53 protein-coding genes (1 of these 53 running past the window's edge) are annotated in these 57,671 nt (G+C 44.0%); 40 read left to right on the top strand and 13 right to left on the bottom strand.

From position 1 onward, the window contains the following. The 9 genes from IV64_RS01135 to IV64_RS01095 all read left to right on the top strand — a co-directional run. Positions 1–165, top strand: partial view of a glycosyltransferase family 2 protein gene (locus IV64_RS01135; RefSeq protein WP_057705325.1) — the 3' end only. 747 nt of this gene lie to the left of the window's left edge; only the last 165 of its 912 coding nucleotides appear in the window; its start codon lies beyond the left edge, outside the window; it ends in the stop codon at positions 163–165. Between the two features lie 13 nt (positions 166–178). Beyond that, the gene (locus IV64_RS01130; RefSeq protein ID WP_057705324.1) at positions 179–1,111 is read left to right on the top strand and encodes a glycosyltransferase family 2 protein; all 933 of its coding nucleotides are present in this window, start codon (positions 179–181) and stop codon (positions 1,109–1,111) included. Between the two features lie 343 nt (positions 1,112–1,454). Continuing rightward, entirely contained in the window at positions 1,455–2,585 is a 1,131-nt protein-coding gene (gene glf, locus IV64_RS01125) for a UDP-galactopyranose mutase (RefSeq protein WP_057705323.1), read from the top strand. A gap of 19 nt (positions 2,586–2,604) precedes the next feature. After that, positions 2,605–3,732, top strand: coding sequence for a polysaccharide biosynthesis protein (locus IV64_RS01120; RefSeq protein ID WP_157060968.1), 1,128 nt, complete (start codon positions 2,605–2,607; stop codon positions 3,730–3,732). A 15-nt stretch (positions 3,733–3,747) separates the two neighbouring features. After that, positions 3,748–4,368 carry a hypothetical protein gene (locus tag IV64_RS01115; RefSeq protein ID WP_057705321.1) on the top strand — a complete coding sequence of 207 codons (621 nt, stop codon included), beginning with the start codon at positions 3,748–3,750 and terminating at the stop codon, positions 4,366–4,368. Beyond that, positions 4,361–5,584 (top strand): hypothetical protein, encoded by a 1,224-nt coding sequence (locus tag IV64_RS01110; protein ID WP_057705320.1) that lies wholly within the window; start codon positions 4,361–4,363, stop codon positions 5,582–5,584. Before IV64_RS01115 ends, IV64_RS01110 begins: the two co-directional genes overlap by 8 nt. Before the next feature lie 24 nt (positions 5,585–5,608). After that, positions 5,609–6,700: a polysaccharide biosynthesis protein gene (locus IV64_RS01105; protein WP_237757288.1), complete on the top strand. Its 1,092-nt coding sequence runs from the start codon at positions 5,609–5,611 to the stop codon at positions 6,698–6,700. Between the two features lie 9 nt (positions 6,701–6,709). Further along, a complete protein-coding gene (locus IV64_RS01100) occupies positions 6,710–7,768 on the top strand; it encodes an acyltransferase family protein (protein ID WP_057705319.1) in 1,059 nt (352 codons plus the stop codon). 160 nt (positions 7,769–7,928) lie between these two features. After that, positions 7,929–8,705, top strand: coding sequence for a DUF4422 domain-containing protein (locus tag IV64_RS01095; protein WP_057705318.1), 777 nt, complete (start codon positions 7,929–7,931; stop codon positions 8,703–8,705). A gap of 79 nt (positions 8,706–8,784) precedes the next feature. Here the strand turns inward: IV64_RS01095 and IV64_RS01090 are convergent, their stop codons facing one another. Both IV64_RS01090 and IV64_RS01085 read right to left on the bottom strand, forming a co-directional pair. After that, positions 8,785–10,209, bottom strand: coding sequence for an oligosaccharide flippase family protein (locus tag IV64_RS01090; protein ID WP_057705317.1), 1,425 nt, complete (start codon positions 10,207–10,209; stop codon positions 8,785–8,787). Positions 10,210–10,445: 236 nt separating this feature from the next. Further along, positions 10,446–11,114 (bottom strand): sugar transferase, encoded by a 669-nt coding sequence (locus IV64_RS01085; protein ID WP_057705326.1) that lies wholly within the window; start codon positions 11,112–11,114, stop codon positions 10,446–10,448. Positions 11,115–11,516: 402 nt separating this feature from the next. Here IV64_RS01085 and IV64_RS01080 point away from each other — a divergent pair, with 402 nt between their 5' ends. Then, positions 11,517–11,822, top strand: coding sequence for a hypothetical protein (locus IV64_RS01080; RefSeq protein WP_057705316.1), 306 nt, complete (start codon positions 11,517–11,519; stop codon positions 11,820–11,822). Positions 11,823–11,897: 75 nt separating this feature from the next. Here IV64_RS01080 and IV64_RS01075 read toward each other — a convergent pair whose 3' ends face one another. From IV64_RS01075 to IV64_RS01060, 4 genes are all read right to left on the bottom strand, one after another. Further along, positions 11,898–12,125 carry a DUF2922 domain-containing protein gene (locus IV64_RS01075; RefSeq protein WP_057705315.1) on the bottom strand — a complete coding sequence of 76 codons (228 nt, stop codon included), beginning with the start codon at positions 12,123–12,125 and terminating at the stop codon, positions 11,898–11,900. A 20-nt stretch (positions 12,126–12,145) separates the two neighbouring features. Next, complete coding sequence (locus IV64_RS01070; RefSeq protein WP_057705314.1) at positions 12,146–12,358, bottom strand: DUF1659 domain-containing protein; 213 nt, start codon at positions 12,356–12,358, stop codon at positions 12,146–12,148. Between the two features lie 84 nt (positions 12,359–12,442). After that, positions 12,443–12,637 carry a hypothetical protein gene (locus tag IV64_RS01065; protein ID WP_057705313.1) on the bottom strand — a complete coding sequence of 65 codons (195 nt, stop codon included), beginning with the start codon at positions 12,635–12,637 and terminating at the stop codon, positions 12,443–12,445. A gap of 79 nt (positions 12,638–12,716) precedes the next feature. Then, a complete protein-coding gene (locus IV64_RS01060) occupies positions 12,717–13,259 on the bottom strand; it encodes a sigma-70 family RNA polymerase sigma factor (RefSeq protein ID WP_057705312.1) in 543 nt (180 codons plus the stop codon). 275 nt (positions 13,260–13,534) lie between these two features. On the opposite strand from IV64_RS01060, the gene IV64_RS01055 reads away from it, so the two are divergent. The 3 genes from IV64_RS01055 to ntdP all read left to right on the top strand — a co-directional run bounded on the left by IV64_RS01055 (position 13,535) and on the right by ntdP (position 15,760). Next, a complete protein-coding gene (locus IV64_RS01055) occupies positions 13,535–14,275 on the top strand; it encodes a hypothetical protein (RefSeq protein ID WP_057705311.1) in 741 nt (246 codons plus the stop codon). Between the two features lie 32 nt (positions 14,276–14,307). Then, entirely contained in the window at positions 14,308–15,111 is an 804-nt protein-coding gene (gene recX, locus IV64_RS01050) for a recombination regulator RecX (RefSeq protein ID WP_057705310.1), read from the top strand. Between the two features lie 100 nt (positions 15,112–15,211). Beyond that, the gene (gene ntdP, locus IV64_RS01045; protein ID WP_057705309.1) at positions 15,212–15,760 is read left to right on the top strand and encodes a nucleoside tri-diphosphate phosphatase; all 549 of its coding nucleotides are present in this window, start codon (positions 15,212–15,214) and stop codon (positions 15,758–15,760) included. 159 nt (positions 15,761–15,919) lie between these two features. Here ntdP and IV64_RS01040 read toward each other — a convergent pair whose 3' ends face one another. Further along, entirely contained in the window at positions 15,920–16,648 is a 729-nt protein-coding gene (locus IV64_RS01040) for a C40 family peptidase (RefSeq protein ID WP_057705308.1), read from the bottom strand. A 188-nt stretch (positions 16,649–16,836) separates the two neighbouring features. On the opposite strand from IV64_RS01040, the gene IV64_RS01035 reads away from it, so the two are divergent. The 4 genes from IV64_RS01035 (at position 16,837) to IV64_RS01020 (ending at position 21,292) form a co-directional block, all read left to right on the top strand. Continuing rightward, positions 16,837–17,214, top strand: coding sequence for a helix-turn-helix domain-containing protein (locus tag IV64_RS01035; RefSeq protein ID WP_057705307.1), 378 nt, complete (start codon positions 16,837–16,839; stop codon positions 17,212–17,214). 172 nt (positions 17,215–17,386) lie between these two features. Then, complete coding sequence (locus IV64_RS01030; protein WP_057705306.1) at positions 17,387–17,581, top strand: type II toxin-antitoxin system Phd/YefM family antitoxin; 195 nt, start codon at positions 17,387–17,389, stop codon at positions 17,579–17,581. 219 nt (positions 17,582–17,800) lie between these two features. After that, positions 17,801–19,549, top strand: coding sequence for a 6-pyruvoyl-tetrahydropterin synthase-related protein (locus tag IV64_RS01025; RefSeq protein ID WP_157060966.1), 1,749 nt, complete (start codon positions 17,801–17,803; stop codon positions 19,547–19,549). 72 nt (positions 19,550–19,621) lie between these two features. Beyond that, positions 19,622–21,292 (top strand): hypothetical protein, encoded by a 1,671-nt coding sequence (locus IV64_RS01020; protein ID WP_057705304.1) that lies wholly within the window; start codon positions 19,622–19,624, stop codon positions 21,290–21,292. Positions 21,293–21,479: 187 nt separating this feature from the next. Here the strand turns inward: IV64_RS01020 and IV64_RS14490 are convergent, their stop codons facing one another. After that, a complete protein-coding gene (locus IV64_RS14490) occupies positions 21,480–22,676 on the bottom strand; it encodes a serine hydrolase domain-containing protein (protein WP_162261249.1) in 1,197 nt (398 codons plus the stop codon). Positions 22,677–23,626: 950 nt separating this feature from the next. Next, complete coding sequence (locus IV64_RS01010) at positions 23,627–24,553, bottom strand: L-lactate dehydrogenase (protein ID WP_057705302.1); 927 nt, start codon at positions 24,551–24,553, stop codon at positions 23,627–23,629. A gap of 163 nt (positions 24,554–24,716) precedes the next feature. Between IV64_RS01010 and IV64_RS01005 the strand changes: the two genes are divergently transcribed. Further along, positions 24,717–25,907 carry an AI-2E family transporter gene (locus tag IV64_RS01005; RefSeq protein WP_057705301.1) on the top strand — a complete coding sequence of 397 codons (1,191 nt, stop codon included), beginning with the start codon at positions 24,717–24,719 and terminating at the stop codon, positions 25,905–25,907. A gap of 126 nt (positions 25,908–26,033) precedes the next feature. Here IV64_RS01005 and gnd read toward each other — a convergent pair whose 3' ends face one another. Continuing rightward, positions 26,034–26,930 (bottom strand): phosphogluconate dehydrogenase (NAD(+)-dependent, decarboxylating), encoded by an 897-nt coding sequence (gene gnd / locus IV64_RS01000; protein ID WP_057705300.1) that lies wholly within the window; start codon positions 26,928–26,930, stop codon positions 26,034–26,036. 237 nt (positions 26,931–27,167) lie between these two features. Between gnd and IV64_RS00995 the strand changes: the two genes are divergently transcribed. The 3 genes from IV64_RS00995 to IV64_RS00985 all read left to right on the top strand — a co-directional run bounded on the left by IV64_RS00995 (position 27,168) and on the right by IV64_RS00985 (position 31,343). Beyond that, positions 27,168–28,745: a peptide chain release factor 3 gene (locus IV64_RS00995; RefSeq protein ID WP_057705299.1), complete on the top strand. Its 1,578-nt coding sequence runs from the start codon at positions 27,168–27,170 to the stop codon at positions 28,743–28,745. 178 nt (positions 28,746–28,923) lie between these two features. Continuing rightward, a complete protein-coding gene (locus IV64_RS00990; protein WP_057705298.1) occupies positions 28,924–29,781 on the top strand; it encodes a GRP family sugar transporter in 858 nt (285 codons plus the stop codon). Positions 29,782–29,960: 179 nt separating this feature from the next. Beyond that, on the top strand, positions 29,961–31,343 hold the full coding sequence (locus tag IV64_RS00985; RefSeq protein ID WP_157060965.1) for a hypothetical protein: 1,383 nt from the start codon (positions 29,961–29,963) through the stop codon (positions 31,341–31,343). A gap of 75 nt (positions 31,344–31,418) precedes the next feature. Here IV64_RS00985 and IV64_RS00980 read toward each other — a convergent pair whose 3' ends face one another. Further along, complete coding sequence (locus IV64_RS00980; protein ID WP_057705296.1) at positions 31,419–32,441, bottom strand: MucBP domain-containing protein; 1,023 nt, start codon at positions 32,439–32,441, stop codon at positions 31,419–31,421. Between the two features lie 136 nt (positions 32,442–32,577). Between IV64_RS00980 and IV64_RS00975 the strand changes: the two genes are divergently transcribed. The 10 genes from IV64_RS00975 to IV64_RS00930 all read left to right on the top strand — a co-directional run bounded on the left by IV64_RS00975 (position 32,578) and on the right by IV64_RS00930 (position 42,787). Continuing rightward, the gene (locus tag IV64_RS00975) at positions 32,578–33,459 is read left to right on the top strand and encodes a LysR family transcriptional regulator (RefSeq protein ID WP_057705295.1); all 882 of its coding nucleotides are present in this window, start codon (positions 32,578–32,580) and stop codon (positions 33,457–33,459) included. A 228-nt stretch (positions 33,460–33,687) separates the two neighbouring features. Then, the gene (locus IV64_RS00970; RefSeq protein WP_157060964.1) at positions 33,688–34,533 is read left to right on the top strand and encodes a sulfite exporter TauE/SafE family protein; all 846 of its coding nucleotides are present in this window, start codon (positions 33,688–33,690) and stop codon (positions 34,531–34,533) included. Beyond that, complete coding sequence (locus IV64_RS00965; RefSeq protein ID WP_057705293.1) at positions 34,533–34,910, top strand: DUF1634 domain-containing protein; 378 nt, start codon at positions 34,533–34,535, stop codon at positions 34,908–34,910. Before IV64_RS00970 ends, IV64_RS00965 begins: the two co-directional genes overlap by 1 nt. A gap of 400 nt (positions 34,911–35,310) precedes the next feature. After that, positions 35,311–36,954: a peptide ABC transporter substrate-binding protein gene (locus IV64_RS00960; RefSeq protein ID WP_057705292.1), complete on the top strand. Its 1,644-nt coding sequence runs from the start codon at positions 35,311–35,313 to the stop codon at positions 36,952–36,954. A gap of 143 nt (positions 36,955–37,097) precedes the next feature. Continuing rightward, positions 37,098–38,027 (top strand): oligopeptide ABC transporter permease, encoded by a 930-nt coding sequence (gene opp3b, locus IV64_RS00955; protein ID WP_057705291.1) that lies wholly within the window; start codon positions 37,098–37,100, stop codon positions 38,025–38,027. A gap of 3 nt (positions 38,028–38,030) precedes the next feature. Continuing rightward, entirely contained in the window at positions 38,031–39,065 is a 1,035-nt protein-coding gene (locus IV64_RS00950) for an ABC transporter permease (protein ID WP_057705290.1), read from the top strand. Positions 39,066–39,079: 14 nt separating this feature from the next. Continuing rightward, positions 39,080–40,159 carry an ABC transporter ATP-binding protein gene (locus tag IV64_RS00945; protein ID WP_057705289.1) on the top strand — a complete coding sequence of 360 codons (1,080 nt, stop codon included), beginning with the start codon at positions 39,080–39,082 and terminating at the stop codon, positions 40,157–40,159. Positions 40,160–40,165: 6 nt separating this feature from the next. Then, a complete protein-coding gene (locus tag IV64_RS00940; RefSeq protein WP_057705288.1) occupies positions 40,166–41,131 on the top strand; it encodes an ABC transporter ATP-binding protein in 966 nt (321 codons plus the stop codon). A gap of 488 nt (positions 41,132–41,619) precedes the next feature. Beyond that, entirely contained in the window at positions 41,620–42,009 is a 390-nt protein-coding gene (locus IV64_RS00935; RefSeq protein ID WP_057705287.1) for a MarR family winged helix-turn-helix transcriptional regulator, read from the top strand. Positions 42,010–42,337: 328 nt separating this feature from the next. Next, positions 42,338–42,787, top strand: a complete 450-nt coding sequence (locus IV64_RS00930; protein ID WP_057705286.1) for a hypothetical protein — start codon at positions 42,338–42,340, stop codon at positions 42,785–42,787. A gap of 443 nt (positions 42,788–43,230) precedes the next feature. Here IV64_RS00930 and IV64_RS00925 read toward each other — a convergent pair whose 3' ends face one another. Then, complete coding sequence (locus IV64_RS00925; protein ID WP_057705285.1) at positions 43,231–45,459, bottom strand: ATP-dependent Clp protease ATP-binding subunit; 2,229 nt, start codon at positions 45,457–45,459, stop codon at positions 43,231–43,233. 459 nt (positions 45,460–45,918) lie between these two features. Here IV64_RS00925 and IV64_RS00920 point away from each other — a divergent pair, with 459 nt between their 5' ends. The 7 genes from IV64_RS00920 to IV64_RS00890 all read left to right on the top strand — a co-directional run bounded on the left by IV64_RS00920 (position 45,919) and on the right by IV64_RS00890 (position 53,116). Beyond that, positions 45,919–46,116 carry a hypothetical protein gene (locus IV64_RS00920; RefSeq protein WP_057705284.1) on the top strand — a complete coding sequence of 66 codons (198 nt, stop codon included), beginning with the start codon at positions 45,919–45,921 and terminating at the stop codon, positions 46,114–46,116. A gap of 148 nt (positions 46,117–46,264) precedes the next feature. Further along, entirely contained in the window at positions 46,265–46,531 is a 267-nt protein-coding gene (locus tag IV64_RS00915; RefSeq protein WP_057705283.1) for a phosphocarrier protein HPr, read from the top strand. Next, on the top strand, positions 46,531–48,261 hold the full coding sequence (gene ptsP, locus IV64_RS00910; RefSeq protein ID WP_057705282.1) for a phosphoenolpyruvate--protein phosphotransferase: 1,731 nt from the start codon (positions 46,531–46,533) through the stop codon (positions 48,259–48,261). The genes IV64_RS00915 and ptsP overlap by 1 nt, the downstream gene beginning before the upstream one ends. Before the next feature lie 256 nt (positions 48,262–48,517). Further along, positions 48,518–49,696 carry a glycosyltransferase family 4 protein gene (locus IV64_RS00905; RefSeq protein WP_057705281.1) on the top strand — a complete coding sequence of 393 codons (1,179 nt, stop codon included), beginning with the start codon at positions 48,518–48,520 and terminating at the stop codon, positions 49,694–49,696. Positions 49,697–49,707: 11 nt separating this feature from the next. Beyond that, a complete protein-coding gene (locus IV64_RS00900) occupies positions 49,708–50,730 on the top strand; it encodes a glycosyltransferase family 4 protein (protein ID WP_057705280.1) in 1,023 nt (340 codons plus the stop codon). A 2-nt stretch (positions 50,731–50,732) separates the two neighbouring features. Next, entirely contained in the window at positions 50,733–51,779 is a 1,047-nt protein-coding gene (locus tag IV64_RS00895) for a lysylphosphatidylglycerol synthase transmembrane domain-containing protein (RefSeq protein ID WP_057705279.1), read from the top strand. A gap of 158 nt (positions 51,780–51,937) precedes the next feature. Further along, complete coding sequence (locus IV64_RS00890) at positions 51,938–53,116, top strand: D-alanyl-D-alanine carboxypeptidase family protein (protein WP_237757287.1); 1,179 nt, start codon at positions 51,938–51,940, stop codon at positions 53,114–53,116. 172 nt (positions 53,117–53,288) lie between these two features. On the opposite strand, the gene IV64_RS00885 is transcribed toward IV64_RS00890, so the two are convergent. Continuing rightward, positions 53,289–54,476 carry a pyridoxal phosphate-dependent aminotransferase gene (locus IV64_RS00885; protein WP_057705277.1) on the bottom strand — a complete coding sequence of 396 codons (1,188 nt, stop codon included), beginning with the start codon at positions 54,474–54,476 and terminating at the stop codon, positions 53,289–53,291. A gap of 191 nt (positions 54,477–54,667) precedes the next feature. On the opposite strand from IV64_RS00885, the gene IV64_RS00880 reads away from it, so the two are divergent. Both IV64_RS00880 and IV64_RS00875 read left to right on the top strand, forming a co-directional pair. Next, positions 54,668–54,904 carry a YkuJ family protein gene (locus IV64_RS00880; RefSeq protein ID WP_057705276.1) on the top strand — a complete coding sequence of 79 codons (237 nt, stop codon included), beginning with the start codon at positions 54,668–54,670 and terminating at the stop codon, positions 54,902–54,904. A 153-nt stretch (positions 54,905–55,057) separates the two neighbouring features. Beyond that, positions 55,058–57,166: an LTA synthase family protein gene (locus IV64_RS00875; RefSeq protein ID WP_057705275.1), complete on the top strand. Its 2,109-nt coding sequence runs from the start codon at positions 55,058–55,060 to the stop codon at positions 57,164–57,166. The last annotated feature ends 505 nt before the right edge of the window (positions 57,167–57,671 follow it).

The following is a 57,671-nucleotide window of genomic DNA, read 5'->3' as shown; positions in this document are numbered from 1 at the left end:
ACTAGGTGGTTTTGCTGTAGATTCTTGTGTCGAAAGTTAGTTGCTATTGGATTATTCAGGAATCGCTGGGGTCAAGCTTTTCCTTTGATTAGAGCCTATTTATCTGGATACCATGATGGCTTTCAAGGACACCTAGGACGTAATTTAAACTATTTACCTAGATAATGGGGGACCAAAAATGAACTACGGATCAATTATTGTTACGTTTAACCGCAAGAAATTACTCTTAGAAGCATTAGAAAGTCTGTTGAATCAGACGGTTATACCAACCAGAATAATTTTGATTGATAATCATTCAACTGACGGTACAAAGACGATGCTTGCAGAGCATCATTTGTTAGATAATCCGCTGATTGACTATCGCTATCTCGAAAAAAATATTGGTGGTGCGGGTGGCTTTGCTCGGGGAATGGAAATTGCACGCACTAAGCCTGATCTAGACTGGGTTTCATTATCTGATGATGATGCAATTTTTGCCCCAGACTACTTTGAAAAACTGATAAATTATCAAGTTGAGCATCCTGAACGGCTAGTTCTAACTGGTAGTGTTTATGTTTCAGATGGACGATTGCAAGTAGATCAACGAAGTAGATTTAGTGATTGGGGCACGTTTAGAGCGATTGAAGTGTCTGCCAGCGAATATGATCATAATTTTGAGTTTGATCAGTATACCTTCTGTGGGGTTTTCATGAGTTTAGATGTTATCAAAGCGGTAGGGGTTGCGGATGCCGGATTCTTTATTTGGTGGGATGATTGTGAATATGCAATTCGGACAGCTAAACTATCCAAACCGGTTAACGTTAGTGCAGCCAAGCTAACCCATAAAACGTCTATCCCATCGATTGATAATAAAAAGAAATTTGTGGCGGATTGGCGAATTTATTATGGTCATCGGAATCGAATGATTGCAATCCGTCGCTGGACAAAGAAGCCATTGGTTAGTCTTGCTTGGCTAATTTTCTTTTATGGTCGCTTTGCACTACAGCTTTGTGGTTCATTTTACTGTGGTTACAGAAAGATGGCTATCCGTGCCTATCTGGAAGCATTGCGTGATGCTGCCTGTAATAAGGAAGGCCTAAATCCGCATTTTATGCCAGGCCAAAAATTTTAACTGATGGGTTAAAGAAAGCAAACGTGCTTCTATTTGTGACGCGTTTGTTTTTTTGTTAATGGGAAAATGAAAAAAATGTATTTATAATTAGAAACTTTTTAATTGTAAATTTAGGAAACCGTTGCAGTATAAGTATTTTTATAAAAGGCTTGTGATAATCACCTGATTGACTGAAATAGCAGCATGACTCTTTAGAAGAGAATGTTATGAATTTAATAGTAAAGTTAATTTAAATTCGCAATCAAAAGAGCGTGCAAACCAAATGTCCGTATGTTTTAACGAATTTAATTAAGTATTGTTTGGTATAATTCTTCTAAACAAGATTGACTCGGAGGGTATTGAAATGAATGAGAAATTTGATTATTTAATTGTGGGTGCTGGTTTATTTGGTGCCGTATTCGCGCACGAAGCAGCGTTGAAAGGCAAAAAAGTTAAAGTGATTGAAAAACGTGATCACATTGCGGGTAATATCTATACGAAAGAAGTTGCCGGTATTCAGGTCCATCAGTATGGTGCGCATATTTTTCACACTTCGGACCGGGCTATCTGGAATTACGTCAATCAATTTGCTGAATTTAATCGGTATACTAATACGCCAGTTGCCAATTATCACGGTGAAATGTACAACTTACCGTTCAATATGAACACATTCAATAAACTGTGGGGCGTACGGACACCACAGGAAGCCGCTCAAAAGATTCAAGAACAACGGGACGCTGCTAAAATCAGTGGGCAACCGCGCAACTTGGAAGAACAAGCGATTACGTTAATTGGGACTGACATCTATGAAAAGTTGATCAAAGGCTATACCGAAAAGCAGTGGGGGCAAAAGGCAACGGAATTACCTGCATTCATCATTCGCCGGTTACCAGTTCGTTATACGTATGACAACAATTACTTTAACGACACATATCAAGGTATTCCAATTGGTGGGTATACCCAAATTGTTGCCAAGATGCTGGATCACCCTAATATTGATGTTGAAACTAACATGGACTTCTTTGCACGTAAAGCAGAATATTTAGCTGATTATCCTAAAGTTGTGTTCACGGGTATGATTGATCAATTCTTTGATTACCAGTTAGGTGAATTGGCATACCGGTCGTTACGCTTTGAAACGGAGACTTTGCCGGTAGATAATTATCAAGGCAACGCGGTGATTAATTATACGGATGCGGAAACACCGTTCACCCGAATTATTGAGCATAAGCATTTTGAATTTGGCAAGGGTGATGATAATCAGACGGTTATCACAAAGGAATACCCAGTTGACTGGAAGCGTGGGGATGAACCGTACTATCCAGTTAATAACCAGACCAATAATAACTTGTATAAACAATATGCTAAGTTGGGCGCGAAACAAGATCAAATTATTTTTGGCGGTCGCTTAGGCCAATACCGTTACTACGATATGCATCAGGTCATTCACGCGGCATTGGTGACGGTCAAAGCAGAGTTTGAATCTGGCAAGTAAAGGTCGAATGAGATAAAACATGAAAAAAAGGTTAGCGTTGATGGTTGGCGCTACTGGTGTCTTGATTATACTAGTGGGCTACATGTTCTATGTCCAGAGCATTCAAAGTGGTCAGGACACGGTCGTCAGCATTTATCAAAATGATGAGAACGGGACACCAATCAATTCGCCATCTCCCATTCAATTGGTTCGCAAAGCGGGGCACCGCAATCCTTTTAGGCCTGAAATTTCGGAGTACACGTTGCTTTCGCGTAATCCTTTGGGAGAACTTCTGCCGCGGAATAATCAAACGGTAAGACTACGGTATCGGTCATCATTGACGACTACCGAATTGCGGGATCGTTTGCATGATGCGAGCTATTGGCAAGTTGGCACCCAAAACGTGACAACGCCAGTCTTTAATGCAACGCAAGAACAAACTGGCGGTCGGCAGGTAGGACGTATCAGCACCAGTCGAGACGGGACGTATTGGACTAAGCTACCGATTAGCTATCCGAATGTAACGTTAAAAAAGCCGACGTTTATTTATCAAAATAACCGGTTAACACTGTTTGACCGTAATCGGATTTATGACACAACCGATTTTCACCATTGGCATACTCGCCGGTTAGAATTTAAAAGTAATCAGTTTACTGGTGGTCAATTACAAACCGTTATTAATACGCCCGATGCCCGAGCCTTTGTTGTAATCCGGGCAACTGATCGAAAGACTCAAAAGCATCAGTTATACTACGGAAAGTGGTATGAGACGCAACATAAAATTGGAACGTTACATCACCTAAAGACGGGTACGTTGAATCTGAAGTCGAATTTAACACTTAACCGGGTTGGCGCGCATTTTTATTTATTACAACGGCAGGGCAATGATGTACAAATTTTAAAATCCAATCAATTAGAGTCGTCCTTTAAAAAAGTGGCAAAAATTAGATTGACGGTTAATAAAAAACATACGGTTAATTCAATCAATTTGATTGCAACCAAACATGGTCAAATGCGGCTGTTTTTTAACGTGGTTGATCAAAAGAAAGTTCAATTGGGAACTTATTATCAGGAATTCAGCTCTGACTTGAAGCCAATCAGTCAGCCCAGAAAGCTATCGGCGGACTTTTTATGGACTAGTTTTGAGTTAGCTGAAAATAAAAGGTAGTGAAGGGACCCTGTAATGAAGTATCAAGCATCGGAACGTTTGCGAATAGCGTGGCACTGGTTGCCGTTAGAAGCTTTAGTGGTCGTAGTTTGCGTTGTATTTGGCTGGGGACTAACGACCATCATGAGTAAACCTGTTTACCAGGCACGGGTGGATATTAGGATTCAACGGCACCTATTACGCCATGCGAGTGCTAAGCAACGTCAGCAGCAACGAAAAAAGGACATTGCTAATGTTGGCCAATTTAGTGTGATGCCTCATCAAAGTGCGGTGCTGTATCAGGCGAGCGAGTATGCCTATACTCATTTTGGAATATGGCAACCCGTCCAGGACCTGAGTGAGTCGGTGACCGCGGCACCAATTAAGGGAAAACCAGTCCTGCGAGTCACCGTGGCAAGCAGTTCACGGTTGATTGCGGAAGAAAATAGTCGCGCTTTTAGGAATGCAGTCGCGCAACCGTTAAAAGCACTGGCTCATTATAAGGTCACCGTCACACAGCAACCGACAATTCGGGTAACCAATACTATGCTTAAACCGATGCTTAAATTTATGGTTGTCGTTGGTATTGGGTTGGCTGCAGTGATGCCATACAGTGTTGACTATGTTCGCGGAAGGGGGCGTGGGAAAAATGCTTAAGCAAATAAAGGCATATTTGCATCCACGCCTGGAAGTCATTTATTTAACAGTGTTTGCAGTGTACTTGGCCTCCGTCACGATTAATACCACAACTTTTTTTAGTTATTATCCACATCGAGTCGCAACGATTATTCAATTATTAACAGCGGGGCTGATGTTAGCTAAAATTGTCTTCTTTGATGAACTGACGACCAAACAAATTATGGCTGAAATGGGACTGTTAAGTTTAGTCTTAATCGTGACGCTAATTTCTAGTGCACACTACCTTGTGACAACGGTGTTACTAGTCATGGCGGCCCGTGGGGTTAAATTTCGCCGTATTTTGAAAGTCTATTTATGGGTTGTTGGTGGAATTTTACTGGTGGCATTTGTTGCTGCCATGCTTGGAATTATCAAGAATATCACTTTTGTTACTGAGGATGGGGTACGCCAGTCGTTTGGGGTCGTTTACACGACTGATTTTGCCGCCCATATTTTCTATTTGAGTTGTGTCTATCTCTACTTAAAGGCGCGCCGATTTGAGTTGCTTGACCTAGTGCCAGTCCTATTTGGATTATGGGTCATCTATCACTATACGCATACCATGACGGACACCATTGCGATGATTGTCTTAATAGTAACGTTCATTGGATATATCTATCGACGGCAACTCTCAAAAATTAAAGTAACCATTACCGGCCTTCGGTATCATTTTCTGGCTTTGCCGGTGATTACAATTTTAATTGTGTGGCTAACGGCTGTTTTTGACTTTAATGATAAGATTTTGAGAACGTTAAACGATTTGCTATCAACACGTTTAGCATTGGGAAACAACGGCCTGTTAGCGTATGGTGTTAAGTTATTTGGCCAGCCGTGGATCCCGATGAATGGCTGGGGTGGGGATCGTGCCACCATGTTTACTGATGGCATTGGTGAAGTGACCTATTTCTTTATTGATTCATCGTTCCTAAATATGCTGATTTCATACGGATTATTGCTTACATTGGTCATCATCATTGGCTTGAGCTTTTTTCTTTTTTTACGGACGAAGCAAAATGATTATTTGTTGCCGACGATTTTTTTAGCGATTGCAATCGCTAGTGCATTTGATCAGCACTTTCTTGAAGTCACTTATAACGTTTTTTTCTTAGCCGTATTTGCTGAATTGCCTCGTTACCGAACCCTAATCGGTCCAAGATTTGATCGACCAGTCGTCTATCAGCGAGAAATTCAATGAGATGAAAGGGTGGGAGTGATAAGAATGATGACAGAAAAACAATTTTATCACGTGCAGCGGGCTGTTCTGATTTTGGCAGTTGGTTTAATTGTCTTTGGGTATACGGGACCCAATGGTGTTTTCAACTTCCTGGAACAAGCGCCCGACATCTTCTTTTATCCGCAGTTAATCATTGCAACAGTGACCACTGCGGGATCTAGTTTGCTGATGATGGCATTAGGTGCCCAGCAGTTACGACAACCTAGGTATACTTTTGCCCGTCTGATTCGCCTAATTTTGTTTATTGTTGGCGGGGTCACCCTTTTCTCGTTCGTTTTCTACGTGGAAGAGGTATTTTTGACCAAAGTGGTCATCAGATTTAGTTTTAGTGGCTATTTAGCTACCTTGGCAGAGGCACCAGATAGCTTTTATTACGTTATTTATGAAACATTAGGATTCTTTGTCACGTTACCGTTACTTCGAATCCTTGCGGCTCACGTCCGTACAATGGACATTAAATACTTGTTTTGGATTCAGTTGGTTTTCATTGGACTGATTCCCATCTTGTTGTATTACACGGGGGTAACGACGATTAGTATTACACCGCCAATTGCAATTACGAATGGCTGCTATTTTACGTTGATGGGATTCTGGCTAAGTCAGCGTGACTTTATTCGGCGGATTACGCGTGAACAGCTTTTAGTAGCGTGGTTATTGACATTTTGTTGTTACGCCGTGATGATTTCAACCATCATGTACCAGGCAAACTTTGATCGTGATTATGACTTGATAGGAAATTTGCCGTTTTCACAAACACTTCAGGCCATTCCGTGTTTAACCGTGTGGGTGACAATTGCGACCAAGGTATTGAATCGGACCAAGCTAAAGGCGCCTAGAAAAAATAATTTTGTAAAAATGAGTTATGCGGTTCTTTTAATGACGGGGGTAGTCTTATCACCGTTACAGTTTATATCGCAAGGCTTACGCCCTTTCATTGGAATTTGGTGGAGCGGGCTGGTTTGGGTCTTGTGTACGCTGATCTTAAGCTATGTCATTGTCATTGGATTACAGTACGTCCCGTGGTTTCAAAAGTTCTTTCCAAATTTATTTTATAATCCAACGATTAACAAGGGGTGACAAGCACCGATGGCAAAACGAATACAATGGATCGACTTTACAAGGGGAATTGCCATTTTGGCCGTGATTATTGGTCATACACTGGGACCATATACGGGCCAGTTTTTTGGAAGCTTTATTTTTGCTTTTCACATGCCCATTTTCTTCATTTTGAGTGGGTACCTATATCATCAGCGTCCCATTGGCAAAGAATTTAAACACAGTGCGGTTAATCTATTGGTTCCGTATGCAACTACGGCAACTGTTATTTTGGTGATTAATTACTTAGCACTCAAGTTACCCCATAACGCCGTTATTAATCCGTATTTTACGTCGACTAAGCAGGGCATTCTTGCTGTCATCTATGGAGCTGGATCAGAGGTCTTTAATCCCTGGGGCTGGCGGGTAGCACCAATCGGCGCAATTTGGTTCTTACTGAGTATGTTTATTGCGTTACAGTTTTTTAATGGCTTATTAGTGATGACACAGCGGTTTAAATCGGCTAAAGCAATCCAAATTGGGATTATCCTAGGACTTGCAGTCATGGGGGGTGTATTGGGACGACTAGCTTACTTGCCATGGGCATTTAACGCAGCATTATTATCCCAAGTGTTTTTATATGCTGGTTACTTGATCAGACAGACAAACTTTCTTGAGCGGGTTGAGAATGCTTGGTACTTAGTCTTTATTTTTGCATGGTTAGTCAGTGCTTTTCAGGGGTATTTTGCACTAACCGTACCAGTTTCGCCTAACTTGGTCATTAGTGTACTGGGTGGTATTGGTGCTAGTCTAGCCATTATCAAGGGCTGTATTTGGTTAGATCGTTTTCAAGGACGGCCTAGTTTGAATCTATTAGCTCGATATGGCAGATTGTCCTTAATCGTGTTGTGTTTTCATTTGATTGATTTAGATGTCATTGGAATTGCGGGATGGTTATTTAATCAGACGTCACCAATCTTGGGGAATTGGTTGGCAACGGCGATTACAATTCTTTACCGTATTGGATTTGTGACTTTTTGGATGGTCGTTATTCCTAAAATTCCGATTGTTCGAGTGGGATTCTTCCCTAGAAAGTATTTTTTAAAGTGACATTTTAATATGTATAATACAGTATAATGCTGGTTAGCCATAATAACTAAATAACCTGAGCAAGTTAGATTTAACAACAATCGATAATTAGCGCCAATGCATGATTAATGCCATATATTAATTATGAACAATCAGAACATTACCAGAGGGGGACTGGCCAATGAGTATTCAAATCTACGTTGCCGCGCATAAGCCTTACCAAATGCCAGCAAATAAAATCTATCAGCCGATTTTTGTGGGGGCTGCAATTAATGGCGGGCTACCAGTACATTATCAATCTGATAATACGGGTGATAATATTTCGATCAAGAATCCAAATTTTAATGAGTTAACTGCAATTTACTGGATCTGGAAAAATTGTCATGCGGATGTGAAGGGAATCGTTCAATATCGGCGGTATTTAGCAGCTGATCCGAAACAGCAACTAAATGGGATTCTCAGTGAGGCTGACATTGAACAACTATTAGCTCAACGAGACGTAATCGTTCCTAAGAAGCGCAATTACTATATTGAAACCAATTACTCTCACTATATTCACGCACACCATCAGGAACCGTTAGATACGGTTCGGCAGGTGATTGTATCGGATTATCCTGACTATTTAGCGGACTATGACCGGCTAATGCACAAGACGTCAGCACACATGTTTAATATGATGATCATGCCAGCTAAATACTTTGATGCCTATGCGCAGTGGCTTTTTTCAATTCTATTTAAAGTGGAAACAATGGTCGATATTTCTCAGTATGGTCAACAAGAAGCTAGGGTGTTTGGCTATTTATCAGAATTATTGCTGGATGTTTGGCTCACTCATCAGCAGTTATCCCGTGCCGAAGTCCCTGTGATGTACATGGAAAAACAGCAATTACCGGTTAAAGCGTACAATTTACTAAAGCGTAAGTTTTTCCCACAAGCGACTAAGCGAACCCATTTTTAAAGTGTTGAAATGTAATTAAATAACACCACTTTCCTAAGCTCAACAGGAAAGTGGTGTTATTTAGTATGATTAGACCAGATTAACGGACCTGACTGTTTTTAATACGTTTTAAGGTATGCCAAATGGGTGGTCTTGTAAGGAGTAGCATAATCAGGTAGATAATGCTACCGAGCCCAATTTGAAGAAGTAAATTTTTAAAGGAAGCCTGCATTGACCGATTTAAATAATAAATCACGCCAAACATGATGGCACCAGATAATAAATATTTACTCCAACCACCAATCAATGGTTTAAAGGCCAATTGATGACGGGTAACAAATAGTTGATAACCCGTCACACATGTTTCGGAAATTAGGGTTGCTAGCATTGCCCCTCTGACACCTAGTAACAGGATTAAGGGGATGTTACACAGGATATTGACAATGGCCCCAAACGTAACTGAAATCGTAAAGAACTTAGTTTGACGGGTTGGCAGCAAATATTGCTGACCAAGGACATTACTAATGCCGATTAGAATGACAACTGGTGCCTCAATCATAAGAAGCAAGTCCACGCTTGCAAATGATTTGCCAAAAAATAACGGGGCTAACGTGGTTGCAATTCCTGCAATCCCAAAAGCCATTGGAACGGCAATGCAGAGAACGATGTCAAAAGAGACGTAGAGATAATCTTTAACTTTGTCCAGTTGTCGCCTCATGTATAGGTTCGCGATGTGTGGTAGCATGACGGTCCCAGTTGCTGTGACCAGCGCCAAAACTATCTTGATCAGTTTATCTGAATAGTCGTAAAAGCCAGCGGATCGCACGGAATCCAACTGCCAGAGCATGGTCTTGTTAAGTGCCAGATAGACGGTCGTCGCAATCTGTGGAATGAAGAGTGCAAGTGATGAACGCAAGTGGCGAAAAATGTGTAATTGTGACCAATTGGGTCGGTCGACACTGTGTTTCAAGTAGGGCCACAATGTTAGGTTACCGACTAATTGTGATCCGGATAAAATTAGTATGTAAAGGCCAGTATCTTGGCGGGTCCTGACAAAAATAAAAATCAATGCAAGCGAAAAGAGCTTGACGAGGGTGTTCCGCAAGACCGTTTTTTTAAAGTCTTCAATCCCCATAAAGTACCATGAAATATCGAAAGCACCTGCAATAATATAAAAAGATTGATAGAAAAAATAAATACGAAATTGATGTTCAAGTAGAAGGAAAACTAGAAATGCTAAATATGCGATACTAATGGTGATCAGCTGTAATATTTCAATTTCCCAAAAAGTTTTTGAACGGGTCGTACGATTGTCACGAATAAACGCAATTTCCCGGTTGCCGTAGATCGTAATCCCAACGGTACCAAATAATAAGAAGTAAGTAATGACTGAGTTGGTTGAAGCATTAATCCCCACACCGGTTGGTCCAAGAACGCGAGAAATATACGGTACAGTTAGTAGGGGCGTTAACAATATGAGAATATTGTAGCCCGCAGTGTAAAAATAATTTTTGACGATATGCATAGCAGAACTCCTTGCTTCAGTTAGGCAATTAGCCTGTACAAATGCCTGTGATAAGGCCATTGTAGCATAGGTCTATGGGTGCTGGTAGTGAGTTCATTCGGCTTGCGACTGTTATTAACAAACTAGTATTTTCATTTTGTTTTTGAGTTTAGCAATAGTTGTTTTTGATCTGATTTTAAAATTGTTTTCAATATAAAAAGCGACCGATAATAATCAGTCGCTCAGGCATTCATTAATTAATATGCACCGTTTGGATGAATCATTACGCCAACGGTTTTTAATAGGACGTATAAATCAAAAGTAACACTCCGACGAGAGATGTAAACCAAATCAAGTTTGACCATCTCGTCAAAGCCCACACTGTTTCGGACCGTAGCTTGCCAGAGCCCGGTACACCCCGGTTTAACGGTTAACCGTTGTTTATCGTAATCCGTATACTCTGCAACTTCCCGTGGCAGTGGTGGACGCGGGCCAACCAAGCTCATTTGACCTAACAAAACGTTTAAAAGTTGTGGCAGTTCGTCGATGCTGTATTTACGAATGAAGCGACCAGTTTTGGTAACCCGGGGATCATCGTGCATCTTGAACATGGCACCGTCAACGTCGTTTTCCTTTAGCAACTTATTCAACAGTTCGTCGGCATTTGAAACCATTGAGCGAAATTTGTACATTTTAAACGGGATTTCCCCTTGGCCTAGGCGGGTCTGTGAATAGAAAACGCTCCCCCGAGGGTCTTCTACCTTGATTGCAATAGCAACGACCAAAAAAAGTGGTGAAAGGATAATTAAGCCGCACGCACTAGCAATAAAGTCAAAAACACGTTTAACAAGCCGATAACCGTAGCGACGGTGTTGATGGGTCACATCAATCGTAATCGGCCTGATTTCTCGTTCTTTGTATTCCATGAGTAACACCCTATGCTTCCTTTTAATATTCCCCCGTAGATTTATAACCGGAGTGGGTATATTACCAATTGAATGGTAATGCTGACTTAAAGTAGCCAGTCTAATAACATAACCATAAGATTATAATACAAAACACTATTTAAGTAAATATTGTTATAATCAGTCATGATTCTAGCAGTACTTATGTTCATTATAGCAAAAATTAGCTTTTTGAAAACTAATAATTCTAGTTCAAGAATAGTTAGTTTAAAAAAGCATCCAGAACTAGTTTATACTATATTATTACCTATTTGCGGTGCTTAGTCAATTTTTGCCAGTAATAGGTATGAATTTCAAGAAATTCACGTTACAATTAGGCGAGCAATCGAATTCGATAAACTACAGGTAAAGGATGTCACAAACATGAATGACAACGGGATGACCGTGTTTCCAGCGGATTATAATTCTTCTTACCATTTGATTTTGAAGCGGGGAACGGACCACTTTGCATATTACTATTTTAAAGTCGATAAGCTGGATCAGCGGGTCATCTTTTATGATGATGTCGAGCGAAGTGGGATTTCGATTAAGACCCAGATCACGCGGACGTTTATGCGTGATTTGGTGAAAGCCATTGATTGGCATCCGGTTGGAAATAGTATCATTGTTGAGATTTACAATGTCCGTCGTGAAGAATCCAAGGGAACGCGGTTAGCGTGTGATATCTAGGTACATATATGTAATAAGCGCGCCCCGGTCAGATTGCTGACCAGGGCGCGCTTGGCTTAATTAGGGATAATCAGGTTATGCTTTTGGTGCTTTAATGATGGGTGTTTCAACCGTTTCAACGTACTTAGCGGCCAATGGTTCTGCGACCAAGTTTTCGTTGCCCTTAGTAAACAACTTGGTGGCAGCTAAATCAGCCATGGCCTTGCTGACAACTTCAGGAGTTAGATTGTCGTTAGCGTAGTGGAGCTTAACGTGGTGGACCTTATTCAAGCTAGTTTTAAAAGTTAAATCGAGTGTTTTCATTAATTAAGTCCTCCTTGGATTTAAGCAGCAGGGGTTGACGTGTACTGGTAAGCGTTGGTGATATTAGCTGAAACAAAATCATTTCCAGTCAAGGCTTCCAAAACTTTACCAAAAGCGGCTAATTGCTCGTCAGTGGCATCCTGAGTGATGGCGTTAAACGATTGTTTCCGTTTGACGTCCGTGTCAGTTGTCATCAGTACTGCAAGGGTTGCTTTTAACCAAGTCTTTTTCATGGTAGTTCCTCCTAGTTTTGTGGTGGTAGGCTGGCCAGCTTACATTAATACTAACGTTTGGCTAGTAGTCATTGTGCAAGGTAATTAAATTAAAAATTGGATTTGCTGATCTAGTTGAATAGTGAGGCCTGAATCTTTCAGTAGTGGGGCGATAATCTGTTCTAACTGATTGATTTGGGTGTCAGTAACGGGTGTGGTGGTCGCAAGGTGTTGCCGGTGGTGACTGCCGCCAGAAGTGGTGGTTTCAATCACTAGACGGCTGCTTAGCCATTCATGCATTGTTTTCCCTCCTCTCATTAAGATTTGTAAGAGCGTGTCCTACGCCTTAATAACGGCTTGGTAGGTCAATTTGTGCAAGTCAACGCTGACGAGCGTACAACCGATGGGCCTTTTTTAACAAACTGGTCCGCCAATTATAGACGGTGCGCCGACTAACGCCGTGTAAACGCATGATGTCCGCGACCGATTGTTCTTCTAAAAATAGTTCGGTTAAGACAATCCGTTCGCCCGGCCGACAAACGGTCAGGAGGCTAGTCAGTAAATCGTGAAGCTGCCAATGGGTCTCTTGGGCCTGCATTGGGTCAATGGGAACGTTCAAGCCGTATTCTAAATCGAGTTGGTCACGTTGCCGCAACGTTTGCTTGCGTAAGTAATCAACGGTGCGCCACTTAATGCGACGAAAAGCGTATTTACGGAAGTCAGCGAGGTTTTCTGGCAATGGGCGCGCAAAGTTTTGGTAAGCGGATAGCCAGGTCAGGTGGGCGACCATGACACAGTCATCGAACTGGGGATGGTAGCGGGTGACGTGCGCGGCTTTTAAGGCCCCATACAGGAGGCGTTGGTGTTCGGGATGGGCAAGCAAGTCAAAGGCGCATTGATTGTCTAAACGGTCAGTACGCATGGTGAATTCCTCTTCTCGTTAATTTGCCTTGGCCAAGGTTGGGTTTAGTTTAACGATATGACTTCAGATTAGCGACCTGCAGTTTTAGCATAAAAAGGTGTAGAAATTCATTAGTTGTTAAAAACTTGATTAGAAGCCGTGAATGCTGGAATAAATGATTGGTTATTTTGTACGTGCCTGTTATCATATGGTTATGGTATGAATGATTTCTACCATAGTTACTTTATTTCGTAAGTCGTGTCGTTAGCTGCCAAATTTAAGGAGGGTCCATATCCATGTTTGATTACCAAGATAAGTCGTTCACGTTCAATCACGCCATTTGGAACCAAAATCCCAAAAGTTTTGACCTGGAACAACCAAGCCAAATTCTGCCGTACGCGGTGGTTAACGATCACGTGAAACTGAGCTTTAAAAATACGTTTGCAGTCATGGATGTTCGGACCTTGAATCTTGCCATCAAAGCGATTGTTTTGGATGCACAACGGGGCATTATTGCGACGAGTCAAAGTGCACACGTGCTAACGGCAGCGTTAGTGAATACCTTGATTTATGAAAATAAGCGGAGTACGTCGATGGCGGCTGAGCAGTTAGGTTATAGTCAAACTAGGTTACCTATCATTCAAAATCAATATATCTTGAGCCCGCTCGGGGCAGCAACGCGCAGTTCAACTGATTGGATCGGCTTACACGGCCTGAGTGACTATTGGGCCGATGGGAAGCGGGTCAAACTTGAATTTGCCAATCAGGTTCGGCTAACGATTCCTAAAAGTTGGCTTTCTTTTGAAACGCAAGTGCGTAAAGCACGTCAAATTCAAGCTGAATTACATAAAATGACGCAGCAATATCTGGATGAAGCGGCGGTTAACGAAATTGTTGTGCCCAATCAGGCGTTAAACGCACCTACTCAGGTGCGCATGTATCTTGAGTGGTCGACTTTCGTATTAGCACAGTACGGCATTGACGCACGCCCTGAGGATATTAATTTTTATATGCAAAAGTTTTTTGGTAAATTATAAGGGCAAGGTAATTTAAGAACGGGAGTTAAGAAATGACTAAAAAAATTACGAAGATCGTTGCCCAAAAACGGGCGGGGCGGTTTAATGTCTACTTAGATGACCAATACGCCTTTCCAATCAGTGAGTCCGTCATGATTAAGTTTCGGGTCTTTAAAGGGATGGAAGTCGATGAAGCACTGCAAGCGCAAATGATTGCGGCTGATGACGTTTCTAAGGCCTATACACGCGCCTTAGAGTACTTATCACACCAATTACGGACCGAGAAGGAGGTTCATGATAAGCTGCGTGATGAGGACTTGGACGAAGACGTGATTACGGCCACGATGCGGCAGTTACGTGAGATGCGCCTGTTAAATGATCAGCAGTATGCGGACGCGTATGTCCGGACAGCTAAGCGGACCTCCGATAAGGGGCCCCGGGTGATTCGGCAAAAGCTTCGCCAAAAGGGCGTTGGCGAACAGCTGATTGATGATGCGTTGGCTAGTCAGTTCAGTGCGGATGATCGGTTAGATAACGCGCAGGAGTTAGCTAAGAAGCTGGTCCGGCGTTATCACCATCAAGCTTTTAAAACCATGCAACAAAAGGTTCGCCAGGGATTGATGACTAAGGGTTTTGATGCGGAAACGATTAGTAACGCCATTGAAGCGCTGGATTTGCAGCCAGATACGGATGATCAGTGGGATGCTTTAGTCAGCCAGGGGCAGAAACTCTGGCAACGTAATCGTAAATACAGCTTCTCTGAGCGCGCAATGCGGACGAAGCGGAGTTTGTATCAGAAGGGGTTTATGATGGACGATATCAATCGTTTCATTGATGAACAGGTTGCTGAAGAGTGATTTCAGGGAATTAGCTCCCCGCGCGCCAGTAAAGTCTGGTATAATGTTTAATGAAATTCGATGAAATTTTTACCCTATGTTCGAGAAAGTTGGGTTAAATATGGCGCGCGAGGCTAAAGGACCTAAAGAAGGCGACTTCATTACGATCAAAAGCTATAAGCACGACGGAAGTTTACATCGAACTTGGCGCGATACAATGGTACTCAAAACAAGCGAGAACGTTTTAATTGGTTGTAACGATCACACGCTGGTCACCGAGGATGATGGCCGCCGGTGGGTGACGCGGGAACCGGCTATCGTTTATTTTCATAAGCATTATTGGTTTAATATCGTGGCGATGATTCGCGATAACGGCGTTTCATATTATTGCAACTTAGCATCACCATACGTGTTAGATAAAGAGGCTTTGAAGTACATCGACTATGACTTGGACGTCAAAGTCTTCCCGGATGGTGAACGCCGGTTGTTAGATGTGGACGAGTACGAAGAGCACGGTGCACAATGGCAGTATTCCGCTGACACAGATCGCATTTTAAAAGCAAATGTTAAAGTGTTAGTTGACTGGATCAAGCACAAGAAGGGACCGTTCTCACAAGAATACATTGATATTTGGTATAGTCGTTACCAAGAATTGTCACGTCGGCAATAGCCCTGCTGACGCTGGTCAGTAGTGTAATTAAGTCCAAAAAGGAGTTCCCAGTTGGGAGCTCCTTTTTGTTACGATATTCGGGCCATTATTTGGTATAATGACGACAATCAAAAACGACCTGAAATTAATCAGGTCGTTTCGGGGAGTTGATTACCGTTATTAAGCTTTAAAGTTAACGGGACGTGAGTAGCCAACTGCGTGCCACCATGGAACGTAAACCCGTTCGTTCTTCACGCCGCTGTTTTGGGCGTCAATCATCTTACCGCCACCGACGTAGATGCCGACGTGACTAATACTACCAGTACTACTACCGAAGAAGACTAAGTCACCTTTCTTAGCAGTCCGTGATGAAACTTTCTTGTAGGCACTGTATTGTGATTGGGCAACCCGCGGTAATGACTTTTTAGCTGCCTTGTTGAAGCAGTAGCGTGTGTAACCGGAGCAATCAAAAGTGGTTGGGCCAACCGCACCGTAAACGTAACGGTGACCTAATTTAGATTTGGCAACTTTGTAAAGGTTAGTAAATGATTTCTTACTCTTCTTAACCGTGTAAGTCCGAACCCAGCCCTTAACTTTTTTATCGGATTTAGTGACGTAGTAATACTTCTTCACTTTACCGTTGGTGAGCACTTGGCGTTTCTTAGTAACGAACCAAGTGGGGTTACCATATGTACTGAGCGTACCGATCTTTTTGATCTTCGTATTATTAGCTGCACCGTGCATTTTGTAAATAGCCGTGTTGTTAGCCTTTTTCATGTAACCAGTCTTGGACACCTTAGTGGTACTGATTACTTGGTGCGTTGCCTTGGCGTAAGCAGTTGGTGCTTGCCATAAGCCAAATACTAATCCTAAAGATGCGATAATTAATGCGATAAGTCGTTGTTTCATTATGTGAAGTTCCTCCCCGAGAGCCTTTGACGTTTTATTAACAAGCTATGTTACTATCATAAGCGAGTAATGTAACAGAATTGTTGCAAACGTTTTGCGGTTCTATTAAGTATTAGATATTTCAAATGACAATTGTGTTATATTCAAGTATAAATTATGGTATTAAAAGAGGTCAGGAGGCGCTCGCAATGGCTTTTATGAAGTTAGACAACGGTGAGCTGTTGAAAAACATTCGTCAGTTTGCTAAGAAGAATGGGTTAACACTAGCAGAAGTGGCAACCTTGGCGGGATTAAGTGCTAGTGCCATTTATAGTTGGAAAAAACACACGCCCTCGGTGGGGACCCTTAAGGAAGTGGCCCAAGTCTTAGGCACCAGTTATACTAAATTAGTGGGTAAAGATAAGGTCAAAACGGAACGGACGCCCGCTTCGTCTGCCGTTGATTTGAAAAAAATTGTTGAAAATAATAAGAACCAGTTTGAATATGACGGGCAGCCAATTACGCCCGAACAGTTAAAAATCATTCGCAATGTGCTGAAATCGATGTTTAAAACGCCCCGACTTTAGTTTTGATTAAGGCGTGGTCATAATAAGTGCAACTCGTTGTGAGCTAGTGTAAAATACTGGTCAGTAATTCAAGTGAGCTTATGTAAAAAAAGACTAACAGAAACGCTTGACGGGTCGGCTCGCTTGACGGACAATAACTTCAACGTTGAACGAATTGGGAGATGGGTATTATATGAAGAAAGTTACTACTGCATTGGCAAAGAAAAATATTAACCAGTTGCTAACAATCGTTAATCAGGGCCACGATACAATTGAGGTGGAAAATCCCAATACCCAGGATTCGGCTGTCATGGTCAGCATGAAAGACTGGTTGCAGATCGTTGCCCAGTTAGCCAAGACGAACCATCACGATATGGAATTTAGTTAATAATTGAGATTAGGCTTGGAGTATAAGCATACTTCAAGTCTTTTTATTTTGTTTTTAATATTGTCCCGGTAGCTAAAAGTACTTATCATTTTTGGACAGAAAAATTGCTGTTAGTACTAAATGGTCTTTGGTATGATTAATGCTTATGGAATGGTGAAATAAAGTTTGCCTTTGCCAAATAACGACAATTGATAGTCGAATGCTGTTGGGGGAAGTATTTTGGGCGTATATTTTAGTAGGGTGGTTAAATCACGATTAATTAGCATCCTGTGGGTAGTGGGGACGTTTGCCGTTCTGGCGTTGATGACGATAGCACAAGTGCGACATCATCAGATGCTTGTAGATACTGATTTTATTTATCATATGAGTCGTATTGAAGCATTTTCGGAATCGGTGCGGGCTCATCAATGGTTTGATTTTAGAAATTTTGTAACGTTTAATCAGATTGGTGTTGCAAATAATTATTTTTATCCATACGTGTATTTCTGGCTGTGGAGTCTGCTGTATGTTTTCGTTGGTAATCCAATCTGGTCGTACTACATTGGACTGTTTTTAATTATGCTGACGGGACTAATGATTACGTACGTCAGTGTCTATTATTTTTCTAAGTCGCGATTCATCGGGTACCTTGTGGCGATTTTTCACATGACGACACCGTACCATGTGTTTTTATTGAACGGACAGTCAGTACTAGGGGAAGCGCTAGCAGCCACTTTTATCCCGTTGTATGTTTTGGGGGTGCGCGAGTTATTACGCGGATCGGTTAAACACTGGTGGTTAATCTCGGTGGCATTAGCACTAACTGCTTATGCCCATTTGCTAACTTTAGCGATTGAGGTAAGTTTGCTTTTAATCTTGTACTTACTATCTTTGCGCGGGGAGGAACAACGCTTACGGCGATTTATAAATTGTTTGAAAGCAGCTAGTCTATTTCTGGCGCTGACAAGCTTTTTCTGGGTCCCATTTGTGCAGATGCTTTTGCGAACGCCGATTCAAGCAACAATTAAAATTGCTGGTGTTGCCTGGTTAAACGACTTTGGAACAATGATTAATTTGATGCTAACGAACGGTTCGCTTAGTGGAATTACGGCCAACCCGGGAATTGTCGCACTTATTGCAGTGGGATTAACTATTGGATTTTGGCGGTACTTATTAGACGCTTATCGGATTGTGGCTATTGTAGGCATCGTTTTTCTATTGGGGTCAACGTCGCTCTTTCCGTGGGGAATGGTTCCGAATCAGATTCAAAATATGATACAGTTTCCTTACCGGCTGTATAGCCTAACAAGTTTTTGTCTAATCCTAACGGGTGCGCGAATTGTTGAGCAGTTGATCTCTCAAAATAGGAATCCGATTCAGTCGGATTACTTTAAAAAATGTACAACACTGGTACTGACTGGTACTTGCATCGTTTTATATGCGAGCATGCTGAATGTAAACTATCGTATCAAAGCTAGTAGTACACCATATACATCAGTAATCGCACCTAAGTTGAAGGATGCATTCAACGTTCGCTTTAGACTTGACCAGCATAATTATACGACGTTATTCAAGTCGCCCCGTACTTTTTTTGGAACAATCGACTATGCGCCGAAAACGACATGGCAAGGGGATTACCAGAAGTCACTGATTGCGCATAGCGTCTTGGTAGGGCGCAAAACCGTTCGGAGTACACATCATCAAAATGTTCAACAAATTACCTATCAATTTAAGCTCAAACGCGCAAGTCAAGTGGATGTGCCTGTTTTGCATTATGGGAGCGAAGTGGTGGTCGTTAATGGTCAGCACGTCAATGCGAAGTCTAGTAAGCGTGGGAGCACGTTGATTTTTGCCAGGGCGGGGAACAATACGGTAATGATTAGTGAGCCGCGGCCGGCGTCATTTGTCACATTATTAGGATTAAGTGTCGTTACTTGGATTGGTTTATTAGGAATCATCTTTCAAAAGTGGTGGGTTAAGAGACATTAAATAAGGAGTAACTAGTTGTGAGTGACCAGTGAGTTTGAACAGAAAAATAAGAAATGCTAGGAGTGTTAATTATTGGATCAACGAGTTAATGGGCAACGGCCACTATTGCGGGGAAGATTGTCAGTGCAGGATGGATTAATGTTAGGCTTTGTTTTAATCATTGCCGGATTAATAACTATTCCTATTTTTGCAGGTGGCTACTTTTCGATTTCTTGGGATGGTCGAATTCACTTAGCCCGTTTTCAGCAAATCGTGTGGGCGCTAAAAGCCCACCACTTACCATCGCTAGTTTCGTTTGTGGGTTTTGGGCAACAACTATCCACGCTTAACGGGATGTATCCATGGTTAACGGCTGGATTTTTCTTTTGGCCAAGCCTGTTCACGGATAATCCACTGCATGCCATAAAGTTGGGCTTTCTTGTAGTTAACTTCCTAACGGGGGTAACGGCGTTTATATTAATGCGAACAGTGACAAATAACCGTTATTACCAGTCTCTGGGAGTTTCATTGTACATGTTAAATACGTATCACTTAACCTTACTGTATGCTAGGGTCGATCTGGGAGAGGTTCTTGCCTATATCTTCTTGCCGCTCGTCATGTTAGGGTGTTTGCGAATCTGGCAATCACCGTGCTTGCGTTCAAAGGGCTGGTGCTGGTTAGCGGTAGGTATGATTGGTATCGCTAATAGTCACATTTTGTCGTTATTAATTGTGACTAGCCTACTGGTAGTGATGGAAATGGGGCGTCTGGTCTTGCGTCGCCTAACACGTGAGGAAATTACATCACTATTAGTAGCGGGTGGTGTTTCAATCCTAGGATCTTGCTACTCTTTGGGAAATATCATTTACATTGCTAGTCATAATCATTTGCTGGCACCCCAGTTGAAGATACTTCCAATTACGCCGAATATAGCAGTGGGTGCGCTACTATCTGGCGGGCTCAATGAGCGGTTTGATACTTGGAACGTTGGAATTGTGATGAGTACGTTGCTGATTGTTCAGTTGATAACCATTGCATTTTTAATGGTCAACCAGAAATCTGTGTATACTTGGCAAAAGTGGACCTGGGCTTCGCTAGTATTAACTGTTTTGCCCGTATCGTGGTGGCCATACCAGTTATTAGTGCAAACACCAGTAGCACTAATTCAATTTCCTGGACGATTATTGTCGATTGCAGGATTAGTTTTGGCGATTACAACGGTTTTGTATTTTAAGGAGCTAAAACTTCATCCTAAGATCGTTGTTGGGGTGCAAGTTGTATTAACATTGATGGCTTTACGGTCAGTCTACGATTATGCAGTGCTACCACAGGATACGCTTACCAATCCGGGACATGTCCAATTGACAAGGAAAAATTTGCAACAAGAGCTTTTAAATAATACTGCTTTAGGACAGGACTATCTCCCAGCTACGGCGGATTTGACCGTACCACGGGGATTGGTGATTAAGACTTCAAACGTTAAAGATAATCAGATTACGTACAATATTAAGGCAAGCCATGCGGGAAGCTATCGGTTACCAGTGGCATATTATCAAGGTATCTCATACCGAATCCGGTTGAATCAAAAGATCGTTAAAAGTTTAGATGCCCATCAGATGAAATTTGTTTTAAAACGGGGGGACAACGTCTTAACGGTCCAGTCAAATACACCAATGTTTGACTACGCTTTACTGGGAGTCAGTTTAGCCACGGCAATGGGATGCTTATTATACTTAGGGATTAGAATGAAGTTAACTTTATAGTACCAACTGCAACGTAATATAAATGGGATAAGACAGAAACACCCTACAATTGCTGAACAGATGAGTCCAATAATTGTAGGGTGTTTTAACGTTTATGAGCTTTTTTCTATTATAAAAGTGGAAACTTTTTCACGCTACGTTATCAATAACTATTGGTCAAGCGTCAATTTGCTACAAAATAATTCAGTTAAAGTGAACTTGCTTGGCTTAAAATCTGTTCCATTTGGCTATCGACGGTGTTGCCAATAGTCCAATCGCCTTGATTGACAAATAGTACAACTGCGACTTTGCCGTCAGTCGTGCCAACGTAGTAGCTTCGAAAATCATTATCGGCACCACCAATCCTAATAGTGTGGTCGCTACGGTAATAGATACCGCCGGAATAAATTGGCTTTAAATTATCAGTTAGTTCCATAAAGCCAGCGGTCGTATCGAGTTTGCCGGTGACTAGGCTATTGATAAAGGTGTAGTAGTCTTCAACACTGGCGTAGACGTTTCCACAGCCTAGTTCGCTAGAAAGTAACTTTGTGGAGATAGCATCGGCAGTGGATGTACCATCACTATAGGTGTAAGCGAGGGGCTTAAGCATATTGCTTGGAACCTGATTGTAGACAAAAGTATGTTTCATCCCCAATGGATTTAAAACATCTGTTTGCAGAGTAGACATAAAACTCTTACCAGTAATCTTGCTGACAATTCCAGCTAATAAGGTGAAGTTTGCGTTGGAGTAGCTCCAGACGTGCTGGTTAGTCGACTTTAAGTGCCGGATTGTGAAGTCGACTTCGGCAGTCTCACCGGTTAATAAGTGGTCAGGGATTGGTTCATCCATGCGAATACCAGAAGTATGGTCTAAAAGTTCACGGATCGTAATGTCACGAGCATAACGGACTTGTGGATAAAAGCGGCTTAGCGTGGTGTTCATCGTCAATTTGTGTTGATTAATAAGACGTTGAATAACTGCGCCCGTCAAAGCTTTTTCCAGGGAAGCCAGTGGATAAACTTCATCATTCGTATTCGCAATCTTTTTGGCAACGTTAGCGTCACCATAAGTGAAGACTTTAACTCCGGCTGGTCCGTTATTGGTCACGAGCAACGTTCCCATAAAGTGATTTTGTTTAATGATCGCATTGATTTTGGCAAGGGCTTGTTGAGCAGATAGCTTTTTTGCTGTTGACCCAGACTTAGTAATTAGTTTTACTACGGTTGGTGTAGTAACAGGCTTCTTGAATACTGGATCTTGTTTGATTGATTTGGCTGGTTGTGTCCCTCGTGTGACTGTGGTGATAGTTGGTTTAGTGGGCACAGTTTTGTTGATTGATTTTGGTTGTTGACTGATTGTTTTATGAGTAGCCGTGGTAACTTGTTTATTAAGAGTCGATTTCATAGTAACTTGAACCGCTTTTTTAGCAATAGGAACGGTGGGCGCTTCAGCAGTTGAGCGGGTAGTCGTGGTTTGAGCAAGCTTTAAAGGGGTTCGGGAAGTGACCACGGTACGTCCTGCTATTTTGGAGTTTGCAGTCGTTTTAATCTTCAGATTTATCGGGTGAGTGGTTTCTGGTTTAGTGCTCCGAGTGACGTCTGGACGTGTGCTTGTGTTCACCGGAGTATCCACTGATTTAGTGCTGTGCAATGATGATGCCGTTTTTGTAAGCGTCACTCTTGGAACAGCGTGGACAGTTACAGGCTTGTTGGATTTAACAATTGAGCGAGGTGCCGTGGCTTTAAGGACCTTTAAGTTAGTAGTCGGCTGAGGAGTCTTTTTTATTTTATTGTTGTTTACCTGCTGAACTTGTTTGGCAGATGTTGATTTAGTTGTGTGATCAATAGTAGACGGCACTGCTACTTTTGATTGGATAGGCTTTACAGTTAATTGCTTGGTTACGGGTTTCGGATGCTTAATAGTAGAACGTTGTGTCGTGATTTTGGTTACTTTCAATTTAGTCGGTTTTACGACTGCTTTTTCTGGCTTTTGTTTTCTTGAGTGACGAGCGCGGGTAGTAGTCGACCGTACCACTCGTTTTGAATGCGACTTTTTAGTATGTCGTATTTTTACATAACTTGTTCGGGATGCGGCGTTACCGATTTGTGGTACCGCTAAAATGGCACTCAGACTTAGTAGACCAACGATTAAACGTTGAGTAAATGGTTTTTGGGTCATAAAAAGATCCCCCTCTCTTTTATGACCCTAGTTATAGTGCCAATGTGTTTTAAAGTCACTCATCCGGGTATTTGTTGTTAATCTGACTAACATTAAATTTATATTGTGTTGATGAGACAAAGAAAGGTACGCCACAGAAATTGCAATAGTTCTGTGGCGTACCTTTTAATAAATATTTATTTAGCTAAACTTTCCGCAAACTTAGTCTTAATGTAGTCTGCTGAAACTTGGAGCTTTTTAAGTTCATCTTCGGTCAAGTCAAGTTGAATCTGTTCAACGATCCCGTCACGCCCAACGATGGCAGGGTAGGAGAGGTAAACACCGTATTCTTCACGGAAGTTTGAAACTGGTAATTCAGTCAACGCGTTGTTTAGAACCGTGTTGGCCAAGCGAACCGCTGCGGTTGCAACCCCAAAGCTCGTGTATTTCTTACCCTGGAAGACTTTGAAGCCACCTTCACGCGCCTGTTTATCTAATTTTTCAAGATCCAGGTTCTTTTCTTTAGCAACTTCACTGATTGGATGACCTAACACCCGCACCGTTGACCATGCTGTAAATTGGGAATTACCGTGTTCACCTAAGTTATAACCGGCAACTGAACGCGAATCAATATGTAATTCATCTGCGACCGCGTGCTTCATTCGAGCTGAATCAAGTAAAGTTCCAGTTCCAATGACGTGTTTCTTTGGTAAACCAGTCACTGATTGGTAAATGGAAGTGATTACGTCCACGGGGTTCGTGATGGCAACGATGATACCATTGAAGCCACTGGCCTTAATTTTAGCGGCGACGTCTTTAACTTGTGCACTAGTAAAGGGGAGCTCTGCGAAGCGGTCGTTGTTAGGGTTATCTTGTAACTTAATGTCACCTAAAGCGGAAATAATGACGTCGGCGTCTTTTAAAGCGCTGTAGTCATTAACGGTGATGTTGGTATGGAATGGCAGGTTAGGCATGGCGTCTTGTAAATCAATGGCGTCCGCGACGACCTTTCCTTCGTTAGGATCGATTAAGACTAAGTCGTCGGCGAAGCCGTTAGCGACGATGTAATGGGCTGCGGCGTCACCAACGTGGCCTAGTCCGATAACTGCAAGTTTACGTGACATATAATAAGCACTCCTTTAATTTTTAAGTTCTTACTAATTAAATTACCATTTTTCTAATCATTTTGAAATAGTTTTTTGAACAAACTTCAAAATCATATTCGCGGAAAGTTAAATAGGGTATAATTAGTGCATTAAGGATTTGTTACTTAGAGGGGGCGTGGCGGTGTTTAAACGCTTGAGAGAGTCTGCGTTAATGTTTTGGTCGTTAGAAATTTTAATTGTGGCGACTTTGATCTGGGTTTGCACGAACATTGGGTTCCTATTTCATCCCATCGGCGTTTTTTTAAGCGTTGTGTTCATGCCAATCGTCATTTCAGGATTTTTATTTTACATGCTGAACCCGTTAGTTAAGACGCTAACGCGGATCCACTATAAAAAGTTTCGCATTTCAAGAACTGGTGCGGTTGCCATCGTATTCGTGCTATTATTCGGGTTACTCGCTTGGGGTGCCGTTTCTTTGATTCCGCGGTTAGTGACTCAGGTGACGCAGTTAATTTATAATTTGCCAAGCATTGCGACTGAGATGCAAAAAGCCGCAACTGAACTGATCAGCAATAGTTCAGTTTTGAAAAAGGTGGACGTTTCTTCCTATATGAAGCAGTTCAACGTGGAAATTAGTAAGTACGCGCAAAACTTCTTGTCATCATTATCCAGTAGTATCGTTACGGTTATTTCAACCATTACCAGTGTGACGATTATGGCTATCACGATTCCAGTTGTGTTGTTCTACATGTTAAAGGACAGTGAAAAATTTATTCCGGCCATTAGTCGGTTCTTGCCGCGCAAGCAGCGTCCAGAAGTGGTTGGCTTGATTCAGAAGATGGGCGATACGATTTCTAGTTACATCAGTGGTCAAGTGATCGAATGTATCTTCGTTGGGACGTTTACGGCGATTGGTTATATGTTAATTGGCCAGCCGTACGGGTTATTGCTCGGAGTGATTGCTGGGTTAGCCAATATTATCCCGTACTTAGGCCCCTACATCGGGATTGCGCCGTCACTGATTGTGGCGTTTACCCGTTCACCAATGCAGGTCGTGTACGTGGTCATCGTCGTGGTCATCGTTCAACAGGTCGACGGCAACTTGATCTACCCTAACATCATTGGCCGGACGCTAAAAATTCATCCCCTGACCATCATTATCCTATTGTTAGCCGCCGGCAATATTGCGGGAATTTTAGGGATGGTCCTGGCGATTCCGTTTTACGCGGTCGTTCGGACGGTGGTTGTTTACCTATATAATATCGTTGAGTTACGCAACGCAGAACGTATGCGCATGCAAACGACGGTTTACCGGCCCCAACCAGCAAAAGCCACTAAGCTGGATTTGCCAGCGGGGAAGAAGAAAAAATAAAATTGTTGTCATAAAAATATCCATTCAGAAATGTTCTGCTTTCTGAATGGATATTTTTCTATTGCTTGGGGTCGAAACGTGCGGCAAAAGGCAATTTGTGGGCATTAACCGCCTTTTTTCGCACTCTTATTTAGGGTCCACCGCGTGCCCGCCGAATTCGTTCCGCAAAGCGGCGACCACTTTACCTGTAAACGTGTCGTCACTGAGCGAGCGGTAGCGCATCATGAGGGCCATCGCGATGACTGGTGTCGCAACTTGCTGGTCTAGGGCCGTATCCAAAGTCCAGCGTCCCTCACCAGAGGAGTGCATCACGCCCTTGATTGTATCCAAGTTCGCGTCATCGTTGAAGGCGTCTTCGGCTAAGCCCATCAGCCAGCTACGAATCACGGAGCCGTTGTTCCAGACCTTTGCAACGGCGGCGTTGTCGTAGTTGTAGGGACTGTGCTGTAAAACGTCGAACCCTTCACCGATGGATGCCATCATCCCGTATTCGATGCCGTTATGCACCATCTTTAAGTAGTGTCCACTACCAACGGGACCGGTGTATAAGTAACCGTCTGGTGCGGAAATCGCTTTGAATAGGGGTTCGACGGTCTTAAACACAGCGGGATTGCCGCCAATCATAAAGTTTCCTTGGTGACGCGCACCGGCTTGTCCGCCTGAAGTGCCCACGTCTAAAAAGTGAATGCCTTGAGCCGCCAGTATCTTGGCGTGGGCAATGCTGTCTTTGTAAAACGAGTTGCCGCCATCGAGGACGACGTCACCAGCTTGTAGCGTGGTTGCGAGCTGGTCAATTACGTGGGCCGTGGGTGCGCCGGCGGGAATCATGAGCCAAATTGTTCTGGGCGTCGGTAACTGGGCCAATAAGTTAGTTAAGTCCGTTGCGGTAGCTAGGCCGTTCGTTTTAGCGGTTGTTAAGTTGGTGGCACTAAGGTCCGTGCCGACGGGATGATGCCCGTTTTCTTGCATATTTAACGCGAGGTTCATACCCATTTTTCCTAAACCAATTAATCCGATTTTCATAGTAATAACCTTCTTTTCTTTTTATCTTCGCCACTATTATCGTAAAATTATTTTCAAAAGTCAAGTAATAATATGTAAAATATTTTCATCGAGAAGCGAATTAAGGTGAGGTTAACGGGTGAGACTGGATTTTTTGCGCAAAAATCAGTAGAATATGTAAGGCTATGTTTTTTACAAACGGGGATTTCTCGTTTTGCACGTTGAATATAAATGGATGTTTATTGAAAGGATTTATTAATGAATAAAACAGAACTTGAAGCCGCGGTCGATACCCGGCGAACTTTTGCAATTATTTCTCACCCGGATGCCGGGAAGACGACCATTACTGAACAAATGTTATTGTTCGGTGGGGTGGTCCGCCAAGCAGGGACGGTTAAAGCCCGTAAGAGTGGCAGTTTTGCCAAGTCTGACTGGATGGAAATTGAAAAGAAGCGTGGGATTTCCGTCACGAGTTCCGTCATGCAATTTGATTATGACGGTAAGCGGATCAACATTTTGGATACTCCTGGACATGAGGATTTCTCTGAAGATACGTACCGGACGCTGATGGCGGTCGATTCAGCTATCATGGTCATCGACTCCGCTAAGGGGATCGAACCACAAACGAAGAAGTTATTCCAAATTTGTAAGATGCGTGGGATTCCGATTTTCACCTTTATGAACAAGTTGGACCGTGATGGTCGCGAACCACTCGACTTATTAAATGAACTTGAAGAAGTCTTGGGCATTGAAACTTACCCGATGAACTGGCCCATGGGGATGGGTAAGGGATTAAAGGGTTTATATGACCGGTACAATCACCGCGTGGAACTTTACCATAACGAAGCACACGGCGAAACCTTCTTACCATTAGATAAAGATGGTAAATTGGATTCAAGTAACGAGTTAACCAAGGACAGTATTTATCGCGATACCCTTGAAGAAATGGAACTGATTGAAGAGGCTGGGAACGAATTCGATGAGGCCAAAGTGGCGTCCGGTGATATGACCCCCGTCTTCTTTGGTTCAGCGTTGACCAATTTCGGGGTTGAAACGTTCTTAAAGACGTACTTGCAATACGCTCCAAAGCCGTCCGCCCATAAAACGCGCGAAGATGAAATCGTACAGCCAACTGACGAACAGTTCTCTGGTTTTGTGTTTAAGATTCAAGCGAACATGAACCCCAATCACCGGGACCGAATCGCGTTTGTTCGAATCTGTTCAGGTGAATTCGACCGTGGGATGGACGTCTTTTTACAGCGAACGGGGAAGAAGATGCGGCTTAATAACTCGACGCAGTTCATGGCGGATACGCGTGAAACGGTTGAAACTGCCGTTGCGGGTGATATTGTTGGACTTTACGATACGGGTAACTTCCAAATTGGGGACACGATCTACGCCGGCAAACACGCTGTTCAGTTCGAAAAGCTCCCACAATTTACCCCGGAACTCTTTATGCGGGTAACGGCGAAAAACGTGATGAAGCAAAAGTCATTCCATAAAGGGATTGAACAATTGGTTCAAGAAGGGGCCGTTCAGCTTTACACGTCGTATTCAACTGGGGACTATATTCTGGGTGCCGTTGGGCAACTTCAATTTGAAGTGTTCAAATTCCGGATGTTGAACGAATATAACTCGGAAGTTGTGATGGAGCCATTGGGCAATAAGACGGCCCGTTGGATTGATCCGGAACAATTGGATGAAAAGATGTCCAGTTCACGGAACTTATTAGTGAAAGATCGTGCGGGGGCGCCGTTGTTCTTGTTTGAAAACGCGTTTGCGGAACGTTGGTTTGCTGATAAGTATCCCGATGTCAAATTAACGGCAAAACTTTAAAAAAAGTGAACCGTTGAGGAATCGCTTTCATTGCGATAATCATAAGGGTCAGCCGCTTGAATAAAGTTGGCTGGCTTTTTTTACGGTTTCATCCGTTCGTTTCCATGGTAAACTAGGACTATTGTTCTGGTTACAGTTCGGCTGTAACCTTGTTTTTTAGATTAGGAGGCTTTTTTTCTTGAACCTTGTGATTGCGTTACTCCCCGCACTTGGATGGGGATTGAATCCATTATTGATTTCAAAAATTGGCGGTAAGCCCGTCAATCAAACTTTAGGTACCGGAATTGGTGCTTTGATCGTCGGGATCATTGTGCAAATGATGTATACACCCCACGTCGCAACGTCAACTTTTATCCTGAGTGCCTTTTCGGGGGCTTTCTGGGTACTCGGTCAAATCGGGCAGTACACGGCGTATAGCCGGATGGGCGTTAGTTCCACCATGCCGATCTCGACCGGGGTCCAACTGGTCGGAACGTCGGTCATTGGGGTATTGATGTTCGGTGAATGGAGCGGTGTTGGTGCCAAAATCGTGGGCTTTGCGGCCATTATCTTGATGATTATTGGGGTCACCATGACCGCCGTGACGGATAATTCCGAGAGTCGCGCCGGTTTAGCCAGTGGTTTAGCCGTCTTATTGCCGACGACGGTTGGTTACTGGATCTACAGTGCGCTACCAAAAGCGGTTTCCGCTTCAGGTGTTGCCATCTTTTTCCCACAGATGCTTGGGATGTGTTTAGCGGCGTTGCTCTACGCGTTAATTGGTGGCAAAGGGCTCTCGGCATTTAAGGAACGGACGAGTTGGCTGAATGCGTCTGCCGGGATGATTTTCGGTGTCTCCGCGTTAGCGTACATCTTTTCGGCGAAAGCTAATGGGGTAGCAACGGCCTACGTGATTACCCAGTTGAGTGTCGTGATTTCGACCTTGGGTGGCATGTTAGTTTTACACGAACACAAAACAAAACGTGAACTATCACTGACGTTAATTGGCTTAGGTTTAATTGTCGTGGGTAGTGTGATGACGGCCTTTTTAGGCTAAAGATAGGATACAAAACAAACAACGGTTAGGGAGAATCATCCTTAGCCGTATTTTTGTGCCGTCAAATCATTTTTAAACTGATGCGATTAAGCAACTATCTGAACTAAACGTCAATGGTGGGGATTGATATTAATTTGGTTTTACAATGACACTAGTTTTTTAATGATGGGGGGATCAGTATGATGAGGTGGAAACAATGGATGATGGGCGTCATGGTTAGCGGTGGTGTGTTACTTGGGGGCCGTACGACGGTAATGGCGGCACAGTTACCCGCGGCAAGTTCCGGAAATGTCACCCAGGTCGCGCCTCAAGCAGCGCGACTTAAGGCGGGAAAGTCAAAGAAGGTAGCGGTGCGCGCCAAGGTGCGTAAAAAAGGCACTAAAGCCACAGCAAAAACGGCTACTTCGTCACGGAAAGTAACTAGTTCAACGAAACAACCGGTACAGTCCAAAAAGGTCGCTGCTAAGTCAACTAAACCGAAAAAGCGGGCAACGGTCACGGTTAAAAAGAAGCGGACGCCGACTGCCAAGTCTAAGGCGGGAACGGTCAAATACGTCTCACTAGTTGGGCGTGGGCGCTATACCAAGCCCCACATCCACTTTAAACCGACGCCCGAATATTTGAAGACGCAGGGGATTCAGAACAAACCTAGCACGATCAAAAGTGCGGGTGGTTATTTAGATCACTACGGGTTTAAAACGAGCTTGTACTTACCACAAGCACTTAACGGACGGGATTTAAGCGTGCCACAAAGCGCCGCCTTTTCCGCCGACAATCGCTACCTGTACGTGATGTACGTCAACGGCAAGCAACCGACGAACCACTACCAAGACGGTTGGGCCGTTCGGTACGATTGGACCAAACTGATGGCGTTAGGAGCCAACCAGTCTGGGAAAATGGGGATGTTGCGGACGGCAGCGGCTGACCAGGCGCAAGGAAAATTAACCAAGCTCGACCGGAAAGTCTTGGCTTGCATCAAAGTAGGCCCAGTGTTTAACTCGGGCCACGCCCAATCATTAGCGCTTAACCCGAAAACGAACCAGTTCTGGTTCGTGAAGTCTTATGACCAGGAGACGCCTAATGAAATGGTGGAGTTGAATCCGAAGACGCTCTTGCCCGCCGCAACGGTGACCTACCATTCAGATGGCGCTAACTTAGGGGCCGTATTAACGTTTGACAACCAGGGCAACGCCTATTACTGGACTCACGCTAAGGTTGCCACTAAAAAGGCACCGTTGGGAGCGGTTCGGATTTACCGCGGTCAGGTTTCCACGAAGGGCATCAAATACCGTTTGATTTCACAAGGCTTAGCGACTGATCCGGGCTTCTACGTTCAGTCGATGGGGTACGACGGTGCCAATGGCCGGCTGTACTTAGTCTCTGACGAGAGCATCACGTCGTTGCCATTAGCCGACTTGGGTCATTTAAAAACCAGTGAGGTTGGCGAAAATAATTTTAACGCGCACCGTGAATTCGAAGGCTTGTTCTTCATGCATCATTCGTCAAACGGCTTCCTGTTAACGAACAAGGGTAGCGAAGTCATGCAATTAGTTCAATCATAAATTTCCCGTAGCACACCGGGTTTGCCTAAAAAACGCACTGAATTTTCGTTCAGTGCGTTTTTTGATGATTCAATTTTAATAGGGTGGGTTCAGCTGGGTCAAGTAGCGACCGGGTAAGTAGCCCCGCCCCTTTAGACGATACCAAACGACGCCGTTATCATCGGCTAGCCGTTCGATAAGGGTGACGGTTTCACCGTGTTCAACGGTCGTTAAGTAACGGCCGTACGGTTCGAGGTACGTGTGGACCTGTTTGCCGGGAACGAAACTAACCACGCCGGTTTGTTTAACCCGCTGTTTAGTTTGTGCACGGTAGCCGGCTGGTAATTGGGGAAGTAACGCGACCCCGGTCGTCAACTGAACGTGTTGTTCGGCGATCCACTGGTCATCCCCGATGGCGTACCAAGTAGTGTGATCCGTTAAGCGGACCCGCATATACGTCTTATAAGTACTGCCAGGTTGTAACTTCGTCAGGTAATCCGTGGTGGTTGCGCCGGGATAAGGGTAGACGGCGGTTAACGTTTTGATCTGAACAAACCCGGTACTGAGGTCAGTTTGTTGCCAGTTCTGATTGCGGTAAAAAAAGAGCACCGTTTTAGAAGTGGTGGTGTATTCGCCGGTCAAGTCACCGACGGAGCGAAGTAGTTTGAACCCCGCGACGGTTGGCGCCTTGACTTGGTATGGGGTTCCCAGTTGACCACGGTACATTGTCGGCCGACCGATTAATTGGCGTTGGTCAATGTCGTAGGCGTAGACCCAAACGGGCTGGCCAGCCTGACGTTCATATGTCAGGACGATCCGCGCTTGCGGTTTCGTAAACCAGCGGGTCAAGCCGTCGATGTGGACTAAGTGGTAACCCGCAATGCTCACATCCGGCAAATGAATCTCTTCGCCGACAGTACCGGCAATCATGTCAGGCGTTTGAATCTCGTTACCATCTGCGTCGAGGTGGTGCACTAAAATCAGTGCGTCGGTATGGTTCACACTGAGTGGGTTGGCACTGTCAGGTTCTGTAGCAGTAATGCTGGTTGCGGATCGGTCATCGTTAGTAGTCCGATTGAGTGCTCGCAACATGGTTTTCAAGCGGTCGAGAATCGACACGGGACCACTCCTTTCACTAATAAATTAATTATACCTAGTATAACGCATTCCCCGTCTAAGCAACACGACTTAAGCAAAATGTAAAATACGACGTCTGCCAAACGTGTATACTGATATTTAATAGGGGGAAAGTACGTTGAATTTAAAACAATTACGCTATTTTTTAGCAGTGGCCGAAGAGGGCCAGATGACCGCCGCGGCTAAACGGCTACACGTGGCCCAACCGCCACTGAGTTATCAAATCAAACAGTTGGAATTGGAACTGGGAGTCCCGTTATTCAAACGGCTGCCCCAGGGGGTCGTTGTGACCGCTGCGGGAGAGTTACTAGTCGGTTATGCGCAGCAGTTAACCCAGCTGTCAGCGACTGCCGAAAATAAGGTTCGCGCGCTAGCACACGGCATTACGGGAACCCTTAACTTAGGGACTGTCTCTTCATCGGCCGGGGTGATCCCTAACCCGGCGCTAGCTAAGTGGTTAAAGGCGCATCCGGACGTTCAGTTGGCCGTGACGGAAGGTAATACGTACGAATTATTAGACGATTTACATAAACGGTTACTGGACGTCGCCGTGTTACGCACGCCATTTAATCAACAACACTTAGTCTGCCGTTTCTTTGCCAGCGAGCGGATGGTGGCGGTGTTGCCGCAACACTATACGCAGTTTAGCAACCGCCGCCAGTTACGACTAAGTGACTTAGCGACGTTACCATTGATTAAGTACCGCCGTTTCAACGAATTGTTTCACGTCGCCTTTCTAGAACAGTCGTTTGAGCCGCAGTTCGTGATGACTTGCGATGACGCGCGCACCGCGATGCACTGGGCGAACCACCAGATGGGCGTGGCTTTGGTTCCCCGCAGCTTAGCCGAAACGTATCGCGGTGACCACGTCTTGATTCGGTCGTTAGCGGATCGTCGCTTTGAAACGCGGTTAGCGCTGACAACGACGCCTGAATCGCTGGCAACGCCATTGGTTGCGGGCTTTATGGCCCAATTCGATCAGGCGGAACAGTTAGACTAATTTCAAAAGGAACCTATCTAATTTTTTAATACCAAATAAAACTGATTTGTTGCTATGACAGTGATGAAAGTGTTATCACACACAATCGAGATTAATTGTGAGTGATTGGCCGAAACCAGTCAAGACCTTGCCACTGTAAGGATAATTACAACTATTTGTAACCATTAGTGACTGGAGTAATTAAATGGTACACTAGCAATTGAAATTTAAAAGATGAAGGTGAAACACGTGATTTATTCATTATTATTGATGCTGGGCGTTGGAGTGCTTGCCGGTGTTTTTGGGGCAATTTTAGGAATCGGTGGAGGGATGATTATTACCCCCATTTTGACCCTTGCCATGGGCTTGGATATTAAGTACGCCATTGGGGCCAGTATTATCGCCGTGATTGCGACGAGTTCGGGATCCACGATTGCTTACTTGAAGGATGAAATGTTGAACTTGCGGGTGGCGATGTTTTTAGAAATCGCCACGACCGTGGGAGCCGTGTTAGGGGCGGTGTTAACCGGAATGTTCAACGCGACGTTCCTGTTCTTCTTGTTTGGCGCATTGCTAATTTTTACAACGTATAATATGATTCGCAAGTTAATGAACAAAAATAGTGACGCTGAAAATGTTAAGGCGGACCGCATTGCGACGGAACTAAATTTGAACGGCACGTATTATGATAAGGCCCTTAATAAGCAAGTGGATTATCAAGTACAAAACGTTCCCGGTGGGTTTGCAATGATGTTCGGTGCCGGTTTAGCCAGTGGCCTACTTGGAATTGGGAGTGGGGCGTTTAAAGTGCTAGCGATGGATACCATCATGCACATGCCGCTCAAGCCATCCTCCGCAACCTCTAACTTAATGATGGGGGTAACGGCGGCTGCCAGCGCGATGGTGTACTTCTTTAATGGCTCCATTAAAGCGGGCATCGCTGCGCCGTTGGCTATCGGCATCCTGGTCGGTGCGCTGATTGGGACGCGGATCATGCAACACCTAAAGCCACGCTTGATTCGGATGATTTTTGTGCCCGTCATGCTGTACCTAGGGGTTCAAATGATTCTTAAAGGATTTGGGGTGACGATCTAATGGAAAAGAAACCGACTAAAGCACAAGAAATGCATCAAGTTGAACTGATCATTGGTCAAATCTTACGCATTGGGGTCGTGCTATCCGCTACGGTCATCAGTATTGGCATTATCATGATGCTCATTCAGGGCACTGGGGGGTATCCGAACGGGGTGCAACCGAATAGTTTTGGCGCCATCTTTAGTGGCATCGTTCAGTTAAAACCATTCGCCGTCATTATGTTAGGGCTATTTCTACTTATCTTGACGCCAACGTTACGGGTTGCCGTTTCCATCTACGCCTTTGCCGTTGAAAAGGATCACCTGTACGTCTGGATTACCACAGTTGTTTTAATCATTTTGCTCGTGGCTTCCGTGATTGGTTACATGGGACGCTGAGGATAAAGATATTTAAGTGAATTTATTAATAAGAGAATGCTGAAAATAAATTGGCATTCTTTTTTGTTTGCCCATTTTTGGCTGTTTTAACTAACGCTGAAACCGCATTTTTAGGTCGATTTTTGGGTAATGTGATTATTTATTAAGAAAAGGGAACGGACGACTTAGAATTCGCCTCCTGAAATTTATATTGCTTTGAAAGGCTGTCGTATAGGCGCTCCTAAATGCTAACAAGTGCTTGGATAATTACAAATAAATTGAATCAGTAAATTAATTATGACGAAATAATGATAAAAATTAGAATTTAGCATTGATTTTAATTTATTTATAATATACAATAACTTTAACTTTTCAAGGGAAAAGCACACACACTAAATTAGGTTAGAAGGGTTGGGGTTTTATGAATTTAAAGACAGTTGCAAAAGTCTCCGCCGTTGCTGGCGCATCACTCCTATTCTTGGCAGCTTGTGGATCGAAGTCATCATCGACCAGCGCTAAGAATACGGCTAATTGGACAGAATCAGCCGAATTACCAACGATGGACATTTCGAAGTCAACCGACGTTGTTAGTTCAGATATGCTGAACAACACTAACGAAGGGTTATATCGGATTGGCAAGAACGGTTCGATTACACCCGGAATTGCTAAAGCCACTAAGGTTTCTAATGGTGGTAAGACATATACGTTCACTTTACGGAAGAACGCAAAGTGGAGTAACGGCGACAAAGTTACCGCCAAAGATTTCGTTTATGGTTGGCAACGGACCGTTAATCCAAAGACTGCGTCACAATACGCATACTTATATTCAGGGATTCAAAATGCTGATCAAATCGTCAATGGCAAGAAGCCAGTTTCCTCATTGGGGATTAAAGCTGACGGCGATTACAAGGTAGTTGTTACGTTGGACAAACCAATCGCTTACTTCAAGAAATTGATGGGCTTCATCAACTTCTACCCACAAAATGAAAGTGCGGTTAAGAAGTACGGTTCTAAATATGGGACGAACAGTTCATCAATGGTCTACAACGGCCCATACAAGATGACCAACTGGACTGGGACCAACTTATCTTGGAAGTTAAAGAAGAACAACGATTACTGGGATAAGAAAGCCGTTAAGATGGATACCATCAACTATCAAGTGGTCAAGGATCAATCAACGGGGCTGAACTTGTTTAACTCTAATAAAGTGGATTACACCACGTTATCTAGCGAACAAGTTAAGAACTACAAGACAAACAAGAACTACTTAGTTCGGAAGACGGCCGGCACGTTCTACCTCGAATTGAACCGTGCTGATAGTGATGCCAAGGTTGCTAAAGCGTTCAAGAACCAAAAGATTCGCGAAGCTTTATCACTAGCTATCAACCGGAAACAATACGTCAACACGACCTTAGGGGATGGCTCAACGGTTGCTAAGGGTTACGTTTCACAAGACTTAGCGAAGAACCCGAAGACGGGTAAAGACTTCACCGATGACGCTTACGTTGCTAGCGCAGTTAGCTACGACCAAGCTAAGGCCAAGACGTTATTCAAAGAAGGGATGAAAGAAATCGGCGAATCTAAGCTGAACATCAAACTCCTTTCTGATGATACGGATAAGGCCAAGAAGTCAACTGAATTTATTCAGGGTGCATGGCAGAAATTACCAGGATTGACGGTTTCAAACCAAAACGTGCCATTCAAGACCCGTTTGTCACGGTCACAAAACGGTAACTTCGACACCGTACTCTCTGCTTGGAACGCTGACTTTACTGACCCAATTTCCTTCTTATCACTCTTTACGTCTGATAACTCTTACAACAACGGGAAATACAAGAGTGCCGCTTACGATGCAGCTATCAAGAAGGCTGAAGGTAGCGACGCAACGAAGCCATCCGCACGTTGGGCTGACATGGTTGCCGCTGAGAAACAGTTGATGAATGATCAAGCTATCATTCCAGTTTATCAACAAGCGAATGCTACTTTAACCCGGACGAACGTCAAGGGAATCATCTACAACACGGCGGGTACGAACTACAACTTGAAGTACATGTCCGTCAAATAACAAGTCATAATGTGTGTGCTTTAACTGCACGAATGTGAAACGAAGGGGTAAGGATTGACACATTGTTAATCCTTACCATTTTGTTTTATAATCAAAGCTGTTACAAATTTTAAGGCTAATTTAATAGAATGCGAGGAATTCTAATGAGAAAATATCTCTTAAAGCGGATATTTTACTTGTTCCTGACATTATTCATTGTGGCAACCGTCACGTTCTTCTTGATGAAATTAATGCCCGGGACGCCGCTCCAGAATGAAGCCAAGCTGACCGCTACTGAAAAAGCAGCTATTTTAGCCCAATACGGGTTAGATAAGCCGGTCTGGTTACAATACTTCATCTACATTGGGGGAATCTTTAAAGGTAGTTTAGGGCTATCCTTCCAATTCTCTGATCAAGCCGTTAGTTACTTGATTGGTAGCCGGATGGGACCATCCATGCAATTAGGGGGACAAGCTCTGGTTGTTGGGATCATCCTCGGAATTATTTTGGGGGCAATTGGTGCGATTCGGAAAGATACTTGGGCCGACCGCTTAGCAACCATCCTATCGATTTTAGGAATTGCGGTACCAAGTTTTGTTTTGGCAATCCTATTGCAATATTACTTAGGTCTTAAGACCGGCTGGTTCCCAGTTGCTGGTTGGGAAGGGTTCGCTTACACGATCCTACCAACCTTAGCGTTGGCGGCGAGTCCGTTAGCTGAAACGGCCCGGTTTATTCGGACCGACATGGTCGACGTGCTTAGCTCGGACTACATTGAGTTAGCCAAGGCCAAGGGACTTTCTAAATTTGGCATCGTCTATCACCATGCTCTGCGGAACAGTTTAATTCCAATGGTTACGTTGATTGGCCCACTGGCGGCGGCCCTTATGACCGGGTCAATGGTTGTTGAAAACATCTTCTCCGTTCCTGGTATCGGGGAACAATTTGTTAAATCAATTTTGGTGAATGACTACCCAACCATCATGGGTGTGACGATCTTCTATTCAGCACTACTTTGCTTACTACTATTGTTAACCGACATCGTCTACGGAATTATCGATCCGCGGATTCGTTTAAGTGGAAATGGGGACTAGTTAATGGCAGATAATCTAAAAGATATCGAAATCAAACCCGGCGACTTCGAGCCGTTGGATAAAACAGCCGGTCCCGACAATGAACGCATTGCGGCACCGTCTCTGACTTTCGGTCAAGACGTTTGGCGTCGTTTAAAATCTAATAAAACCGCGTTTACCAGTTTTATCGTCTTGGTCTTAATGTTCTTGATTGCCTTTGGGGGTCAAGCCGTTTATCACCATGACCCGAATGCGCAAGAACCGAAGTATGCCAACTTACCACCTAAGATTCCGGGTGTTGGTCTTCACGGCCTGAACGGGCATTTGAATCAATCCGGTAAAGACGTGGATGTGTACGCAGCTGCTGGTGCCGGTAAGGACGTTCATTATATTTTAGGAACGGACTACCTTGGTCGGGATTTATTGGCCCGGATCATGTACGGGACGAGAATCTCACTAGAAATTGCGTTGATTGCCACCTTGATTGACTTGACCATTGGGGTCGGGTTTGGGATACTATCCGGTTGGAAAGGTGGGCGAGTCGATTTGTTCATGCAACGTGTGATCGAAATCCTCTCGTCCATCCCACAATTAGTTGTCATGGTCTTGATGGCGACAGCCTTTACTAAGACGGGGATGGCTTCGATCATTGCAGCCATTGCCATCACGGGTTGGACCACCATGGCCCGGTTGACGCGTGCCCAAACGTTACAATTGAAAAACCAAGACTTTATTTTAGCTGCCCGGACACTGGGCGAATCAGCACCAAAAATTGCGTGGAAACACTTGTTACCAAACTTATCGAGTGTCATCATTATTCAAACGATGTTCACGATTCCAAGTGCGATCTTCTTCGAAGCGTTCTTGAGTTATATCGGGATTGGGATCAGTTCACCACAAGCTTCATTAGGGACGTTGATCTCTGATGGGCAAAAGAACTTCCAATTCTTACCATATCAAATGTGGTATCCAGCCATCGTCTTGATTATCTTGATGCTCGCATTCAACTTACTCGGTGATGGGATGCGCGATGCGTTTGATCCGAAGTCGAAACGATAGGAGGGTGGAAAATAATGGAAAATCCAGAAAATGTGATTGAAGTACGGAACTTGGAAATTGATTTCCACACTTACGCGGGGGAAGTTAAAGCCATCCGTGACGTCAGTTTTGATTTACGTAAAGGTGAAACCTTAGCCATCGTTGGTGAATCGGGGTCCGGTAAATCCGTAACGACCCGGTCATTAATGGGGTTGCTAGCGCCAAACGCTGAAATTAAAAAAGGTTCCATTATGTTTCACGGTGAAGACATCATTAAAAAGTCTGAAAAGGACATGCAGCATATTCGGGGGAAAGATATCGCAATGATTTTCCAAGACCCGATGACGTCCTTGGACCCAACAATGCGGATTGGGATGCAAATCGCCGAACCGTTGATGAAACATAAGGGGTTAAAGAAAAAAGAAGCCGTTGCTCAGGCTTTGGAAATGTTAAAACTGGTTGGAATTACCGATCCGGAAGCCCGGATCAACGATTATCCTTATCAATTTTCAGGTGGGATGCGTCAACGGATCGTGATTGCGATCGCGCTGGTCTGCTACCCAGAAGTCTTGATTGCTGACGAACCAACCACTGCGTTGGACGTGACGATTCAAGCCCAAATTTTGGACCTCATGAAGGACTTGCAAAACCGAATCGATACCTCGATTATTTTTATCACCCATGACTTGGGCGTGGTTGCCGGAATGGCTGACCGGGTCGCAGTAATGTACGCTGGTAAAATCGTGGAATACGGGACGGTTGATGAAATCTTCTTCAACCCGCAACATCCCTATACTTGGGGACTGCTGAACTCAATGCCGACTTTGGATACGGCTAGTGGCTCATTGCGGGCGATTCCAGGGACACCACCCGATTTGCTTGATCCACCGACAGGGGACGCGTTCGCTGCCCGGAGTGATTATGCGATGAAGATTGATACCGAAAAGCAGCCACCGTTCTTTAAGGTGTCTGACACCCACTACGCGGCGACATGGTTATTACATCCAGACGCACCGAAAGTGACACCGCCTGCTGAAATTGTGCGGCGACAAAAGAAGTTCGCGGAGATGCAGAAACCAGAAGCACCATTTGCACACACCGCATCAAAGGAGTAAGAGCGTATGCCTGATGAACGTAAAAAAATTCTAGAAGTCCAACATTTAAAGCAATACTTTAATGTTGGTAAAAAAGATGAAGTCCGGGCCGTTGACGATGTCTCCTTTGATATTTATGAAGGTGAAACGTTTGGGCTAGTTGGTGAATCTGGTTCCGGTAAGACGACGACGGGCCGCTCAATTATCCATTTGTATGAACCAACCGACGGTACAATTATCTTTAACGGTAAGGACGTTTCCAAGTTGCATACCAAAAAGGAAATGCATGAATTTCGGCGTGAAATTCAAATGATTTTCCAAGATCCCTATGCATCATTAAACCCTCGGATGAAGGTCAAAGATATTGTGGCCGAAGGAATCGACATTCACGGTTTGGCTAAGGATGACGCTGATCGGACCAAGCAGGTCGAAGACTTACTTGAAACGGTTGGGTTGAACAAGGACCATTCCAGTCGTTACCCGCATGAATTCTCCGGTGGACAACGGCAACGGATCGGGATTGCCCGGGCATTGGCTGTGGAACCACGGTTTATCATTGCTGACGAACCCATCTCCGCGTTGGACGTTTCCATTCAAGCCCAAGTCGTTAACTTGATGAAGGAATTACAAGTTAAGCAGAACCTGACTTATTTATTCATCGCGCATGATTTGTCGATGGTTAAGTACATCAGTGATCGGATCGGGGTTATGCACTACGGGAAAATCTTGGAAATCGGCCCAGCGGATGAAGTTTACAACCACCCGTTACATGCTTACACTAAGAGCTTGATTTCGGCGGTTCCCGTTCCAGATCCAGAGTTTGAACGGAACCGGAAACAGGTTGCTTATGATGAATCACGGGAAAAGGACGATAAGAAGCGGCGCATGGTCGAGATTGCACCAGGCCACTTTGTTCGTGCTAGTGAAGATGAAGTTGCAATGTACACCCAGCGTGCGATTGATGCTGGATTGGTGACAGAATTTTCAGAATAACAAAATCAAATGAGAGTGCGGCAAAAGGCGGTCAGTTTGTGAGCATTAACGTAAAATCAGCGATTATTCCTGGGTTTGGAATGGTCGCTGATTTTGGGTTAAGCGGAACAAATCGCCTTTTGGCACACGTTTCGACCATAGTAATAAGGAAAGTCATTCAGAAATAGTTGTATTTCTGGATGGCTTTTTGATTTTTTTCGGAGCTAGGTAAAATTATTTAAACTAAATGCTGACTAGTGGTAAAAGTTAATTGTATAAATATTATTATTGTGTGATAATAAATTTATTAGCTGAATTTGTTAATTATGCTGATAAACTGGTAAAATGCTTTGTTTAAATAATTGATTTAGTTAGTCGTTAAATGGCCAACGGTAACACCATTTTTAACTGTGGACCGTATCCGTACTGTTTGCTGAGGACGACAAACGGACTGGAACGAATCATTTGCTAAAAACTCTTAATAATTTTGATAGAAAGGATGTATTCGTATGCAACAACCAATTAGCTACGTCTTAGACATTATGCATTTAGAACGGGATTTAAAGCGCTTGACCAGTAGATGGGCAACGACGACCGGGCTGAAGCTCAATGAACTACGAATCCTAGTTTACGTTCAGCAGCACCCGGGTGTCCAAATCGGAGAAGTTGCGACTGCTTTAACCGTAGCCAAAGCTTCTTTGGCCCAAAACATCGGTACCCTAATTGACAATGGCTGGTTAAGTAGCCAGCCACTTCAACATGATCGGCGACTACGGGTCTTAACGTTAACGCCGAAGGGTGACGAGTGGATGGAAAAGGTTGATAACCAATTAGAAGCATCACTTTCAACCAAGCCCGCACAAAATTTAGCGGATCGACTGAACACCCTGCAAGTTTAATTAGCAGTAGGGTAGGGACTCAAAAAAGACTTTATGTAACGGCCATCGTCGTTATGTAAAGTCTTTTTTACATTAGTTATTAGCTTTGGAATGATAATCATGAGCTAAGTCAAATCCGGTAGGAAACAAAAAATGGGTTGGGCTGGTGACTAGAATAGTGATGCCGGTGTACATCCTTTAAGGTTGGGTTTAAGGAATATGACACATGTTGCGTCGAATAAGTGCTGTTGCTTGATGTAATGCTAAGTTGCCACTATTTTTAATATGTGCAAGAGTTTCGGAACTTTTAAAGAACTTGTCTGCGATTTGATCTAGTGGAGGTGCTTTTTTGATTAAAGTGAATGCAAGAAAGAAATTCTATAATGAGGAGTACGAAAGTGAAGAATGGTATACCGGTGTGAGCAAACTGAAAAAAGTTCGAGTGAAAGACCGCGATGACTTGTATGTGATGCATTATTATTGGAAGGATGAGGACGGCGAATTATGGTCGGACTTTGATGATCCTACCGCTAATAACAGACTAGATTTTATTGCATACAGACAAGTTAAAGGTTACCTATCTCCAGAGCAAATAAAAGAGTTGATAGATTTATCGGGGCATACTTTACGTAGCTTTTCAGATTATACAAATCTTGGTCTTTCGACCTTATCACAGCTGACAAATAATCTACGGGTACAAACGCCCCAACAAGAAAATCTTTTGAAGATGTTGAGAGATTATTTCGACATTCATAAAAAGCTACCTGATTTGCATAAACCTGATGAAATGAAAAAATAGCGAGCAAAATCTCCTTAGAAACTGAATTGGTTTGGAGTACGGGATTGAATTACAGTAATGAGACAGATGATGGTTATAGTTTGTCTTTGAAGTCAAATTTGACGATGGCTTCTAACGAGTATCCAGGGTTCTTATTGCCTACAATTAATGTGAGTGAAGAATTGAAAAAACAGCAATAAATTTTGGGGGAATGTTCAATTAAAAGCGGAACAAATCGCCTTTTGTCACACTTTTCGACCATAACAATAGGAAAACCTGTTCAGAAATGTTTGATACTTCTGAACAGGTTTTGAATTTTGCCTCAGACTTCTTTTCAGAGTTTAGGACAAAACGACGACCACTAATCCTTCAATGATAGTTTATCATCGAAAGGTTAGTGGCCGTCGTTTTCATTTTCCGGGGTGTGCGACAGTACATGACTGTCTGGCACACGCTCATAAAATTTAGTCTTCTTTAGTTTCCGCTGCGAGGACAATCTTACCGTCTTCAACTTTGGCAACCATGTTTTTAGCGTCACTGTGGTCGAGGTAGAAGTCCGCAATCCGGTCCTCAATCTGCTCTTGAATGACCCGCCGTAACGGCCGAGCACCCATTTGTGGATTGTAGCCTAGATCGACAAGCTTTTCTTCGACTGGTTCGGTAACGTGAACGTGGAGGCCTTGGTTAGCCAACATCTTGTTAACGTCATCGATCATCAATGCCACGATCTTCATCAAGTTTTCCTTAGAAAGGGCGTTGAATTGGATAATGTCATCGAAACGGTTCAAGAATTCTGGCTTGAAGTAGTCGGTTAAGCGGCTAGTGATGTCGTGGGTCTTACCCGCGGCAGCCGCACCAAAACCGACGTTAGCTTCACCAGTATCGCCAGTACCCGCGTTAGAAGTCATGATGATGATGGTATCTTTGAAACTGACGGTCCGACCTTGTGAATCAGTCAAACGACCATCGTCCAAGATTTGCAGGAACATGTGCATGACGTCTGGGTGGGCTTTTTCGATTTCATCCAACAGCACTAGGCTGTATGGGTGACGCCGAACTTGTTCAGTCAACTGGCCAGCTTCTTCATAGCCAACGTAGCCAGGCGGTGAACCAATCAATTTAGCCACTGAATGTGGTTCCATGTATTCACTCATGTCAAAGCGAATCATCGCATCTTCCGAGCCAAAGAGTTCTTCGGCTAATTGCTTAGCCAATTCTGTCTTACCAACCCCGGTTGGACCGACAAACATGAACGAGCCGATTGGACGACCAGTACCGTTCAATCCAATCCGGTTACGCCGAATGGCACGAGCAACGGCTTCAACGGCCTTGTCCTGTCCAATGACGTGACTTTCAAGGTCGGGTGCTAAGGTCTTCATTTGAGCTTGTTCCTTAGCCTGTAAGTCGCCAACGGGGATGTTAGTCTTTTCTTCGACGATTTGTTCCATATCTTTGACCGTTACCGTTGCGGTGTCAGCTGATTGCGAATCGCCATCTTCATCGGGCTTAGCTTTTTCCAACTTAGCCACTTGGTCACGGTAGTAGGCAGCTTTTTCGTAGTCTTCCTTCTTCAAGGCGTCCTGCTTTTGCTGTTCAGCCGCGTCGATTTTTTCTTGAATCGTCTTAGGGTCGACCGTCTTTAAGGTCAAGTTCTTACGTGACCCAGCTTCATCGAGCAAGTCGATGGCTTTGTCTGGTAAGAACCGATCTTGAATGTAGCGGTTCGACAATTTAACGGCCGCTACGATCGCATCAGCCGTGTAGCTAACGTGATGGTAGTCTTCGTATTTCTTTTGAATCCCTTGTAAAATCTTAACGGATTCCTCAACGCTAGGCTCATTGACCGTAACCGGTTGGAACCGGCGGGCAAGGGCAGCGTCTTTTTCAATGTCGCGATATTCATTTAAAGTAGTTGCACCAACTAATTGGAAATCGCCCCGGGCTAACGCTGGTTTTAAGACATTACCAGCGTCCATCCCGCCTTCAGCATTGCCGGCACCCATGATTTCATGGATTTCGTCAATGAAGAGGACGATGTTCGGGTTCGATTGAACTTCCTTCATTAATTGTTGCATCCGCTGTTCGAATTGACCACGGATCCCAGTTCCTTGGACTAGGGAAGCGACGTCTAAACGAATGATTTCTTTATTTAACAGTTTTTGCGGAACTTGACCAGAAACAATCTTCTGCGCTAAGCCTTCCACGACCGCCGTTTTACCAACCCCAGCTTCACCAATCAAAACCGGATTATTCTTAGTCCGCCGGTTTAAAATTTCGATGACGCGGTTGATTTCGTTATCCCGACCAATGACCGGGTCAATCTTGCCTTGCTTGGCTTGAGCCGTCAAGTTATAGCCGTATTGACCGAGGAGGCCGCCGCCGTTGTTATTACCACGGCGATTGCCGCCATTAGGACCAGCTGGTTGGGTCGGTGGGGTCTGTTGCTGCTGCCGGTAGGCTTCGTCAGGATTGACGCCGCCACCTTGCATTGCACGGAAGATATCGTCAAGTCCACCAAAACCAAATGGATCTTGTGCCATATCAGTACCTCCAACTCCGTTATTTGGTTGCTGTTCCTGATTCTTTAGCAGTTGATAGCAATTTTGACAAAGGTTGATTTGTCGCCGCTGACCGTTGACGTTCGTATAAAGATGAATCGTCGCTTCGTTCTTATGGCAATTGTCACAAAGCATTATGCTGTCACACACCTTTCGCATCAGAAATATAACTAAATCGATTAAGATTATAGTTAAAGGTTCAAAGATTGTTTGACCTTTGTTGACCTTTGACTATTAGTATAGCGATTTTACTGACCGTTGCAAGTTAAAAGTCTCAGCTTCAAAACAGGACGCTGGCATCGCAATGTAAGCAGAATCATGCCGTCTTAATCTGGTTCAATTATTTCCGAAATCTTGATGACTGCAACGGATATCTTGTCTCACTAGGGGATTCGTTGTATATTAAAAACCTAGTCAGAAAAGACATTCTTGCGTTATCTGACTATATTATAGTACAAAGTGTTATTTTTGCATGTCAAAGGACTGACCAGTCTTGATGTTAAGCAAGGGGACACGGGTCACAATGCGGCATGGGTTAGCTCAACTAGGCGGTTAACTTAGGAAAATAGCTGGTAACTGAGGGAGATGAATTTTTTGGCCACGGATTACACGCAGTTGATGGAAGATTTACGGACCGGGCAGCGCGAGTCGTTTAGCGTTGAGCCCGAAAACTTCATGGTATTTCATGATGCCTATATGAATTATGAATACCGTAAACGGATTATCGGCATGGCAGGCCTAGACGGACAAGTTATTTACCATTTTGAGAGTGATGACAAGCCATCTAAATAATAGGATTAGCTTGAATGAAAGGGCTTGTATTTTATTTGGATAATTGCTATCATCATTAGTAAGGGCTCTTGAGTACACGTGTTGGCGGCAACTCGAATTGACTCGGGCCAATTTTAAACTCTACATCTTTGAAGGAGATCGAATAGTTATGGAAAAGAAAGAATTTCACGTAATCGCAGACACAGGTATCCACGCACGTCCCGCAACCTTATTGGTACAATCAGCAAGTAAGTTCAATTCAGAAATTACGTTGCAGTACCAAGACAAGTCAGTTAACTTAAAGTCCATCATGGGCGTTATGTCACTTGGTGTTGGTAAAGACGCCGACGTGACTATTTCTGCTGAAGGTGCCGACGAAGCCGACGCTATTGCAGCATTAGCTGAAACTATGAAGAAAGAAGGCTTATCTGAATAATGGCTGAAAAGGTACTAAAAGGAATTGCTGCCAGTGATGGTATTGCAATTGCTAAGGCCTATATGCTAGTTGATCCAGATTTGTCATTCGAAAAGACAACGGTTGCTAATACTGAAGCCGAAGTCAAACGGTTACATGACGCTTTTGATGCTTCCAAGGCCGAATTAAAAGTCATCAAAGACAAAGCGGTAGAAAACTTGGGCGAAGAAGAAGCGGAAGTTTTTGAAGCTCATATCACGATTTTATCTGACCCTGAAATGTTGGGACAAATTGAAGGTAAGATCAAGGATGATAAAGTCAATGCCGAAGAAGCGTTGAAGGAAGTTACTGATACTTTCATTTCAATGTTCGAAGCAATGACGGATAATGCATATATGCAGGAACGTGCTGGCGACATTCGCGACGTGACTAAGCGGGTCTTGAGTCACTTGTTAGGGGTAACCTTACCAAGTCCAGCCTTGATCAACTCAGAAGTGATCGTGGTTGCCCACGACTTAACCCCTAGTGATACGGCTCAACTTGATCGTAAGTACGTCAAAGGGTTTATTACTGACATTGGTGGTCGGACTAGTCACTCTGCCATCATGTCACGGACCCTTGAAATTCCAGCGGTCGTTGGTTCTGAAACGGCTACCACTGATATCAAGGCTGGCGATACGCTGGTCTTAGATGGTATCAATGGTTCTGCTTTATTGAAGCCAACCGATGCTGAAATCAAAGACTACCAACAACAAGCTAAAGATTTCGTTGCCCAAAAAGCTGAATGGGCGAAGTTAAAGAACGAAGCAACCGTTTCTAAAGACGGCAAGCACTTCGAATTAGCTTCAAACATTGGGACACCTGACGATATGGACGGTGTCTTGGATGCGGGCTCTGAAGCCATTGGTTTGTTCCGGTCAGAATTCTTGTACATGAACAGTGCAGAATTACCTGATGAAGATACCCAATTCGAAGCCTACAAGAAGGTTGTCGAAGGGATGAAGGGTAAACCAGTGATTGTTCGGACCATGGATATCGGTGGGGACAAGCATTTGCCATACTTGCCACTTCCTGATGAAATGAACCCATTCTTGGGTTACCGGGCTATCCGGATTTCACTTGATCGTGACGACATTTTCCGGACCCAATTACGGGCCTTGTTACGTGCGTCACATTACGGTCAATTGCGGATTATGTTCCCAATGATCGCAACCTTGGACGAATTCCGTAAAGCTAAGAGTATTTTTGAAGAAGAAAAAGCGAAGTTGGTTAAGGCCGGGACACCGGTCGCTGATGATATCAAACTTGGTATCATGATTGAAATTCCAGCCGCTGCCATTTTGGCTGACCAATTTGCTAAGGAAGTTGACTTCTTTAGTATTGGGACCAACGACTTGATTCAATACTCATTCGCTGCGGACCGTGGTAACGAACACGTTTCGTACTTGTATCAACCATACAACCCATCGTTGTTACGTTTGATCAAGCACGTCATTGACGCTGCCCACGCTAACGGCCGCTTCACTGGTATGTGTGGTGAAGTTGCCGGGGACCAAATTGCGGTACCATTATTAATGGGCTTAGGTTTGGATGAATTCTCAATGAGTTCAACTTCCGTTCTTAAGACGCGTTCCTTGATGAAGAAGATTGATACTAAGGAAATGGCTAAGTTAGCTGACAAAGCCATTAACGAATGTGTCACTAACGAAGAAGTTAAGGAATTAGTTGAAAAGAACGTCTTCAACAAATAATTAACGTTAATTAAAGGGCTCAATGGTGTGTAATCACCGTTGAGCCCTTTTTGACTATTCTAAGAAATATCATAGGACTGTTACGAACCCTTAATTTATATTAAGATTATTTGCAACTCTGATATCGAACCAATATAATTGTTATAATTAAGCATTGAAGCGCAATCGTCATGGCTCAAGCAGATTGATTTGCTTGAAGCAACGTTGGTTTGATGGATGAATTCTAAAATCAACGGTAATTAAGGGGAGAATCTACGTGAACATCGGGATATTTACAGATACATACTATCCACAGGTGAGTGGGGTCGCAACGTCGATCAAGGTATTACGTAATCAACTCGAGCGGGCTGGTCATCAAGTTTACATCTTTACGACCACGGACCCCCATGTTGATAAGAATATTTATGAACGTAATATTTTTCGATTTACTAGCATTCCATTCGTTTCGTTTACGGACCGCCGAATCGCCGTACGCGGACTTTTCAAAGCTTATCAGGTCGCCAAAGACCTGGGCTTAGACATTGTCCATACCCAGACTGAGTTTTCGATGGGCATGATTGGAAAATTTGTGGCTAAGCAACTCAAAATTCCATGTGTGCATACGTACCACACCATGTATGAAGACTATTTGCACTACATTGCAAACGGTAAGTTATTGAAACCGTACCACGTTAAGGAAGCAACCCGGGCCTATTGTTACCATTTGAATGGCATCGTGGCACCGAGCCACCGGGTTTCTAAGACCCTGAAAGGTTACGGCGTGAAGGCGCCGATTCGAATTATTCCTACTGGAATCGATATTAATCAGTATGAGCAAGCTCCGACAGCGGATTACCGCAAGAAGTTAGGGTACGCGCCTGATACGCCAGTCTTACTCTCATTGAGTCGCTTGGCGTATGAGAAAAATATTCATGAAGTTATCGCGGCATTACCAGCCATCATTGAACAGGTCCCAACGACGCAACTACTAATCGTTGGGGATGGCCCAGCCAGAGAAACACTAGAAAATCAAGTGAAGGATGCCAATTTAAGTGAGCACGTTCAGTTTACTGGGGAAATTGATAACGATGAAGTTTACAATTTATACCAGATGGCTGACCTGTTTGTTTCCGCATCGCACTCAGAGTCACAAGGGTTAACGTACATTGAAGCAATGGCAGCGGGGCTCAAAACCGTCGTCGCGTCCGGACCTTATACGGATCAGTTATTAGACGACCCGTCGTTAGGGACGACGTTTACCGATGAGGCGCACTTGATCAAGGACGTCGTGCGGTATTTGCAGCATCCACACACCTTTGATGACCCGAAACCGCGGCAAAAGAAATTGTATCAGATTTCAGCCGAGTATTTTGGTAAACAAGTCATCAATTACTATCAGGATGTTCAACTGGCTTATTCTGAAACTTCTGATAAGTCGGCTAACATCAGCAATTAAGGGGACAAATTATGCTAAACATTACCATGTTTTCGAAAGCTGACTCAGTCAAGGGTCAGGGGGTCGGCAGCGCGTATCAGGAGTTGATGCGGTTGCTACAGACACACTGGCATGACGAATTTAACATTAAAGTTAACCGGTACGGTCGTTCTGTGATTTCACACTACCACACGGTCAATCCAATGTTTTACCTCTCCACGTTCATGCCGAACCGCGGTCGAAAGATTGGTTATGTGCATTTTCTGCCAGAGACGCTGGAAGGTAGCTTGAAGTTACCGCGACCGTTTCAAGCGATTTTTAATCGTTACCTGATCTCCTTTTATAAGCGGATGGACCACATCGTTGTCGTCAATCCGACTTTTATTCCAAAACTCGAAGCTTACCATATCAAACGGGCGGACGTGACCTATATCCCGAATTTTGTTAGTAAGCGTGAGTTTTACGAAATGACTAAAGCCAAGCAGTTGAAGTTACGGCAGCAATATGGTTATGACCAAGATAAGTTCATGATTCTTGGGACGGGCCAGATTCAGGACCGTAAAGGGGTACCGGACTTTATTAAGCTAGCCAAACGGAACCCGGATATTCAATTTGTATGGGCCGGGGGCTTTTCGTTCGGTCGGATTACGGACGGGTACCAAGAATTGAAGCAGGTCGTGGATAATCCACCGGCGAACTTGTCGTTTCCGGGGATCGTTGACCGTGAAAAATTGGTTGACTACTATAATATGGCGGATTTGTTTTTGTTGCCATCGTATAACGAGCTGTTTCCAATGTCAGTCCTGGAAGCGTTTAGTTGTGGCACCCCCGTGTTGCTACGGGATTTAGATCTGTACCGGGCCATTATTGATGGGTATTATCAGTCAGCTACCGACGTTGACGATATGCAGAAACAAATCGACCAGCTACGGGATAACCCAGCCGGCATGAAATTTTTACATGACAAGGCCGTTTTAGCGTCTCAAGATTACTCGGAGGATCGCCTAGCCCAAATCTGGCATGACTTTTATCTGCAACAAGCAAAAGAGGGGTAGCCATGACAAGAAAAAATATCTGGTCCCTGCTGGCGATGGTTGCGCTGGGTGTTGGGATCTCCTGGTACTCACTGCGTAACGTGAAGTTAAGCCATTTGATGAATGATATTGTCACGCTAAATTGGTGGTGGCTGTTAGTCGCCTTGGGCTGCATTGGCCTGTACTTCGGCTTAGAAGCCGTTGTATTGCAAAAATTTGTTCGACACCGTTATCGCAACTATTCATTTCGCAGTGCGTTACGCGTTCCGTTAGCGGAGCAGTTGTTTAACGGCATCACACCATTTTCATCCGGTGGGCAGCCCGCACAGATCTTTGTGATGGCGCAATCGGGTATCGACGCTGGCCGGGCGAGCTCGGTCGCTTTGATGAAGTTTGTCGTCTTTCAGGCGATGGTTGTGCTTAATTTCCTGTTTGCGATGCTCATTGGGTTTCATTATTTGGCTGAAAAATTAAGTTACTTATCATTGTACGTGTTACTCGGTTTCTTGATTCACTTTGCCGTGATTGTCGGGTTACTACTGGTAATGTACTGGTATAACTTTACGAAGCGTGCGGTCAGAATCGTATTGATCCCCGTGGGATGGTTCATGAAGGCGGACCGGTTTGCAAAGTTTCAGGACAACATTAATGAAAAAATCGATTCGTTCTATGAAGAAAGTTTGCGCATGACGAAGGATTGGCGGATGTTAATAGAGGTGAGTGTGCTTACTTTCTTCCAGCTGCTATTCTATTATTTGATTCCGTACTTTATCATGCGCGCAATGGGGTACCATGGGATTAACGTCATCATGGTCACGAGTTTGAACGTCTTGATTTTCTTAGTGACGTCGTTGTTTCCAATTCCAGGTGGCGCTGGTGGTGCGGAATTTGGTTTTACCGAGCTATTTGCAAAGTTTATTCCGAGTCACAGTAAGTTGATTTTGGCCATGTTGATCTGGCGAATCTTGACGTACTACTTGGGATTGTTCTTAGGGATGTTCGCCATGGCGATGCGCCCGGAGAAGGCCGAGGAAATACCGATGGATCAAGAGGTTACTAATAAAAATTAAAAATAGTGGGACAGTAGTGCTCAGCGGATAGCGCTGCCTACTGTCCCACGTGTATTTTTTGGGAAAATTTAGGATAGGAAGGTTTTATGTTGAAGATAAGCAAACGACATCTAGTTTGGGGCTTGATGGTTCTGTGTGCGATCGTAGGCGGCTGGCAGATGTCCAGCCAAACAGCCCAAGCAGCTAGTAATAAAGCGGATAAGGTCAAGGCGGCCTATATTATTGATGCGAAGTCCGGTCAGGCCGTGTACGCACAAAATGCGGACGAAAAGTTGCCAATTGCGTCATTGAGTAAGTTAATGACCCTTTATTTGGTTGAACAGGCTTTGAAAAAGGGACAAATCAAATGGGATGACCAGGTGCCAATCCAAAAAGAAGTTCGCAAGATGGCCACCAGCGCCACGCTATCGGTTATGCCGATGCCGGCCAAGGAACACTTTACGGTCAAAGAATTGTTTGAGGCGACCCTAGTTGGTTCATCAAATAGTGGGGCGATTGCACTGGGCGAGTACGTTGCGGGCAGTAACGCTAAGTTCATTGCGATGATGAACGCGCAGTCCAAACGCTGGAACATCGCGGCTAATTTTGTGAGCGCGTCGGGACTAGATAATACTGATTTAACGACTTATCACTTGAATTTAAAGGGAACGGATGAACAGGCGCAAAATATGGTTTCAGCACGTGCGATTACCACGATTGCCCGGCACTTGATCAATGAGTTCCCGGATGTGATTACCACGGCGGATCAAAGTAAGGTCAAGATTCATAAATACACCGTCCCAACGTCCGTTCAAATTATTAAGGGCCAGAAGTTCTACGATCCGCGGGTGCCCGCTGATGGACTAAAAACGGGTTATACGAACCAGGCGGGGGCTTGCTTAGTAGCAACCTTTAAGCAAAATGGACGCCGGATGATTGCGACGACCTTAGGAGCCGCTTGGAAATTTACGGCTAATAATAACTTACGGTTGATGTTAAAGGACAGCGAACGGTACCAAAATGTGGCGCCTAAGACGATTAAGTACCAAATTCCTGGGACGAAAACAACTGTTCGTCTCGTGGCTAAGGGGACTAATCGGCTATGGGAGAACACGGAACACCCGTATACGGTGCGTCGTGAAGCCACGTGGCCGCTACACCGTACACAGCCGAACTACCTAGGTGCAAAGACGACGGTGCTGAAGCTACATTTAACCGACCCACAGTCCGGAGAAACTCATACCGTGGCCTATCAGACACCGGCAGCGAAAACGTTGCTAGGACCGTTACAATGGGCGACGAGTGCACAGCCAACAAACCAGTTACGTTTGAATACGGCTTTTGCCATCGCGGAATAGGTAAGCCTGTGCCGAAAGGCGGTTGGTTTGTGAGCATTAACGTAGAATCAGCGGAGCAAAATGTCTTTTGGCACACGTTTCGGCCATAATAATAGAAAAAAGTCGTCCAGAAATTTTTTAATATTTCTGAACGACTTTTTTAGTTTGAACACAAATTTGTGTTAGTTATCAGTTAAGCTTTTTTGTTAGCTGGGTTTTGGATATAAGCAGTTAAGCGATCCATTGCTTTTTGTAATTTTTCCATGCTAGCCGCGTAGCTTAAGCGAACGTAGCCTTCGCCTTGTTCACCGAAACCAGTCCCTGGGATGATGGCAAGTTGGTTTTTACGGGCGAGGTCTTTACAAAAGGCCATAGAGTTTTGCTCGTAGCCAGCGGGAATCTTGGCGAAGATGTAAAAGGCACCGGTTGGGCGGGCAATCTTGAAGCCTAGGCCTTCCATTGTCTTGTAGACGAAGTCACGCCGTTGTTGGTATTGTTCGCGCATTGGAATCGCGTCGTCCATACCGTTGGTGAGGGCTTCAATCCCGGCTTTTTGCGCAATGGTCGTCGCGGCCGTGACGTAATACTGGTGGACCTTCTTCATTTGAGCCGTCATTTCCTTAGAAGCAAATAGGAAACCAATCCGCCAGCCAGTCATAGCGTGGGACTTGGATAAGCCGTTGATCAGAATAACTTGATCAGGAATGAAGCGGGCGATGGAAACGTGAGTGCTACCGTAAGTAAGTTCACTGTACACTTCGTCAGAAACGACCCATAGGTTATGGCGTTTGAAACAGTCGGCCAAGGCCTTGATTTCATCTTCCACGTAAGTTACGCCGGTTGGGTTATTCGGGTAGTTCATGATAATGCCCTTGAAGTTAGCTTCGGGATGGGCGGCAATGAAGTCGTCAACCATCTTAGGTGTAATCACGAAGTCGTTAACGCCAGTATCCATGAAGAGTGGGGTGGCCCGGGCTTCTTGGATAATTGGGATGTAGGCTGGGAAGATTGGTGAAGGCACGATAATGGCGTCGCCAGGATTACAGATAGTCGTTAGTGCGGTGGCAATGGCTTCCGTTGCACCGACCGTCACGAGTACTTGGTCTTCAGCGTCGTAGTGCAAGCCGTACTTCTTAGCTTGGAAGTTAGCAGCTGCCTTCCGCAAGTCTAGCAGACCGGCCATACCGGTGTAATGGGACCAGTTGTCATCGATTGCTTTTTTAGCGGCTTCCTTGACGTGTTCTGGGGTGTTGAAATCGGGTTCGCCCAGGGTTAATTTAACCATGTCAGGGATGGCACTGACTTCTTCGTCGAACTGACGAATCGTTGAAACTTGGATCTGACTAATCGTATCGTTTAAATCATCACGGAATAGAGACATAGCAGACGCTCCTTTTAATTTATAAGTTGTTCTAATTTTAGCACAACTTCTCACCGGCTCGGGAGTTAGTTGGGGTATAATTGTAATTGTAAAAAATTTGCTATGAAAAAGGGCTTTCTGCTTAAAAAGCGTGTTATTACTCGGTTTTTTTGCTAGAATAAAAACAAAACGTAAGGAGCGAGATTAGTATAATGGAAAAATCTGAACTATCAGCAATTCTCAAACGATTAGAAGCCATGCGTGCGGCTGAAACCACCGAAGTACAGTCACGGCGGTTTGAAAAGGAAGGCGTAGAACGCGGGCAAGTAGCTTATGATCCCGCAACTTCGACCTATACGTTACAAGAATTCAAGCCAGACCAAACTTTTGAATTTGATAACATCGACCTAGTTGCCATTGAATTATATGATTTATTAACAGACAACTAGGCTTTCCCCCAATTTAGATAGCGTTTCGATAATCCATATTATGTCCGTGTTGAATGTTGAAGAATTTTTGAAGAAACCTTCAAGATATTGCTAACCACTAGCCAACCGGTATAATATGGATTTGTTAATAGTAATGACGGAGGAAGAATTACCATGCCCAAATTTTTGAAAAACACGGTTGGGAAGGTCAATACAACGCTTGGCTTTTTCACTCTGACCGTGGTCTTATTTTGGCTAAAGACGTATATCGCGTATAAGACCGAATTTACCTTGGGGGTCAAAGGGGCCACTCAAGAGTTCATTTTGCTCTTGAATCCATTTCCAACGGCCATTGTGCTCCTAGGGATTGCGTTATACTTCCGCGGTCGTTTGAAGTATTGGTTGATAATGATTATCGACGCTTTACAAACGACCTGGTTATTTGCCAATATTTTATATTATCGTGAGTTTTCAGACTTTATGTCCGCCGGGGTGATTAAGAGTTCCGGTGCGGCAAGTAATAACTTAGGAACTAGTTTGGGTCAGATTATCCACGCCAGTGACTTTCTGGTCTACGCAGATGTCGTCTTACTGATTTTACTGTTAGTCTTTAAGGTTATTCGCATCGATCCGCGGCCATTTAAGCTACGGTACGCGGCAACACTGACCATGATTGGGGTCGCGTTGTTCGCAGTGGATTTAGGGATGTCCGAACACGACCGCTCAGATTTATTGACGCGGACGTTCGATAACAACTATATCGTTAAGTATTTGGGATTAAATACTTATGCTGGCTATAGTTTTTACCAGACGGAAAAGGAGAGTGCGACCCGGGCACAGGCAAGCAGTAGCGACATGAAGAGTGTGCTCGCCTACCTGAAGAAGAACCAGGCCGGAGATAACGTGAAGTACTTTGGCAAGGCCAAAGGAAAGAATGTCTTCGTGATTCACTTGGAAAGCTTCCAGCAATTCTTAATTGATTATAAGGTTGACGGTAAGGAAGTTACGCCAACGTTAAACAAGTTCTACCATGATAAGAGCACACTTAGTTTTGATAACTTTTATCACCAAGTTGCCCAAGGGAAGACGTCGGATGCCGAAATGATGATGGAGAACTCATTGTTTGGGTTACCAACCGGGTCAGCGATGACGCAGTATGGGACTTCCAACACCTTCCAGGCAGCGCCAGCAATTTTGTCACAAAAGGGCTATACGACGGCAGCGTTCCATGGGGATGTTGCAAGTTTCTGGAATCGGGATAACGCTTATAAGTCTTGGGGCTATAATTACTTCTTCTATTCTGCTTACTATAAAGAGAAGGCTAACTACACGGTTGGCTATGGCTTGAAGGATAAGATTTTCTTCAAAGACTCAGTTAAGTATCTCGAACAGTTACCACAGCCGTTTTACGCAAAGCTGATCACGTTGACCAACCATTATCCATATACGTTGGATAAGCAGAACCAGACGATTGATAAAACGACGACTGGTGATTCGACCGTGGATGGTTACGTTCAAACAGCGCACTATCTGGATCAGTCCTTTGCGGAATTTATCAGTTACCTGAAAAAGGCCGGCCTATATAAGAACAGTATGATTGTCTTATATGGGGACCATTACGGGATTTCAAATAACCACCGGGCTGCAATTGCGCAGTTACTTGGGAAGAAGTCGGTCACGAGTTTTGACTTGGCTCAATTCCAGAAGGTACCATTCATGATTCATTCCGAAGGTATCGAGGGTGGTGTTAACCACACGTATGGTGGTGAAATCGATGCCTTGCCAACAATTTTCGACCTACTAGGGATCAAGAATAAGGGGTACATCCAATTTGGGACGGACCTGTTGTCTAAGCAGCATAATCAAACGGTCGCCTTTAGAAATGGTGATTTCGTCTCGCCAACCTACACGAAGGTCGGTGGTACGGTTTATGATACGAAGACGGGTAAGAAACTGGATGATATGACGACCAAGCAGAAGGACGCCGTTAAACAGATGCAAAATCATGTGACGACGGAACTCTCTTTGTCTGATCGAGTTATTCAGGGTGACTTACTGCGGTTCTATACACCGAAGGGCTTTAAGAAGGTCAATAAGGCCGACTACAGCTATAAGGTCAATAAGACGCTTGAGTCATTAAAGGATGTTCAGAAGCAGAAGAAGACCAGCCTTCTTGAAAAGCGGAAGGGTAAGTCCTCTGAGAGCCTCTATAAGACCGATGCACCAGAACTATCGGATTCTAGCTCAAGTGATAGTTCCAGCGACAGTTCGAGTTCTAAATAGTTATAAGATGGGAAAGGACGATTGTGACGTTGGTCACGGTCGTCCTTTTTGTCTGGGGTGATATCGTTATAGGGTGGGGGATGATTGCGGCTGATCAGGTCGTAAAAAGAGTGGCGGTTGGGCTGCATGGAAAAAATCAGTACTTCTTGAAATTTTTGCTTGTAATTAAAGTTGAAACCCCGTAAAATATAGTCTGTTGCGGTAATCCCGAGCAAAGATATCTTTTTGAAATTAATTGAGAAAAAATGCTTGACCCGGGTCGTGATTATTGATATTATATTTCTTGTCGTTAAGAACGACATGCAACAATACTCATTATTATGAATATATTGAGCGATGTGAACCATTACATTGAATGTTTATTCAAAATAATTTATAAAAAGTTGTTGACATGTTCTTCTGATGATGATAAACTTTAATAGTTGTGTTGAGGTAATCAACTTAACGATTTAGACCTTTGAAAACTGAACAAAGTTTCGACAAATCAAATGTGTAGGGTCTCTTG

It is taken from the genome of Lactiplantibacillus xiangfangensis (genome assembly GCF_001438845.1).
Lineage (GTDB): Bacteria > Bacillota > Bacilli > Lactobacillales > Lactobacillaceae > Lactiplantibacillus > Lactiplantibacillus xiangfangensis.
The sequence above is the reverse complement of the archived record's forward strand: the minus strand, read 5'-3'. Positions and strand labels throughout refer to the sequence as shown.

Bases quoted from the DNA above. Each gene is read 5' to 3' on its own strand.
- IV64_RS01130 (WP_057705324.1), top strand. From the start codon at position 179: ATGAACTACGGATCAATTATTGTTACGTTTAACCGCAAGAAATTACTC.
- glf (WP_057705323.1), top strand. From the start codon at position 1,455: ATGAATGAGAAATTTGATTATTTAATTGTGGGTGCTGGTTTATTTGGT.
- IV64_RS01120 (WP_157060968.1), top strand. From the start codon at position 2,605: ATGAAAAAAAGGTTAGCGTTGATGGTTGGCGCTACTGGTGTCTTGATT.
- IV64_RS01115 (WP_057705321.1), top strand. From the start codon at position 3,748: ATGAAGTATCAAGCATCGGAACGTTTGCGAATAGCGTGGCACTGGTTG.
- IV64_RS01110 (WP_057705320.1), top strand. From the start codon at position 4,361: ATGCTTAAGCAAATAAAGGCATATTTGCATCCACGCCTGGAAGTCATT.
- IV64_RS01105 (WP_237757288.1), top strand. From the start codon at position 5,609: ATGATGACAGAAAAACAATTTTATCACGTGCAGCGGGCTGTTCTGATT.
- IV64_RS01100 (WP_057705319.1), top strand. From the start codon at position 6,710: ATGGCAAAACGAATACAATGGATCGACTTTACAAGGGGAATTGCCATT.
- IV64_RS01095 (WP_057705318.1), top strand. From the start codon at position 7,929: ATGAGTATTCAAATCTACGTTGCCGCGCATAAGCCTTACCAAATGCCA.
- IV64_RS01090 (WP_057705317.1), bottom strand. From the start codon at position 10,209: ATGCATATCGTCAAAAATTATTTTTACACTGCGGGCTACAATATTCTC.
- IV64_RS01085 (WP_057705326.1), bottom strand. From the start codon at position 11,114: ATGGAATACAAAGAACGAGAAATCAGGCCGATTACGATTGATGTGACC.
- IV64_RS01080 (WP_057705316.1), top strand. From the start codon at position 11,517: ATGAATGACAACGGGATGACCGTGTTTCCAGCGGATTATAATTCTTCT.
- IV64_RS01075 (WP_057705315.1), bottom strand. From the start codon at position 12,125: ATGAAAACACTCGATTTAACTTTTAAAACTAGCTTGAATAAGGTCCAC.
- IV64_RS01070 (WP_057705314.1), bottom strand. From the start codon at position 12,358: ATGAAAAAGACTTGGTTAAAAGCAACCCTTGCAGTACTGATGACAACT.
- IV64_RS01065 (WP_057705313.1), bottom strand. From the start codon at position 12,637: ATGCATGAATGGCTAAGCAGCCGTCTAGTGATTGAAACCACCACTTCT.
- IV64_RS01060 (WP_057705312.1), bottom strand. From the start codon at position 13,259: ATGCGTACTGACCGTTTAGACAATCAATGCGCCTTTGACTTGCTTGCC.
- IV64_RS01055 (WP_057705311.1), top strand. From the start codon at position 13,535: ATGTTTGATTACCAAGATAAGTCGTTCACGTTCAATCACGCCATTTGG.
- recX (WP_057705310.1), top strand. From the start codon at position 14,308: ATGACTAAAAAAATTACGAAGATCGTTGCCCAAAAACGGGCGGGGCGG.
- ntdP (WP_057705309.1), top strand. From the start codon at position 15,212: ATGGCGCGCGAGGCTAAAGGACCTAAAGAAGGCGACTTCATTACGATC.
- IV64_RS01040 (WP_057705308.1), bottom strand. From the start codon at position 16,648: ATGAAACAACGACTTATCGCATTAATTATCGCATCTTTAGGATTAGTA.
- IV64_RS01035 (WP_057705307.1), top strand. From the start codon at position 16,837: ATGGCTTTTATGAAGTTAGACAACGGTGAGCTGTTGAAAAACATTCGT.
- IV64_RS01030 (WP_057705306.1), top strand. From the start codon at position 17,387: ATGAAGAAAGTTACTACTGCATTGGCAAAGAAAAATATTAACCAGTTG.
- IV64_RS14490 (WP_162261249.1), bottom strand. From the start codon at position 22,676: ATGAAATCGACTCTTAATAAACAAGTTACCACGGCTACTCATAAAACA.
- IV64_RS01010 (WP_057705302.1), bottom strand. From the start codon at position 24,553: ATGTCACGTAAACTTGCAGTTATCGGACTAGGCCACGTTGGTGACGCC.
- gnd (WP_057705300.1), bottom strand. From the start codon at position 26,930: ATGAAAATCGGATTAATTGGTTTAGGAAAAATGGGTATGAACCTCGCG.
- IV64_RS00995 (WP_057705299.1), top strand. From the start codon at position 27,168: ATGAATAAAACAGAACTTGAAGCCGCGGTCGATACCCGGCGAACTTTT.
- IV64_RS00985 (WP_157060965.1), top strand. From the start codon at position 29,961: ATGATGAGGTGGAAACAATGGATGATGGGCGTCATGGTTAGCGGTGGT.
- IV64_RS00965 (WP_057705293.1), top strand. From the start codon at position 34,533: ATGGAAAAGAAACCGACTAAAGCACAAGAAATGCATCAAGTTGAACTG.
- IV64_RS00960 (WP_057705292.1), top strand. From the start codon at position 35,311: ATGAATTTAAAGACAGTTGCAAAAGTCTCCGCCGTTGCTGGCGCATCA.
- opp3b (WP_057705291.1), top strand. From the start codon at position 37,098: ATGAGAAAATATCTCTTAAAGCGGATATTTTACTTGTTCCTGACATTA.
- IV64_RS00950 (WP_057705290.1), top strand. From the start codon at position 38,031: ATGGCAGATAATCTAAAAGATATCGAAATCAAACCCGGCGACTTCGAG.
- IV64_RS00945 (WP_057705289.1), top strand. From the start codon at position 39,080: ATGGAAAATCCAGAAAATGTGATTGAAGTACGGAACTTGGAAATTGAT.
- IV64_RS00940 (WP_057705288.1), top strand. From the start codon at position 40,166: ATGCCTGATGAACGTAAAAAAATTCTAGAAGTCCAACATTTAAAGCAA.
- IV64_RS00935 (WP_057705287.1), top strand. From the start codon at position 41,620: ATGCAACAACCAATTAGCTACGTCTTAGACATTATGCATTTAGAACGG.
- IV64_RS00925 (WP_057705285.1), bottom strand. From the start codon at position 45,459: ATGCTTTGTGACAATTGCCATAAGAACGAAGCGACGATTCATCTTTAT.
- IV64_RS00915 (WP_057705283.1), top strand. From the start codon at position 46,265: ATGGAAAAGAAAGAATTTCACGTAATCGCAGACACAGGTATCCACGCA.
- ptsP (WP_057705282.1), top strand. From the start codon at position 46,531: ATGGCTGAAAAGGTACTAAAAGGAATTGCTGCCAGTGATGGTATTGCA.
- IV64_RS00900 (WP_057705280.1), top strand. From the start codon at position 49,708: ATGCTAAACATTACCATGTTTTCGAAAGCTGACTCAGTCAAGGGTCAG.
- IV64_RS00895 (WP_057705279.1), top strand. From the start codon at position 50,733: ATGACAAGAAAAAATATCTGGTCCCTGCTGGCGATGGTTGCGCTGGGT.
- IV64_RS00890 (WP_237757287.1), top strand. From the start codon at position 51,938: ATGTCCAGCCAAACAGCCCAAGCAGCTAGTAATAAAGCGGATAAGGTC.
- IV64_RS00885 (WP_057705277.1), bottom strand. From the start codon at position 54,476: ATGTCTCTATTCCGTGATGATTTAAACGATACGATTAGTCAGATCCAA.
- IV64_RS00880 (WP_057705276.1), top strand. From the start codon at position 54,668: ATGGAAAAATCTGAACTATCAGCAATTCTCAAACGATTAGAAGCCATG.
- IV64_RS00875 (WP_057705275.1), top strand. From the start codon at position 55,058: ATGCCCAAATTTTTGAAAAACACGGTTGGGAAGGTCAATACAACGCTT.